The organism is Anoxybacillus eryuanensis, from assembly GCF_051200995.1.
Lineage (GTDB): Bacteria > Bacillota > Bacilli > Bacillales > Anoxybacillaceae > Anoxybacillus > Anoxybacillus tengchongensis.
Map to the genome: position 1 here is coordinate 1 of NZ_JBPODS010000016.1, position 50141 is coordinate 50141.

50 protein-coding genes, 2 tRNA genes, 2 rRNA genes and 1 pseudogene are annotated in these 50141 nt (G+C 39.7%); 54 read left to right on the top strand and 1 reads right to left on the bottom strand.

What is annotated here, in order from left to right; all coding sequences use genetic code 11:
- Window positions 1-394 precede the first annotated feature (394 nt).
- The 9 genes from rrf (at window position 395) to rsmI (ending at window position 6813) form a co-directional block, all read left to right on the top strand.
- A 5S ribosomal RNA gene (gene rrf / locus HNQ84_RS12745) occupies window positions 395-511 on the top strand.
- 128 nt (window positions 512-639) lie between these two features.
- Window positions 640-822: a sigma factor G inhibitor Gin gene (locus HNQ84_RS12750; RefSeq protein ID WP_435622343.1), complete on the top strand. Its 183-nt coding sequence runs from the start codon at window positions 640-642 to the stop codon at window positions 820-822.
- Between the two features lie 81 nt (window positions 823-903).
- Window positions 904-2328: an aminotransferase class I/II-fold pyridoxal phosphate-dependent enzyme gene (locus tag HNQ84_RS12755; protein ID WP_435622344.1), complete on the top strand. Its 1425-nt coding sequence runs from the start codon at window positions 904-906 to the stop codon at window positions 2326-2328.
- Between the two features lies 1 nt (window position 2329).
- Complete coding sequence (gene tmk, locus HNQ84_RS12760) at window positions 2330-2959, top strand: dTMP kinase (protein ID WP_183244434.1); 630 nt, start codon at window positions 2330-2332, stop codon at window positions 2957-2959.
- A 10-nt stretch (window positions 2960-2969) separates the two neighbouring features.
- A complete protein-coding gene (holB, locus tag HNQ84_RS12765; protein ID WP_435622345.1) occupies window positions 2970-3968 on the top strand; it encodes a DNA polymerase III subunit delta' in 999 nt (332 codons plus the stop codon).
- Window positions 3961-4788: a PSP1 domain-containing protein gene (locus tag HNQ84_RS12770; protein ID WP_032101721.1), complete on the top strand. Its 828-nt coding sequence runs from the start codon at window positions 3961-3963 to the stop codon at window positions 4786-4788. The genes holB and HNQ84_RS12770 overlap by 8 nt, the downstream gene beginning before the upstream one ends.
- A 15-nt stretch (window positions 4789-4803) precedes the next feature.
- Window positions 4804-5151, top strand: a complete 348-nt coding sequence (gene yabA, locus HNQ84_RS12775; RefSeq protein WP_055441883.1) for a DNA replication initiation control protein YabA — start codon at window positions 4804-4806, stop codon at window positions 5149-5151.
- A 54-nt stretch (window positions 5152-5205) separates the two neighbouring features.
- Window positions 5206-5940 carry a tRNA1(Val) (adenine(37)-N6)-methyltransferase gene (locus HNQ84_RS12780; RefSeq protein WP_435622346.1) on the top strand — a complete coding sequence of 245 codons (735 nt, stop codon included), beginning with the start codon at window positions 5206-5208 and terminating at the stop codon, window positions 5938-5940.
- Between the two features lie 6 nt (window positions 5941-5946).
- Window positions 5947-6813 carry a 16S rRNA (cytidine(1402)-2'-O)-methyltransferase gene (gene rsmI / locus HNQ84_RS12785; RefSeq protein WP_435622347.1) on the top strand — a complete coding sequence of 289 codons (867 nt, stop codon included), beginning with the start codon at window positions 5947-5949 and terminating at the stop codon, window positions 6811-6813.
- A 34-nt stretch (window positions 6814-6847) separates the two neighbouring features.
- On the opposite strand, the gene abrB is transcribed toward rsmI, so the two are convergent.
- Window positions 6848-7132, bottom strand: coding sequence for a transition state genes transcriptional regulator AbrB (abrB, locus tag HNQ84_RS12790; protein WP_183244424.1), 285 nt, complete (start codon window positions 7130-7132; stop codon window positions 6848-6850).
- A gap of 492 nt (window positions 7133-7624) precedes the next feature.
- On the opposite strand from abrB, the gene metG reads away from it, so the two are divergent.
- The 45 genes and pseudogenes from metG to HNQ84_RS13015 all read left to right on the top strand — a co-directional run.
- Window positions 7625-9574, top strand: a complete 1950-nt coding sequence (gene metG / locus HNQ84_RS12795; RefSeq protein ID WP_435622348.1) for a methionine--tRNA ligase — start codon at window positions 7625-7627, stop codon at window positions 9572-9574.
- 116 nt (window positions 9575-9690) lie between these two features.
- The gene (locus HNQ84_RS12800; RefSeq protein ID WP_435622349.1) at window positions 9691-10458 is read left to right on the top strand and encodes a TatD family hydrolase; all 768 of its coding nucleotides are present in this window, start codon (window positions 9691-9693) and stop codon (window positions 10456-10458) included.
- A gap of 204 nt (window positions 10459-10662) precedes the next feature.
- The gene (locus tag HNQ84_RS12805; RefSeq protein WP_435622350.1) at window positions 10663-11856 is read left to right on the top strand and encodes a resuscitation-promoting factor; all 1194 of its coding nucleotides are present in this window, start codon (window positions 10663-10665) and stop codon (window positions 11854-11856) included.
- Window positions 11857-11917: 61 nt separating this feature from the next.
- Complete coding sequence (gene rnmV / locus HNQ84_RS12810) at window positions 11918-12490, top strand: ribonuclease M5 (protein WP_183244415.1); 573 nt, start codon at window positions 11918-11920, stop codon at window positions 12488-12490.
- Window positions 12483-13370: a 16S rRNA (adenine(1518)-N(6)/adenine(1519)-N(6))-dimethyltransferase RsmA gene (rsmA, locus tag HNQ84_RS12815; protein WP_435622351.1), complete on the top strand. Its 888-nt coding sequence runs from the start codon at window positions 12483-12485 to the stop codon at window positions 13368-13370. Before rnmV ends, rsmA begins: the two co-directional genes overlap by 8 nt.
- Before the next feature lie 74 nt (window positions 13371-13444).
- Entirely contained in the window at window positions 13445-14323 is an 879-nt protein-coding gene (gene yabG / locus HNQ84_RS12820) for a sporulation peptidase YabG (RefSeq protein WP_435622352.1), read from the top strand.
- A 201-nt stretch (window positions 14324-14524) separates the two neighbouring features.
- A complete protein-coding gene (gene veg, locus HNQ84_RS12825; protein WP_183244409.1) occupies window positions 14525-14794 on the top strand; it encodes a biofilm formation stimulator Veg in 270 nt (89 codons plus the stop codon).
- Window positions 14795-14921: 127 nt separating this feature from the next.
- On the top strand, window positions 14922-15788 hold the full coding sequence (gene ispE / locus HNQ84_RS12830) for a 4-(cytidine 5'-diphospho)-2-C-methyl-D-erythritol kinase (RefSeq protein ID WP_435622353.1): 867 nt from the start codon (window positions 14922-14924) through the stop codon (window positions 15786-15788).
- 15 nt (window positions 15789-15803) lie between these two features.
- Window positions 15804-16628: a pur operon repressor gene (purR, locus tag HNQ84_RS12835; protein ID WP_435622354.1), complete on the top strand. Its 825-nt coding sequence runs from the start codon at window positions 15804-15806 to the stop codon at window positions 16626-16628.
- 33 nt (window positions 16629-16661) lie between these two features.
- Window positions 16662-17042, top strand: a complete 381-nt coding sequence (locus HNQ84_RS12840) for a RidA family protein (protein ID WP_032101709.1) — start codon at window positions 16662-16664, stop codon at window positions 17040-17042.
- Between the two features lie 88 nt (window positions 17043-17130).
- On the top strand, window positions 17131-17421 hold the full coding sequence (gene spoVG / locus HNQ84_RS12845) for a septation regulator SpoVG (protein WP_003398210.1): 291 nt from the start codon (window positions 17131-17133) through the stop codon (window positions 17419-17421).
- Between the two features lie 185 nt (window positions 17422-17606).
- Window positions 17607-18983, top strand: a complete 1377-nt coding sequence (gene glmU, locus HNQ84_RS12850; RefSeq protein ID WP_183250137.1) for a bifunctional UDP-N-acetylglucosamine diphosphorylase/glucosamine-1-phosphate N-acetyltransferase GlmU — start codon at window positions 17607-17609, stop codon at window positions 18981-18983.
- Between the two features lie 17 nt (window positions 18984-19000).
- Complete coding sequence (locus HNQ84_RS12855; RefSeq protein WP_183244401.1) at window positions 19001-19951, top strand: ribose-phosphate diphosphokinase; 951 nt, start codon at window positions 19001-19003, stop codon at window positions 19949-19951.
- Window positions 19952-20007: 56 nt separating this feature from the next.
- On the top strand, window positions 20008-20634 hold the full coding sequence (locus HNQ84_RS12860; protein ID WP_072242743.1) for a 50S ribosomal protein L25/general stress protein Ctc: 627 nt from the start codon (window positions 20008-20010) through the stop codon (window positions 20632-20634).
- A gap of 57 nt (window positions 20635-20691) precedes the next feature.
- On the top strand, window positions 20692-21255 hold the full coding sequence (gene pth / locus HNQ84_RS12865; RefSeq protein WP_435622355.1) for an aminoacyl-tRNA hydrolase: 564 nt from the start codon (window positions 20692-20694) through the stop codon (window positions 21253-21255).
- Window positions 21256-21321: 66 nt separating this feature from the next.
- Window positions 21322-21552, top strand: coding sequence for an anti-sigma-F factor Fin (gene fin / locus HNQ84_RS12870; protein ID WP_032101704.1), 231 nt, complete (start codon window positions 21322-21324; stop codon window positions 21550-21552).
- 57 nt (window positions 21553-21609) lie between these two features.
- Complete coding sequence (mfd, locus tag HNQ84_RS12875) at window positions 21610-25122, top strand: transcription-repair coupling factor (protein ID WP_435622356.1); 3513 nt, start codon at window positions 21610-21612, stop codon at window positions 25120-25122.
- Window positions 25123-25317: 195 nt separating this feature from the next.
- Entirely contained in the window at window positions 25318-25854 is a 537-nt protein-coding gene (gene spoVT / locus HNQ84_RS12880) for a stage V sporulation protein T (RefSeq protein ID WP_435622357.1), read from the top strand.
- Window positions 25855-25918: 64 nt separating this feature from the next.
- Window positions 25919-27475: a putative polysaccharide biosynthesis protein gene (locus tag HNQ84_RS12885; protein ID WP_435622358.1), complete on the top strand. Its 1557-nt coding sequence runs from the start codon at window positions 25919-25921 to the stop codon at window positions 27473-27475.
- Window positions 27476-27477: 2 nt separating this feature from the next.
- Entirely contained in the window at window positions 27478-28929 is a 1452-nt protein-coding gene (gene yabN, locus HNQ84_RS12890; protein ID WP_435622359.1) for a bifunctional methyltransferase/pyrophosphohydrolase YabN, read from the top strand.
- 1 nt (window position 28930) lies between these two features.
- Complete coding sequence (locus tag HNQ84_RS12895) at window positions 28931-29188, top strand: RNA-binding S4 domain-containing protein (protein WP_435622360.1); 258 nt, start codon at window positions 28931-28933, stop codon at window positions 29186-29188.
- 66 nt (window positions 29189-29254) lie between these two features.
- Window positions 29255-29548: a sporulation protein YabP gene (gene yabP, locus HNQ84_RS12900; RefSeq protein ID WP_183244383.1), complete on the top strand. Its 294-nt coding sequence runs from the start codon at window positions 29255-29257 to the stop codon at window positions 29546-29548.
- Window positions 29545-30153 carry a spore cortex biosynthesis protein YabQ gene (yabQ, locus tag HNQ84_RS12905; RefSeq protein ID WP_435622361.1) on the top strand — a complete coding sequence of 203 codons (609 nt, stop codon included), beginning with the start codon at window positions 29545-29547 and terminating at the stop codon, window positions 30151-30153. The genes yabP and yabQ overlap by 4 nt, the downstream gene beginning before the upstream one ends.
- 23 nt (window positions 30154-30176) lie before the next feature.
- The gene (locus HNQ84_RS12910) at window positions 30177-30548 is read left to right on the top strand and encodes an FtsB family cell division protein (protein ID WP_032101697.1); all 372 of its coding nucleotides are present in this window, start codon (window positions 30177-30179) and stop codon (window positions 30546-30548) included.
- Window positions 30549-30638: 90 nt separating this feature from the next.
- On the top strand, window positions 30639-31031 hold the full coding sequence (locus HNQ84_RS12915; RefSeq protein WP_006323664.1) for a S1 domain-containing RNA-binding protein: 393 nt from the start codon (window positions 30639-30641) through the stop codon (window positions 31029-31031).
- Between the two features lie 134 nt (window positions 31032-31165).
- A tRNA-Met gene (locus HNQ84_RS12920) sits at window positions 31166-31242 on the top strand.
- 12 nt (window positions 31243-31254) lie between these two features.
- A tRNA-Glu gene (locus HNQ84_RS12925) sits at window positions 31255-31326 on the top strand.
- A 175-nt stretch (window positions 31327-31501) separates the two neighbouring features.
- Window positions 31502-33967 carry a stage II sporulation protein E gene (gene spoIIE / locus HNQ84_RS12930; RefSeq protein ID WP_435622362.1) on the top strand — a complete coding sequence of 822 codons (2466 nt, stop codon included), beginning with the start codon at window positions 31502-31504 and terminating at the stop codon, window positions 33965-33967.
- Between the two features lie 55 nt (window positions 33968-34022).
- Window positions 34023-34778, top strand: a pseudogene (locus HNQ84_RS12935) (vWA domain-containing protein); the annotation flags it as partial.
- On the top strand, window positions 34741-35694 hold the full coding sequence (gene prkT / locus HNQ84_RS12940) for a serine/threonine protein kinase PrkT (protein WP_435622369.1): 954 nt from the start codon (window positions 34741-34743) through the stop codon (window positions 35692-35694). The pseudogene HNQ84_RS12935 and the gene prkT, both read left to right, overlap by 38 nt.
- Window positions 35695-35770: 76 nt before the next feature.
- Window positions 35771-37153, top strand: coding sequence for a tRNA lysidine(34) synthetase TilS (tilS, locus tag HNQ84_RS12945; RefSeq protein ID WP_435622363.1), 1383 nt, complete (start codon window positions 35771-35773; stop codon window positions 37151-37153).
- A gap of 20 nt (window positions 37154-37173) precedes the next feature.
- Window positions 37174-37719 (top strand): hypoxanthine phosphoribosyltransferase, encoded by a 546-nt coding sequence (gene hpt / locus HNQ84_RS12950; protein ID WP_032101693.1) that lies wholly within the window; start codon window positions 37174-37176, stop codon window positions 37717-37719.
- An 86-nt stretch (window positions 37720-37805) separates the two neighbouring features.
- Window positions 37806-39689 (top strand): ATP-dependent zinc metalloprotease FtsH, encoded by a 1884-nt coding sequence (ftsH, locus tag HNQ84_RS12955; protein WP_055441861.1) that lies wholly within the window; start codon window positions 37806-37808, stop codon window positions 39687-39689.
- A gap of 100 nt (window positions 39690-39789) precedes the next feature.
- Window positions 39790-40563, top strand: a complete 774-nt coding sequence (locus HNQ84_RS12960) for a type III pantothenate kinase (protein WP_435622364.1) — start codon at window positions 39790-39792, stop codon at window positions 40561-40563.
- A 5-nt stretch (window positions 40564-40568) separates the two neighbouring features.
- On the top strand, window positions 40569-41456 hold the full coding sequence (gene hslO, locus HNQ84_RS12965) for an Hsp33 family molecular chaperone HslO (RefSeq protein WP_032101725.1): 888 nt from the start codon (window positions 40569-40571) through the stop codon (window positions 41454-41456).
- Between the two features lie 77 nt (window positions 41457-41533).
- Complete coding sequence (cysK, locus tag HNQ84_RS12970; RefSeq protein WP_055441859.1) at window positions 41534-42460, top strand: cysteine synthase A; 927 nt, start codon at window positions 41534-41536, stop codon at window positions 42458-42460.
- 96 nt (window positions 42461-42556) lie between these two features.
- Complete coding sequence (trpE, locus tag HNQ84_RS12975) at window positions 42557-43981, top strand: anthranilate synthase component I (protein WP_435622365.1); 1425 nt, start codon at window positions 42557-42559, stop codon at window positions 43979-43981.
- Window positions 43982-43986: 5 nt separating this feature from the next.
- Window positions 43987-44556, top strand: a complete 570-nt coding sequence (gene pabA, locus HNQ84_RS12980) for an aminodeoxychorismate/anthranilate synthase component II (RefSeq protein WP_032101688.1) — start codon at window positions 43987-43989, stop codon at window positions 44554-44556.
- A 12-nt stretch (window positions 44557-44568) separates the two neighbouring features.
- Complete coding sequence (pabC, locus tag HNQ84_RS12985) at window positions 44569-45438, top strand: aminodeoxychorismate lyase (protein WP_435622366.1); 870 nt, start codon at window positions 44569-44571, stop codon at window positions 45436-45438.
- Window positions 45439-45494: 56 nt separating this feature from the next.
- Entirely contained in the window at window positions 45495-46271 is a 777-nt protein-coding gene (folP, locus tag HNQ84_RS12990; RefSeq protein WP_245191203.1) for a dihydropteroate synthase, read from the top strand.
- Window positions 46261-46623 carry a dihydroneopterin aldolase gene (gene folB / locus HNQ84_RS12995; RefSeq protein ID WP_435622367.1) on the top strand — a complete coding sequence of 121 codons (363 nt, stop codon included), beginning with the start codon at window positions 46261-46263 and terminating at the stop codon, window positions 46621-46623. Before folP ends, folB begins: the two co-directional genes overlap by 11 nt.
- Window positions 46624-46626: 3 nt before the next feature.
- Entirely contained in the window at window positions 46627-47163 is a 537-nt protein-coding gene (folK, locus tag HNQ84_RS13000) for a 2-amino-4-hydroxy-6-hydroxymethyldihydropteridine diphosphokinase (RefSeq protein ID WP_055441853.1), read from the top strand.
- Window positions 47163-48164: a tRNA dihydrouridine synthase DusB gene (dusB, locus tag HNQ84_RS13005; RefSeq protein ID WP_032101683.1), complete on the top strand. Its 1002-nt coding sequence runs from the start codon at window positions 47163-47165 to the stop codon at window positions 48162-48164. The genes folK and dusB overlap by 1 nt, the downstream gene beginning before the upstream one ends.
- 69 nt (window positions 48165-48233) lie before the next feature.
- Window positions 48234-49718, top strand: a complete 1485-nt coding sequence (lysS, locus tag HNQ84_RS13010) for a lysine--tRNA ligase (protein ID WP_435622368.1) — start codon at window positions 48234-48236, stop codon at window positions 49716-49718.
- Window positions 49719-49977: 259 nt separating this feature from the next.
- Window positions 49978-50141 (top strand): 16S ribosomal RNA (locus HNQ84_RS13015); the annotation flags it as partial.

A 50141-nucleotide genomic window follows, 5' to 3' on the forward strand; every position in this document is an offset into this window, starting at 1 on the left:
GATAGGTCCGAGGTGGAAGCGTGGCGACACGTGCAGCTGACGGATACTAATCGATCGAGGACTTAACTAAACACATAAGAAAAGCGGAGAACGGTCCTTGGCGAAGCCAAGGAAACGTCCGACGGAGCCGAGAGCTTTTGACGAAGACGTGCGTGCACGTCGAACGGAAAAAGCGAAAGGCGTAGGAGGATGTTAGTTCGAAGCTAGACATCACGAAAAGCGAAGGCGACTGTTCAGCCACGAAGAACGCGAAAGGCCTGCGAGGAGGCTGTTGCCGCCACAGCAGGACTGAAGCGGTTCAAGGGGCTAGGAGCCGCAGCTAGACATCACGAAAAGCGAAGGCGACTGCTTAACCTGTTATCTAGTTTTGAAGGAATCATCCTTCAATATATTGCTCGGTGACGATGGCGGAGAGGTCACACCCGTTCCCATCCCGAACACGGAAGTTAAGCTCTCCAGCGCCGATGGTAGTTGGCGGGACACCGCCTGCGAGAGTAGGACGTTGCCGGGCAAACAAAAAGACCAAGACGGTTTAGTCTTGGTCTTTTATCTTTTTTTGCCTTCTCGCACCAAATGATTGTTTTTTAAGTATATTGTTATATGAAACTGGGAAAACTGTTAGCGGGAGGTGGAGAACGGATGTCTTATAGTAAAACTTGTATTATATGTAACGAGCAAAATAAAAATGGAATTTATGTTTTTCATCATTTCATATGTATGGATTGTCATAACGATCTCATTCAAACTGAAACGAATGATGAGAAATATAAATTTTACGTTGATCGGTTGAAAAAAATAGGAGAGAATAAAATATATTCATAACTCAAGGCCCCTACTATGATTAGGGCCTGTTTTATTTTAATATAAATGTATAAAACAACATGAGTGAGGAAGCGAATAAAGATGGATCAAACAAACACCCCTTTGTATACGCTTTTATGTGAACATGCTTCAAAACAACCTATTTCATTTCATGTACCAGGGCATAAATATGGAGCAGTGTTTTATGAAGAAGCTCTTCTTTCTTTTGCGCCATTGTTGCATTTAGATGTAACTGAACTGTCACATTTAGATGATTTACATCATCCAACAGGAGCAATTGAACAAGCACAACGGTTAGCCGCAAATTTGTATGGGGTAAAACGTACATATTTTTTAGTTAACGGTTCTACGGCTGGTAATTTAGCTATGATTGCAGCTGTGTGTGAAAAAAATAAAAAAGTCATCGTACAACGCAATTGTCATAAATCTATTTTGCATGCGCTACATCTTGTTGGGGCAACACCCATTTTTATTTCCCCAGAGTTTGATGAAGATGTTCAAGTGATGTCTTTTGTGTCTTTTGAAACAATTTGTAATACGTTGCGCGAGCATCCTGATGCTGCTGCACTCATTTTAACAAATCCAAACTATTACGGTATGGCGATTGATTTAACAACAATCGTTCAATTGGCACATTCTTATCGAGTGCCAGTTTTAGTTGATGAGGCACATGGTGCTCATTTTGTGCTCGGAGAACCTTTTCCAAAATCGTCTGTTGAGTGTGGAGCCGACATTGTTGTACAATCGGCCCATAAAACACTTCCAGCAATGACAATGGGATCTTTTCTACACTTTAATAGCGACCTTATTGATGAACGTATGTTGAGATACTTTTTGCAAGTTTTCCAAACGAGTAGCCCGTCTTATCCAATTATGGCTTCGCTCGATTTGGCACGGGCTTATGTAGCGCGACAAACACGTGAAACGATTGATGAAATAATCGCTCAAATTCAATTATTTAAACAAGAATTGCAGACAATTGAAGCAATTCATGTTGTGGAATCACGACATCCGCTTATCCGAACAGACTTATTAAAGATTACGTTACAAACACGTAGCGCACATTCAGGATATGAGTTACAACAATTATTAGAAAGAAATGGAATATTTACAGAGATGGCTGATCCGTATAATGTATTGCTTGTCTATCCGCTTGCGAAAATGAAACAACTACCAGCCATCGCAAATCGTATAAAGCGTGCGTTGCAATCTATTCGTAGCAAGCCGAAAAATGAACGAGTGCAATTCCAGTTACCAAAGCATTGTCAAGCAGTAAGTTACGAATGGACGAAAGGTCGCCAAACAAAAAAAATTTTGCTTCGCGATGCAATCGGGTGTGTTTGCGCTCAAATGGTCGTCCCTTATCCACCTGGGATTCCTATTTTACTTATCGGGGAAATTGTAACACAGCAGCATATTGAGATCATTCAACATTTGAAGAAAAACAATGCCTATTTTCAAACAGATATAGACGGAGATTACATCGAAGTGTTTCAGGAGGTATGATATGAACTATTTATTTTTTTCATTTGAAGGTCCCGAGGGAGCAGGGAAAACAACAATCGTCCGCATGTTAAAGGATTATTTAACCGAACAACATGTTGATGTTGTGGCGACACGTGAGCCAGGAGGAATCGATATTGCTGAGCAAATTCGTGCGATCATTTTACATCCTCATAATGAACGAATGGATGCGCGAACAGAAGCTTTGCTTTATGCTGCAGCGAGGCGACAACACTTAGTTGAAAAAGTAATTCCTGCGTTGAAAGAAGGAAAGATCGTTCTTTGTGATCGCTTTATTGACAGTTCTCTAGCTTATCAAGGTGTAGCGCGCAGTTTAGGGATAGATGAGATATTAGCTATTAATGCGTTCGCCGTTGAGAATTGGATGCCTACATTAACGATTTATTTCGATATTGATCCGGCTCTTGGATTAGCGCGCATTCACGAAAATGGATTGCGAGAAGTCAATCGACTTGATTTAGAGGAGCTAGCGTTTCATGAACGAGTACGTGACGGATATATGATGTTATTAGATCGTTTTCCAAATCGTATAAAAAAAGTAGACGCTACGCAGTCTGTAACAAAAGTGTTTGAAGACGTGTGGGCGCTTATAGAGCCTTTGTTAAGAAAGTGAGAGGATCGTCATGTCATGGAAAATGCTCGAAACAAATCAACCACATGTAGCGAAAATGATCGTCAACAGTATAAGAAAAGGCAGAGTGGCTCATGCATACTTATTTGAAGGACAAAAAGGGACAGGCAAAAAGGAAGCGGCTCTTTTATTTGCTAAACGCCTTTTTTGTTTAGCAAATGTATATGATGAGCCTTGTGAAGCATGTGTCAACTGTCGACGCATTCAATCTGGTAATCATCCAGACGTTCATCTCGTTGTGCCAGATGGAAATTCAATTAAAAAACAACAAATTGAACAGTTACAAGAGGAGTTTACAAAAACAGCTGTTGAATCGAGCCGTAAATTATATATTATTGAACATGCTGATCAAATGACTGTTCAAGCAGCCAATAGTTTATTGAAATTTTTAGAGGAACCGTCAGCGAAAACGGTAGCGATCTTATTAACAGAGCAATTACATCGCATACTCCCAACGATTGTCTCACGTTGTCAAGTGATTTCTTTTCATCCATTGCCAACAGAGCGAATATACGCTTATTTACAACAACAAGGTGTAGCGCGGGGGTTAGCTATATTGGCTGCAAGAGTAACGAACAGTTTGGAAGAAGCACTTCAGCTAAGCCAAGATGATTGGTTTGCACAAGCACGAAAAATAGTGATACAATTATATGAAGCATTAAACAAGCAATATGTACAAGCGTTGCTTGTCATTCAGCAACATTGGCTCACCCATTTTACGAATAAAGAGCAAATGAATATCGGGTTAGACTTATTATTATATTTATATAAAGACTTATTATATGTATTACTTGGGGAAGAACAACAAATTGCATATGATGATTGCATGAATGAATTTCAGCGGTCGCGTTTTCTTTATTCTGAAAAGCAAATTGCTCAACATATGAGAGCGATTTTACAAGCAAAAGCGCGGTTGCATACGAATATGAATCCGCAGCTTTTAATGGAACAATTAGTATTGCAGTTGCGGGAGGGATCTGCGTTTGTATGAAGTTGTAGGCGTTCGTTTTAAAAAAGCAGGAAAGATTTATTATTTTGATCCGGGAGATTTACCAATTTCAAATGGTGATTATGTTATTGTTGAGACGGTTCGTGGCATTGAATTCGGAAAAGTTGTTGTAGCTAAAAAACAAGTCGATGAAAAAGATATTGTTTTACCGTTAAAAAAAGTAATTCGCTTGGCCGATCAAAAGGACAAGCTTGTTGTAGAAGAAAATAAAAAGGCAGCAGAAGAAGCATACGACATTTGCTTGAAAAAAGTAGAAGAACACGGATTAGAGATGAAGCTTGTCGATGTGGAATATACATTTGATCGCAATAAAATCATTTTTTATTTTACTGCTGATGGACGAGTTGATTTTCGTGAACTTGTCAAAGATTTGGCAGCTATTTTTCGTACAAGAATTGAGTTAAGACAAATTGGTGTTCGCGATGAAGCGAAAATGTTAGGTGGTATCGGTCCGTGTGGGCGTATGCTTTGTTGTTCAACGTTTTTAGGCGATTTCGATCCTGTTTCTATAAAAATGGCGAAAGATCAAAATTTATCGTTAAATCCGACAAAAATATCAGGATTATGCGGTCGATTAATGTGCTGTTTAAAATATGAAAACGACGAATATGAGACTGCGAAAGAACAGTTACCTGATTTAGGAGAAATGATTGAGACTCCCCTTGGATTAGGAAAAGTTGTTGGACTAAACATTTTAGAACGAGTGCTACAAGTTGAGTTAGTTGAAAAAGAACGGGTGGTCGAGTATACAATTGACGAATTGATAAAAGAAAAAGTTCTTCCTACTCAAGCCACAGAGTGATGGGGTGGATGGCGCGTGAATAAAAAAGAGATTTTTCAATCTGTAACAAGTATCGAGGAACAAATTGCTCATTTGTATAAACAGCTAGGGGAGCTGAAAAGTTATCTTGGAGAGCTAATCGAAGAAAATCATCACCTCCAAGTTGAGAATGACCATTTGCGTAGACGGCTCGAACAATTGTCGGAGCAAAAAGTGGAACAAGGCAAAAAACAAACGAAGGCAAAATTAGTTGATATCGGTGAAGGATATGACAACTTAGCTCGTCTGTATCAAGAAGGTTTTCACATTTGTAATGTACATTACGGCAGTTTGCGAACCGATGGAGATTGCTTGTTTTGTTTGTCATTTTTAAATAAAAAATAGCCTTTCTGACGAATGGTCTGGAAGGCTATTTTGTTGTAGAAAGAGGGATGAAATATGTTGCGTGAAGACGAACGGCTTGACTATTTGTTAGCAGAAGATATGAAAATTATTCAAAGCCCATCTGTATTTGCGTTTTCACTTGATGCGGTGTTGTTAGCGAATTTTGTATATGTCCCGATTCAAAAAGGTAATTTAGTCGATTTATGCACAGGGAATGGCGTCATCCCGTTGCTATTAAGTAAACGAACAAAAGGAAAAATTATTGGAGTGGAAATTCAAGAAAAGATTTATGATATGGCGAAACGAAGTGTACAATACAACGAATTAGAAGAGCAAATTGAAATCATTCACGGTGACATTAAAGATATGCCGGCTTATGTTGGACATAGCAAATTTGACGTCGTGACGTGTAACCCTCCTTATTTTCCAACGCCAAATGGGGAAGAGATCAATAAAAATGAACATTTTGCTATTGCACGTCATGAAATTTATTGCACGCTAGAGGATGTTATCCGCGTCAGCAGCCAACTGCTCAAACAAGGTGGAAAAGCTGCTTTTGTCCATCGGCCGGAGCGGTTATTAGATATCGTGACATTAATGAGACAATACCGTTTAGAGCCGAAGCGCTTACGTTTTGTTTATCCAAAGGAAGGGAAAGAAGCGAATACCATTTTAATTGAAGGAACGAAAGATGGGAATAGAGGATTGAAAATATTACCACCTCTCGTCGTATATGCACAAAATGGCGAGTACACGAGCGAGTTAAAACATATTTTATATGGGGAATGAGATGATATGAACGAACAAAAAAGTTTTATTGAGGAAGATGAAAAAGGGATTTTATATATTGTCCCGACGCCGATTGGCAATTTAGAGGACATGACGTTACGCGCGATTGAAACGTTACGAACGGTCGATTTCATTGCGGCTGAAGATACACGGCAAACGAAAAAACTGCTGAATCATTTCGACATTCATACGCCGCTTGTGAGTTACCATGAACATAATAAACAAGCGAGAGGGGAGCATATTATTGCCTCTCTTTTGCAAGGCAAACACGTTGCCTTAGTTAGTGATGCAGGGACGCCAACCATTTCTGATCCAGGTCACGAACTTGTTGTTGAAGCGTTACAAGCCCAATGTAAAGTTGTGCCTCTTCCCGGTGCGAATGCAGCCATCACAGCGCTAACGGCTTCTGGACTACCGACAACTCATTTTTATTTTTACGGATTTTTATCCCGTCATAAAAAAGAAAAGAAGAAAGAACTTGAACAATTAAAACATATAAAAGATACGCTTATTTTTTATGAGGCACCGCATCGTCTCCGTGAAACGTTAACGATCATGCACCATATATTCGGGAATCGAAAAATGGCTATAGCACGTGAATTAACAAAAAAATTCGAACAATTTATTCGCGGAACGATTGAAGAAGTGATACATTGGGCAGAGCATCATGAAGTGCGAGGAGAGTTTTGCCTTCTTGTAGAAGGGAATCATATGCCGGATGAAGAATCAGTATGGTGGGATAATTTAACGATTGTTGAACATGTCAACTATTACATGGAGGCGAAGCAGTACACTTCAAAAGAAGCAATTAAACAAGTAGCGAAAGATCGACAATTGCCAAAACGGGATGTATATGAAGCATACCATAAGTAAAAAAAGTTTCTCTAGAAAAATCTAGAGAAACTTTTTATTTTGATTGTTGAAGAAGGTTTTGGATTTCTTGTAATAATGCTTCTGCGCCTTCTTTGCTTAAAATGATTTTTCCATCTGCAAGTTTAAAGTTGTCATCAGATACTTCCCCAGTTACTAAGCAAGTCATGTTTGGCTTGTATTTTTTCAAAATGATGCGCTCGTCGTCTACATAAATTTCTAACGCATCCTTTTCTGCGATTCCTAATGTACGGCGCAATTCAATTGGAATAACTACACGACCTAATTCGTCGACTTTACGAACAATACCTGTTGATTTCATACTGTTCTCCTCTCCTTTTTTCATCTTTTTTCGTCAATATTCGACAAAATCTCTATGGATTTATCATAACAACTTTTCCATTAAGCGTCAATCCTTTTATATGCAACAATAAAAAAAAATGTATGTTTTACATGTCGTTGCATATAAAATTCGACAAAATTATAGTTGAAATGACAAAAACCAAATGATTTGACAATAGATGCATAACAGTTTTTAACTACTTTTCAAGACGATACAAACCTTATTATAAGGATTATTCGACAAAATTCAACATAAATTCGACAAAAATGTCGATATATTTTCGACAAAATTCGACAAAAACTACTATTTGTCGATAATCTCATGTGGAATAGTTGACAGCGCTCTCTATTTTTATGTATATTTTGGTGAGATAAGAGGAATAGATGTATTGATCAAGAATACAAGTATGTAATCGCTCTCGTCCTTTGGGCGGGAGCGTTTCTACTACACGTGCAACAAGGAGGGGTAAAAGTGACGAAAAAGACGTTTTATATTACTACACCTATTTATTATCCGAGCGATAAATTACATATCGGTCATGCTTATACGACGGTAGCTGGCGATGCAATGGCAAGATATAAACGGATGCGCGGCTACGACGTCATGTATTTAACAGGAACGGATGAACATGGTCAGAAAATTCAGCGAAAAGCGGAGGAAAAAGGGGTTACTCCACAACAGTATGTCGACGAAATTGTTGCGGGGATTAAAGAACTTTGGAAAAAACTAGATATTTCTTATAACGACTTTATTCGTACAACAGAACAACGTCATAAACAAGTTGTTGAAAAAATTTTTGCTCGCCTTTTAGAACAAGGGGATATTTATTTAGATGAATATGAGGGATGGTATTGCACCCCGTGTGAATCGTTTTACACCGAGCGGCAACTGGTTGACGGAAATTGTCCAGACTGCGGACGTTCTGTAGAGAAAGTAAAGGAACAATCGTACTTTTTCCGCATGAGTAAATATGTCGATCGTCTATTAGCGTTTTATGAAGAAAATCCGCAATTTATCCAGCCAGAATCGCGTAAAAATGAAATGATCAACAATTTCATCAAGCCTGGGTTAGAAGACTTAGCTGTATCGCGAACAACATTTGACTGGGGTATCCCTGTTCCTGGAGATCCGAAGCACGTCATTTATGTATGGATTGATGCGTTGTCAAACTACATTACTGCCCTAGGATATGGAACAGAAAATGACGAAAAATATAAAACGTATTGGCCTGCTGATGTCCACCTCGTTGGAAAGGAGATTGTTCGCTTCCATACGATTTATTGGCCAATTATGTTGATGGCCCTAGATCTTCCGCTTCCGAAAAAAGTGTTTGCGCACGGTTGGTTGCTTATGAAAGACGGGAAAATGTCGAAATCGAAAGGAAATGTCGTTGATCCCGTTACGTTAATTGATCGGTATGGATTGGATGCGTTGCGTTATTATTTGCTCCGTGAAGTGCCGTTTGGCTCAGATGGTGTGTTTACACCGGAAGGTTTTGTCGAACGTATTAACTACGATTTAGCGAACGATTTAGGAAACTTGTTAAATCGGACGGTAGCGATGATCGAAAAATATTTTGCCGGTCGCATTCCTGTATATAGCGGTACGTATACATCGTTTGATGAACAGCTTGTGCAAACAGCATATGATACGGTGAAACAATATGAAGAGGCGATGGAGCAAATGCAATTTTCCCAAGCTCTAACAGCTGTTTGGCAGCTCATTAGTCGCACGAACAAATATATTGATGAAACACAACCATGGGTACTAGCGAAAGATGAAGCTGCACATGAACAGCTCGCTTCAGTCATGTCACATTTAGCGGAGTCGCTTCGTTATGTAGCTGTTTTATTGCAACCATTTTTAACAGCAACGCCAAAACGGATGTTTGCTCAACTTGGCATTCAAGACGAACAGCTGATGGGTTGGGATAGTTTACAAACGTTTGGCGCTTCACAACATGAGCGAATGGTTGCGAAAGGTGCACCACTGTTTCCGCGTTTAGACGTTCAAGAGGAAGTACAATACATTCAATCACAAATGAAAGGGACAGTAGCAAATACAGAAGAAAAACAAGAACAAAGCAAGGAAACAAGCGACGAAATTACAATTGATGATTTTATGAAAGTAGATTTGCGCGTCGCACAAATTGTTCACGCTGAACCGATTCCAAAAGCAGATCGCTTACTTAAACTGCAACTTGATTTAGGATATGAAAAACGTCAAGTTGTATCAGGTATTGCAAAATACTACAAACCTGAAGATTTGATTGGGAAAAAGGTCATTTGCGTGACGAACTTAAAACCTGTGAAATTGCGCGGAGAGTTATCACAAGGCATGATTTTAGCAGGAGAAAAAGATGGTGTATTATCATTGGCAACAGTGGATGAATCACTTCCAAACGGAGCAAAAGTAAAGTAAAGAGGTGTTGCAAAGACACCTCTTTGTTTCTGTTTTGTAATGCAATTGTTATATAGCTGTGATTTATGTAACGATATTGTGTGGTAAACTGAACATCGGAAGAAAAGAGGGGTCATATGTTATTTGATACACATGCACATTTAAATGCGACACAATTTAACGAAGATGTTGAACAAGTCATTGAGCGAGCACGTGCAGAAGGTGTGTCACATATTGTCGTTGTCGGTTTTGATCGCCCGACCATTCAGCGGGCAATAAAATTAGCTGAGCAATACTCTTTTATTTATGCAGCTGTCGGATGGCATCCTGTTGATGCAATTCATATGACGGATGAAGATCTCACTATGATTGAACGTTTAGCATCACATCCGAAAGTCGTCGCACTTGGTGAAATGGGACTAGATTATTATTGGGATCAATCACCGAAAGAAGTACAAAAAGAAGTGTTTCGAAAACAAATTCGTTTAGCGAAAAAAGTGAAGCTCCCGATTATTATACATAATCGTGATGCAACTGCTGATATCGTTCATATTTTACGAGAAGAGAACGCAGAGGAAGTCGGAGGCGTGATGCATTGTTTTAGCGGCAGTATAGAAGTGGCACGCCAATGTATAGATATGAATTTTTATATTTCGTTCGGCGGTCCTGTTACGTTTAAAAATGCGAAAAAGCCGAAAGAAGTAGCAAAAGAAATTCCGCTTAATCGGCTACTTATTGAAACGGACTGTCCATATTTAACGCCACATCCGTTTCGGGGAAAGCGGAACGAACCAAGCTATGTAAAGTATGTTGCTGAAGCGATCGCCGAATTAAAAGGGTTATCTTTTGAAGAAGTTGCTCAAAAAACGTCCGACAACGCCAAGCGATTATTCGGCATTATTTGATAGAGAAACGTGTCGATTGATTGGAAGACTTGTCTAAAGAAAAGATGAAACGTGATCGTTCTACATCTTTTTTCACAAGCATACAATAAGCTTGTCGACAAGTCTTTCTTCCCTTATGAAAGAATATTTTGAATAATAGATAATAAGCTTCATAGAAAGGGAGGGTCGTCACGGTTATCTATCGGAAAAGGAGGCGTTTTTATTTTGATTACGTATGTAAAAACATTATTGCAATCAGCATCAAAGAAGAAGATTGCGCTAGCTACAGGGGGATTTTTGGCTCTATGTAGCATGACGGGATATGCAAGTTATGAATGGACAAAAGATACAGTCACGTTATATACGAATGGAAAAGAGCAAAAAGTGCGTACACACGCCAATACAGTTGCTGAGTTATTGAAAGAACAAAATATTAAGTTAAAACAAGAAGATGCTATCTCCCCTTCCCCACAAACAAAAATTGTTGATCATTTGACTGTCAAATGGGAAGCCAGCAAGCCGATTGTACTCATTGTTGATGGGGTAGAAAAGAAATTAAGAACGACGGCTAAAACTGTCAAGGATGTATTGCATATTCAACAAATCGAACTTCGTGATTGCGATCAAGTATCACCGAACGTTCATGAACAAGTGCAAGAAAACATGAAGATTGTAATAAGCAAAGCATTTCCAATTACATTAAATGACGGCGGCAAACAAAAACAAGTTTGGTCTACTTCGACTACGGTCGCTGACTTTTTAGCTAAACAGCATATCACATTGCGGGAGATGGATCGCGTTCAACCCAAATTGAATGAAATGATTCAACCAAACACAAAAATAAACATTGTTCGAGTTGAAAAAGTCACCGATGTAGTGGAAGAACCAGTAAATTATACAGTTGTGAAAAAGAAAGACGCACAACTAGAAAAAGGTAAGCAAAAGGTAATTAGCGAAGGAGAAAAAGGGCTTGTCGCTAAGCAATATGAAGTTATTCTAAAAAACGGAAAAGAAGTATCGCGAAAGCTTATTAAAACAGAGACGATCAAGCCAAGCAAAAATCGTATTGTTGCGATTGGAACGAAACCAGCTCCGAAAATATTAGCTTCTCGTGGAGGTAATGAAGCGGCTGAGGAACTTTACGTGATTGCTACAGCGTACACAGCATATTGTGGTGGATGCTCTGGTACAACGGCAACGGGTGTCAACTTGCGTTCAAATCCAAACGCAAAAGTGATTGCTGTTGATCCGCGTGTTATTCCGCTTGGAACGAGAGTATACGTAGAGGGATACGGATACGCTGTTGCAGCAGATACAGGTGCGAATGTAAAGGGATATAAGATTGACTTATTTTTCCCTGACCAATCAGCTGCATATCGCTGGGGAACGAAACGTGTGAAAATAAAAATTATAAAATAACTACAGAGGATTTCACGATCCTCTGTTTTTTTCGTTATAATGGGTGAAGAACAATTGAGAGATGGAGGATTTTATGAAAATTAAGGAAATTATCGTTGTTGAAGGCCGTGATGATACAGTAGCGATTCGTCGTGCGGTGGATGCTGATACGATTGAAACGAATGGAGCAGCCATTAATGATGAAACGATTGAACGTATTCGTTTAGCGCAACAACAGCGCGGAGTAATTATTTTTACGGATCCTGATTATCCGGGTGAAAAAATTCGGAAAACAATTGCCGAACGTGTCCCGGGATGCAAACATGCATTTTTAACGCGTGAAGAAGCGCGAGGGAAACACGGTAAAGGTCTTGGTGTTGAGCATGCTTCTGTTGAGGCTATCCGCACAGCGCTATTGAGCGTGTATGAGGAAATGATTGATCCGAAAGAAGAAATTTCATTCCAACAGCTTATCGATGCAGGATTAATTGGTGGTTCATTAGCACGAGCTCGCCGTGAGCGGTTAGGTCAATTGTTAAAAATTGGGTACACAAACGGAAAGCAGTTGCATAAACGATTACAAATGTTTCAAATTTCAAAAGAACAATTTATAGAAGCGATGAAGCAAGTCATGCAGGAGGAACAACATGTATAAAGATATTGCTACACCGACTCGTACAAAAGGAATTTTAGAGAAATATGGGTTTTCGTTCAAAAAAAGTCTTGGACAAAATTTTTTGATTGAGCCAAATATTTTACATCGCATCGTTGATTTTGCCGAGCTTTCTGAACGAACAGGTGTCATTGAAATTGGACCGGGAATTGGGGCGCTTACAGAGCAACTAGCGCGACGATCAAAAAAAGTAGTCGCATTTGAAATTGATCAACGGCTTCTTCCTATTTTAGCTGATACGCTGTCTCCATATCCTAACGTATCCATTATTCATGAAGATGTTTTAAAAGCAGATGTTCAACAAGTAATAAAGGAACAATTAACTGACGTGGACGATATTATGGTCGTTGCCAATTTGCCGTATTATGTAACGACACCAATTATTATGAAGTTGTTGACAGATCGTTTACCTATTCGCGGTATGGTCGTTATGTTACAAAAAGAGGTAGCCGAGCGCATGGCGGCAAAACCAGGAACGAAAGATTATGGTTCTTTGACGATTGCTGTGCAATATTATACACACGCTGAAACAGTGATGCATGTGCCACGGACTGTATTTATGCCAAAACCGAATGTGGACTCTGCAGTCATTCGGTTATTGAAGAGGGAACAACCTGCTGTTTCCGTTACAAACGAAGATTTTTTCTTTACGGTCGTTCGTGCGAGTTTTGGACAACGGCGGAAAACGATTTTAAATAATTTGATGAACCAATTGCCAAACGGCAAGGAGAAAAAAGTACAAATTGAAAAAGCGCTTGAAAATGCTCGTATTGATCCAAAACGCAGAGGAGAGACGCTCACCATGGTTGAATTCGCTAAATTAAGCGAACAACTATATCACATTTTTTATCGAGAGGCTTAAAGCCTCTTTTTTTTACACTTTCTATCCTTTCGTTGCATATGTTACAAACAAAACAAACGAAAGGGCGGACGTGTATGATTCAAGTTGGAGACATTGTTGCACGGAGATCGTATGAATGTGATGTTTTGTTTCGGGTTATTGATATTAAAGAAAAAGAGGGAGAAAAAGAAGCGATCTTATATGGAGAGGATGTTCGACTCATAGCTGATGCTCCCTTTTCCGATTTAGTTGTTATTGATGAACGCGAAAAAAAGAGACGGAAAGAAGAAGAAAAACAACATATTGAGCAATGCTACAAATTATTGCGTCAAGATTATCGTTTGTTACGAGAAAAAAGCGAATATGAATCAACGGGTGGATACGAAGTAAAAATGGATTTTTTTCAACTTCCAGGCCGAGTGCTTCATATAGACGGTGACCCACTTTATTTACGAAAATGCATGCAGTTGTATGAGCGAATTGGAGTTCCTGTATATGGCGTCCATTGTCACGAAGCAGACATGCCCGATCGCATTATTCCACTACTTGAACAAGTTCGTCCTGATATTTTAGTTGTGACTGGGCATGATGCATATTCAAAATCAAAAGGAGCGATCGATGATTTAAAAGCTTATCGTCACTCGAAATATTTCGTACAGACGGTGAAACAGGCCCGAAAAAAAATCCCAAATCTCGATCAACTTGTGATTTTCGCTGGAGCGTGTCAATCTCATTTTGAATCGCTTATTCGAGCGGGTGCTAACTTTGCAAGCTCCCCTGCGCGTGTCAATATTCATGCGCTTGACCCTGTATACATCGTTTCACGCATTAGCTTTACTCCCTTTATGGATCGTGTTAACGTATGGGATGTGCTACGAAATACATTAACGGGGGAAAAGGGACTTGGCGGCGTCGAAACGCGAGGTGTTTTGCGAACGGGAATGCCATTTCGGACGATAGATGAGCAAACATAACATACTTCTTGTCTTTTTGCCATCGTGGTAAAAAGACAAGAATATTATTTTGTTTTTTAACACTTTTTGTACATAATTTTTTTATTATTGCCCATAATAAAAACAAAAGTATTGACATAAAATATTCTTTGTTGATATAATTCTTATTTTTTGACTTATTCAACTTCGTTTGTTATACTACTTAATAGTGAGGTGGATACGATGGGAAAAACATTGTCGGAAATTAAAAAAGTGTTGGATTCGAATCTCGGTAAAAGATTGACGTTAAAAGCGAACGGTGGGCGTCGAAAGACAATCGAGCGTTGCGGCGTGTTAGCCCAAACATATCCGTCGGTATTTGTTGTTGAACTGGATCAAGAAGAAAACGCTTTTGAACGTGTATCATATAGTTATGCAGACGTGTTGACGGAAACAGTACAGCTGACATTTTTAGATGATGAACAAATAGCGATGAGTAGCTCACATTCGTGACGGGTAAGGAGGCGACCAATATCGGTGGTCTCTTTTTTTATGTGTATGGAAAAGGCACGTATTTGTTCACTATTTTTTGTGGTAAAATGTCGATAGGAGTTCGAAGTCGGAAAAGTAGGTGAACAGTTTGAGGTTGTTAGTGAAAGCACCAGCGAAAATTAATTTATCTCTCGATGTATTACATAAGCGTTCAGACGGTTACCATGAAGTAAATATGGTGATGACGACGATTGATTTAGCTGACCGTGTGGAGTTAACGGATTTGTATAGTGATACGATTCAAATTATTTCACACAATCGCTTTGTGCCAGATGATGAACGAAATTTAGCATACCAAGCAGCTAAACTTCTGAAAGAAAAGCTAGGTGTTCGACGTGGTGTGGCGATTTCCATCACGAAACATATTCCTGTTGCGGCAGGTCTTGCAGGTGGGAGTAGCGATGCAGCAGCGACGTTGCGAGGATTAAATAAACTTTGGGGACTAGGTTTAAGTTTAGATGAACTTGCCGAAATTGGAGCGGAGATCGGATCGGATGTTCCGTTTTGCGTATATGGGGGGACAGCGGTTGCGAGAGGACGTGGGGAAAAAATTGAGCACATTCCGGCTCCACCGCCATGTTGGGTTATTTTAGCAAAACCAACAATCGGTGTATCAACAGCGGATGTATACCGAAATTTACAATTACAATCCGTTCATCATCCAGACGTAGATGGCATGGTTAAGGCGATTAAAGAGAAAAATTATGAAAAAATTTGTGCGCTCGCTGGGAACGTATTGGAAAGTGTCACATTAAACATGCATCCTGAAGTAGCGCAAATTAAAGAACAAATGAAACGTTTTGGTGCGGATGTATCATTAATGAGCGGAAGTGGGCCGACTGTGTTTGGTCTTGTTCAACACGATTCACGTTTACAACGAGTATATAACGGTTTGCGCGGTTTTTGTGAACACGTATATGCTGTTCGATTAATTGGAGAAAGGCATGAACAATAATAAGGAGGTTATTACATGAAATTAAGGCGGAGTAGTCGGCTTGTAGATATGACGCATTATTTGCTTTACCATCCACATCAGCTCGTCCCGCTTACTTTTTTTGCGGAACGATACGGATCAGCGAAATCGTCAATTAGCGAGGATTTGGCTATTATTAAGCAGACATTTGAACAACAAGGGATCGGTTTGTTGCGCACGCTTCCTGGGGCAGCAGGGGGAGTACAATACGTACCGAAAATGTCAGAAGCAGAAGCGAAACAATTTATTCAACAATTATGTACACGTCTAGCAGATCCCGATCGTTTATTGCCAGGAGGTTATTTATATATGACTGATCTACTTGGTGATACGCGCATCGTTAACCAAATTGGACGATTGTATGCTTCTGCGTTTGCGCATGAACAAATTGATTTTGTTGTGACAGTTGCAACAAAAGGGATTCCCCTAGCCTATGCTGTTGCGAGCTTTTTAAATGTACCTGTCGTCATTATTCGTCGCGACAGTAAAGTGACGGAAGGGTCAATGGTCAGTATCAATTACGTATCTGGTTCATCGAAACGTATTCAAACGATGGTGCTATCGAAGCGAAGTTTAAAAGAAGGAGCCAACGTATTAATTGTAGATGATTTTATGAAAGCGGGCGGAACGATTAATGGCATGATTAGTTTGCTTGCAGAATTTCGTGCCAATGTTGTTGGTATCGGTGTGCTCGTCGAGTCGGAAGAAGCAGAAGAACGACTTGTCGATGAATACGTTTCCCTTGTGAAACTGACATCGGTTAATGTAAAAGAAAAACAAATTAGAGTAGAAGAAGGAAACTACTTTCATTTTGTCAAATAAATAAAATGATTTTTACATACAGGAGGAAGAGGCATGAAAGTTGTACACACAAATCAAGCTCCACAAGCGATTGGACCATACTCACAAGGCATTATTGTTAACAACATGTTTTACAGCTCTGGTCAAATTGCTTTAACACCAGAAGGAGAGATGGTACAAGGAGATATTCAAGCACAAACGCATCAAGTGTTCAAAAATTTACAAGCAGTGCTTGAAGCGGCAGGAGCGTCCTTAGAAACGGTTGTGAAAACAACAGTATTTTTAAAAGACATGAACGATTTTGCGGCGATGAATGAAGTATATGGACAATATTTTTGCAATCATAAACCAGCGCGTTCTGCTGTTGAAGTTGCGCGCTTACCGAAAGATGCGTTAATTGAAATTGAAGTGGTTGCACTTGTCAAACAATCGTAAAAAAATTTTTTCATGTTAGCAGGAAAATAAAAAACAGTGTGGAATAAATTCACTTAAGTTCTTATATAGGGAAAAGGTGGTGAACAGAATGGAAGTAACTGACGTGAGATTACGCCGCGTGAATACCGAAGGACGTATGAGAGCGATTGCCTCGATTACGTTGGATCATGAATTCGTCGTTCATGATATCCGTGTGATTGAAGGCAATAACGGCTTGTTTGTCGCTATGCCAAGCAAGCGTACTCCTGACGGGGAATTCCGTGACATCGCTCATCCAATTAACTCAACAACCCGCGGGAAAATCCAAGAGGCTGTTTTAGCTGAATATCACCGTGCTGGTGAGTTGGAAAAAGAGCTTGAAGAAGCAGGTGCTTCGTAATCATAAGAAAGGACCCTTTCGCTTAAAAAAGGGTCCTTTTTATATGGAAAATCATGTTTACTCTATTCGTAAAGAACATATGATGAAAATGATGAATTTTTTTGGCAGATGACAATGTTTCCTTGAAATACATACATAATTGATATATATTCAATATGGATAAAGAGAGGTATGGAGGCCTTACGATGAAACGATATGCGATCATTTTAGCGGCTGGGCAGGGGACGCGTATGCGTTCAAAGCTGTATAAAGTGTTGCACCCTGTCTGTGGCAAGCCGATGGTACAACATGTAGTGGATGCGATTTCTACATTGCATGTAGATCGACTAATTACCGTTGTTGGTTTTGGAGCAGAACGAGTGAAAGAACAGCTTGGCAATCAAAGTGAATACGTCATTCAAGAACAACAGCTTGGGACGGCGCATGCCGTAATGCAAGCAGCACCTCATTTAGCTGATAAAGATGGTGTGACTCTCGTTGTTTGCGGGGATACGCCATTGATCACCTCAGAAACGATGGAAGCGCTTTTACATCATCATTTGCAAACGAAAGCGAAAGCAACGATTTTAACCGCCCTTGCAGAAGATCCAACAGGATATGGTCGCATCGTCCGTAATAAAGATGGACATGTTGAAAAAATTGTAGAACATAAAGACGCAACAGAAGAAGAGCGAAAGATTCGGGAAATTAATACAGGGACGTATTGTTTCGATAATCGTGCATTATTTGAAGCGCTTACGAAAGTATCAAATGACAATGCGCAAGGAGAATATTACTTACCAGATGTGATCGAAATTTTGAAAAAACAAGGCGAAATCATTTCAGCATATGAAACACCGATGTTTGAAGAAACGCTAGGTGTAAATGACCGCATTGCGCTTGCACAAGCAGAAAAAATTATGCGGGCGCGCATTCATCGCAAACATATGGCAAATGGTGTGACAATCATCGATCCTGAGCATACGTATATAGCACCTGATGTAAGCATTGGACAGGATACAATCATTTATCCAGGGACATGGATTGAGGGGCATACGGTGATCGGTGAAAACTGCATGATCGGACCGAATAGTGAAATTAAAAATTGTCGTATTGGTCATAACACATCGATTCGGCATTCGGTTGTACATGATAGTGAAGTAGGTTCAGAAGTAACGGTCGGACCGTTTGCTCACATTCGTCCGCTATCTAAAATTGGCGATGATGTAAGAATTGGAAACTTTGTTGAGATTAAAAAAGCGACGTTTGGAAATGGAAGTAAAGCATCGCATTTAAGCTATATTGGAGATGCTGAGGTAGGTGCGGATGTCAACATTGGCTGTGGCACCATTACAGTAAATTATGACGGTATGAATAAATACGTGACAAAAATTGAAGATGGCGCGTTTATTGGTTGTAATTCGAATTTGATTGCTCCTGTTGTAGTAGGAAGTGGGGCGTATGTAGCGGCCGGCTCAACAATTACCGACGATGTACCAAGCCAAGCTCTAGCTATTGCTCGTGCTCGACAAACAAATAAAGAAAATTATGTTGAACGTTTACAAGCGAAGAAAAAATCCTAATGGAGGTTTATTGACCCATGTCTCAGTATTTGAATTCTAATTTAAAGTTATTTTCGTTAAATTCTAATCCGATCTTAGCTCAAGAAATCGCAAAAGTAATTGGTGTAGAATTAGGAAAGTGCTCTGTTTCTCGTTTTAGTGATGGGGAAATTCAAATTAACATTGAGGAAAGCATTCGGGGATGCGATGTTTATGTTATTCAATCAACAAGCGCCCCTGTGAATGAGCATTTAATGGAGTTACTTATTATGATAGATGCATTAAAGCGAGCATCTGCTAAAACAATAAACATTGTTATGCCGTACTACGGATATGCTCGTCAAGATCGCAAAGCGCGTTCTCGTGAGCCGATTACGGCAAAATTAGTTGCTAATTTGTTAGAAACAGCTGGTGCGTCTCGCGTCATTACGCTTGATTTGCACGCGCCGCAAATTCAAGGATTTTTTGATATTCCAATCGATCATTTAATGGGAGTTCCGATTTTAGCAGATTACTTTAAAGAAAAACAACTTGATGATATCGTTATCGTTTCTCCAGACCACGGTGGCGTGACGCGTGCACGGAAAATGGCAGATCGTTTAAAAGCACCGATTGCTATTATTGACAAACGGCGTCCAAAACCAAATGTAGCAGAAGTGATGAACATCATTGGGAATGTGCAAGGAAAAATCACGATTTTAGTGGATGATATTATTGATACAGCTGGTACAATTACTTTAGCAGCAAATGCATTAGCTGAGCATGGGGCAAAAGAAGTGTATGCGTGTTGTACGCACCCAGTTTTATCAGGTCCAGCGATTGAACGAATCCAAAACTCGAAAATTAAAGAACTTGTTGTCACGAATACGATTGCTATTCCTGAAGAAAAGAAAACGAATAAAATTGTCGAGCTATCTGTTGCTCCTCTTATCGGTGAAGCAATTATTCGCGTACATGAAGAACAATCGATTAGCGCGTTGTTTGATTAATGATGTTTAGACCTTCCTATTTTAGGGGAAGCTATGAGCGATTCTAAAATAGGAAGGTGATTTCATTGTTACAACTTCAATTACGTTCAGATCATCGACGCTCTTATGTAAAACAAATGCGAAAACAAGGTCATATTCCGGCCGTTTTGTACGGAAAAACGACGAATAGCCAACCGATTTTTGTTGATGCGGCTGAGTTTTTGAAGCAGTTGCGGGCTACAGGTGGCACCGGCCTTTTAGACGCAAAAATAAATGATAATCATATTCGCATTATCATTCGTGATATGCAAAAACATCCGATTCGCCATGATATTATTCATATTGACTTTTTAGCTGTTGATGCAAAAACAGAAATAGATGTTGACGTTCCTATTCATCTCATTGGTGAAGCAGCTGGCGTCAAAGATGGGGGCGTATTGCAACAGGCGATGCATCAATTGTCCATTCGAGCATTACCGTCAAACATCCCGCCATCCATTGATGTAGATATAACGAATTTGCAAGTAGGCGATGTTATTACAGTTTCACATATTCAAACAAACGGTGCTTATAAAATTAATCACGATCCGACAGAAGTAATTGCGTCCATCTTGCCACCAAAACAAGAAGAAGAAATTCATAGCGGTGAGGAACAAGAGCCGGGAAAACCAGAATCGGAAGAAGGACGGGAAACAACGCCGTGACGGACGTAGCCATCATTGGTTACGTCTTTTGCAGTATGGAGAGAAGGAGCAGGGGAAATGGCAAAACTGTTTGTTGGTTTAGGTAATCCAGGGAAAGAATACGAGCAAACGAGACATAATGTAGGGTTTATGGTGATTGACGAGCTCGCCCGTCGCTGGGGGCTCGTGCTTAATCAAACAAAGTTCCAAGGTATACTTGCAAGTGGCATCGTTTTAGGTGAAAAGGTTATATTATGCAAACCGCTTACATATATGAACTTATCGGGCGAATGTGTTCGACCGTTGGTGGATTATTATGATATTGGTGTCGATGAAGTCATTGTCATTTATGACGATTTAGATTTGCCAACCGGAACGGTTCGCTTGCGTCCAAAGGGAAGCGCCGGCGGTCATAATGGCATGAAATCACTTATTCATCACTTGAAAACAGAGCAATTTAAACGCATTCGCATTGGCATCGATCGACCGAAAAACGGCATGAAAGTGAGCGATTATGTATTAGGCCGATGGACAGAGGAAGAGAAAATACAAATCGAGCAAGCTATTCAGAAGGCGGCGGATGCGTGCGAACGGTCGTTGCAAATTCCGTTTGCGCAAGTGATGAACGAATTTAACAAGTAATGAATAATTCCCGACTAAATGGTTCAAAATGTATTCGATTAAAACAACCATTTAGGAGGGGCAAGTATGGCATTACACTATTATTGCCGACACTGTGGCGTGAAAATTGGAACAATTGATGCACTCGAGCTAGAGAGTGAACAATTGGGCTTTCATCGACTAACAGAAGAAGAAAGATTAGATATGATCCAATATCTTCCTACAGGAGAAATTTATGTTAAGACAATTTGCGAAGATTGTCAAGAGGCGTTAGATCGGAATCCCGATCTTCATCAATATGAGAAATTTATTCAATGATTGGCTTTGGGGCACCCAAAGCATTTTTGTATTTATGTTTGGAGAGGAGGGAATTTTTTGCAAGGGTTACGACAATATTTTATCAACCATGCGGACATGCAATCGGTTGCGGAAGGGATTCGCAATGGATTAAAGGAGCAGCTTGTCACCGGTTTATCTGGCTCTGCTCGTTCTGTTTTCATTTCTTCTTTATACGAAAACACTGAGCGTCCTATATGTATTGTGACGCACAATTTATTTCAAGCGCAAAAAATATATGACGATCTCATTCAATTAATTGATGAAGAAGAAGTGTTTCTTTATCCTGTCAACGAATTAATTGCAGCTGAATTAGCTGTAGCTAGTCCAGAATTACGGGCGCAACGCTTAGAAGTGTTAAACTATTGGTGTGAACGAAAAAAAGGAATCGTCATTGCTCCTATTGCTGCGCTTCGACGACTATTGCCACCGAAAGATGTATGGCAACGTTATCAACTTCATTTTCGCGTCGGTGAGCAAATGGATGTGGAACATTGTTTGAAACAATTTGTTGCAATGGGATATGAGCGTGTATCTGTTGTTTCGACTCCTGGGGAATTTAGCGTCCGAGGGGGCATTATTGATATTTATCCGCTTACAGCCGATCTTCCTTATCGTATTGAACTATTTGACGTAGAGATCGAGTCGATTCGAACGTTTTCCGTCGACGATCAACGTTCAATTGCTGAGATAAACGAGGTATTAATTGGACCGGCAACTGAATTGATCGTTGAGCAACAAAATATAGACGAAGCGATTCAACGGTTAGAGGCACAATTTCATGATACGCTGCAACATATTCACGATGAAAAAACGAAAAATCGTTTATTTGAACATGTGTCGCTTGAATTAGAGCAGTTGAAAAACGGGAAATCAATTGAAGAAATGTACAAATATTTCTCACTCTTCTATCCTTCGGCTGCAAGTTTGCTAGATTATATTCCGGAGCACGGTGTTGTTGTCATTGATGAAATGAGTCGCATTCAAGAAGTAGCAGAAAAATTGGAGCAAGAAGAGGCAGAATGGTACACAAATTTATTAGAAGAAGGAAAAATTGTGCAAAGTGTCTCGATTTCTCATTCGTTCCCAGAAGTATTGCAAAAACGGATGAGATCAATGATTTACTTATCTTTATTTTTACGTCATATTCCATACACGCATCCCCAAAACGTTGTTAATGTATCTTGTAAACAAATGCAAGTGTTTTATAGTCAAATGCAGTTGTTAAAGGGAGAAATTGAGCGATGGCAGAAGGGGAATTATGCTGTTGTATTACTAGCAGGAGATGAAGAACGAGCGAAAAAACTGAAACAGACGTTAGAAGATTATGAGATTAATGCCGTTCAATTGGGGAAAGACGATGCATTGTTACATGGGAAATGTCAAATTGTTCCTTCCAGTTTAGCTGCAGGTTTTGAATTGCCGATGCAAAAACTGGCCGTCATTACAGAAGAAGAGCTATTTAAAAAGCGAATGAAGCGCCCTTTGCGGCGTCAAAAGTTGTCGAACGCGGAACGAATTAAAAGTTATACAGATTTAAAAGTCGGTGACTATGTCGTTCATGTTAATCATGGGATCGGAAAATACTTAGGAATCGAAACGTTAGAGATTAACGGCATTCATAAAGATTACATTCATATTCAATATCAAGGGAATGATACGTTATACGTTCCTGTTGATCAAATGGACCTCGTTCAAAAATATGTTGGTTCAGAAGGAAAAGAGCCGAAAATTTATAAATTAGGTGGAACAGAGTGGAAGAAAGTAAAAAAGAAAGTGGAGTCTTCTGTTCAAGATATTGCCGAAGATTTAATGAAGTTATATGCCGAGCGCGAAGCGAGCAGAGGGTATGCGTTTTCACCTGATAATGAAATGCAACGAGAGTTTGAAGCAGCGTTTCCATATCAAGAAACAGAAGATCAGCTTCGTTCGATTCGCGAAATTAAACGCGATATGGAAAGCGAACGACCGATGGATCGGTTGCTATGTGGGGATGTTGGTTACGGAAAAACAGAAGTAGCGTTGCGAGCGGCATTTAAAGCGATTATGGATGGAAAACAAGTTGCATTTCTCGTACCAACGACGATTTTAGCGCAACAACATTACGAAACAGTTCGTGAACGTTTTCAGGGTTATCCGATTAACATCGGTTTATTAAGCCGTTTCCGTACGAAAAAACAACAGGCGGAAACGATTCAAGGCTTAAAAGACGGCACGATTGATATGGTTATTGGAACACATCGGCTTTTATCTAAAGACGTATCATTTAAAGATTTAGGTTTATTAATTATTGACGAAGAACAACGATTTGGTGTTGCTCATAAAGAAAAAATTAAACAACTAAAAACAAATATCGACGTATTAACATTAACCGCTACACCGATCCCGCGTACGTTGCATATGTCGCTTATCGGTGTCCGCGATTTATCTGTCATCGAAACACCTCCGGAAAATCGTTTCCCTGTACAAACGTATGTGATGGAATATAGCCCTATCATTGTGCGAGAAGCGATTGAACGCGAAATGGCGCGCGGAGGACAAGTGTTTTTTCTTTATAATCGCATTGAAGACATTGATCGGAAGGCAGAAGAAATTTCAGCGCTCGTACCTGATGCTCGCGTGACATATGCGCACGGAAGAATGTCCGAACATGAACTCGAAGCGGTCATGCTTGCGTTTTTAGAAGGTCAGTATGATGTATTAGTGAGCACGACGATCATCGAAACAGGTGTTGACATTCCAAATGTGAATACGTTAATTGTTTATGATGCAGATAAAATGGGTCTTTCCCAACTATATCAATTGCGAGGGCGTGTAGGACGTTCTAATCGCATTGCTTATGCATATTTTACTTACCGAAAAGATAAGGTGTTGAATGAAGTAGCAGAAAAACGATTGCAAGCCATTAAAGAGTTTACAGAGCTAGGATCCGGTTTTAAAATCGCGATGCGCGACTTATCCATTCGTGGTGCAGGAAACTTACTAGGGGCACAACAACATGGATTTATTGATTCCGTCGGTTTTGAGCTTTATTCTCAAATGTTGAAAGAAGCGATTGAAGAACGACGAGGAACGAAGCAAGAAAAGCCGTTTGAAGTGGAGATCGATTTAGAAATAGATGCGTATATCCCAGAGCATTACATTACAAACGAACAACAAAAAATCGAGATGTATAAGAGATTTCGTGGGCTTGATTCGTTAGAAGAGCTCGAGCAATTACGAGAAGAAATGTTAGATCGTTTTGGTGACTATCCGGACGAAGTGGCTTATTTATTCCAAATTGCTGAAATAAAAATATACGCGAAACAGCATCTCATTCAGTCCATTAAGCAGACGAAGCAAGAAATTACAATTTTATTTTCACAAGAAACGACAAAGCAAATTGATGTTAGCCAATTGTTTAAGCTCGGTGAACCGTATGGCAGAGATGTTGGTTTCGGCATGGATGGAGATTGCTTCAAAATTGTCGTTCATGTAAAAGGAATGAAACCGCAACAATGGTTAATGATCGTTTATGAGTTGCTAAAAGGGTTAAAATATGCTAAAAAATAATTGATTGCTTCATGTTTATTGTTTATAAATAAGTGGCAATGATGAAGATGGGGGATTTTCACTTTTTAAAAAAAATCCCCCTTCACTGTGTATATAACTTCGCTTGTGACGGATACTAATCACAACAATGGTGAATTATTCAACTGCTTCACCAGTGCCATTTTTAATCACTAGATGAAAGCGAGGCATCGATAGATGAAAGCAACAGGTATTGTTCGACGAATCGATGATTTAGGACGAGTTGTAATCCCGAAAGAAATTCGCAGAACACTTCGCATCCGTGAAGGAGACCCGCTTGAAATATTTGTTGACCGTGATGGCGAGGTCATTTTGAAAAAGTATTCGCCGATTAGTGAGTTAGGTGATTTTGCAAAAGAGTACGCCGAGGCTCTTTTTGACAGTTTAGGACAACCCGTTCTCATTTGTGATCGCGATGTATTTATCGCCGTAGCAGGCGGATCGAAAAAGGAGTATTTAAATAAGAGCGTAAGTGAGCTTGTTGAAAAAGTGATGGAAGATCGTCAGTCTATTTTGCATACAGAAGAAAAAAGTGTATCATTTGCCCAAGGTCATGAAGAACAGATGCAATCATACGTGGTTGCACCAATCATTGCTGGAGGAGATCCAATCGGAGCAGTCATTATTTTCTCGAAAGATAAAATGCTTGGTGAAGTAGAGCATAAAGCGGCAGAAACTGCAGCGAGCTTCCTTGCTCGGCAAATGGAACAATAAAGGTAGCATCTCGCTACCTTTTTTTGATGTTTAATTATATGTATTTGGAAAAAAGGTGGATTATATGAAAAGAAGAGATTGGTTGCACGGTGCATTTGTGTTGACGGTCGCTGCCTTATTTACAAAAATATTAAGTGCTTTTTACCGAATTCCGTATCAAAATATTGCAGGTGATGTTGGATTTTATATTTATCAACAAGTTTATCCCTTTTATGGAATTTTTACTGCCTTATCAACGTATGGTTATCCCGTTGCAATTTCAAAACTTATTGCCGAAAATAAACAATCAACATATACATTTGCTGTCGTTCGGCTTTCTTTTTATTTTTTATCATGTATGAGCGTCATTATGTTTTCCATTCTTTATTTCGGGTCCTCATCGCTAGCGACGGTCATGGGGGATCACCAATTAGTTTCGCTCATTCGAGCCATTTCATTTGCCTTTCTACTTCTCCCATTTACTTCTGTTTTTCGCGGCTATTTTCAAGGGATAGGGGAGATGGTTCCGACAGCTGTTTCACAAGTAGTGGAACAATTTGTGCGTGTTTTTGCTATTTTATTCCTTTCTTCTCTTTTGCTTCATCGCGGATTTAACGTTTATGAGGCAGGAGCTGGCGCGATGATTGGTTCACTTACGGGAAGTTTTGCTGCCCTCGCTGTACTCGTTGCATATATGTTGCGAAAGCGAATGAATGTTCATACTCGGCTATGGCTTCCAATAAAAGAAAAAAGAAGAGTGCTTTTATTTTTAGCCGTTCATGGCGTAACAATTTGTTTAGCTAACATGGTTCTCGTTTTAATGCAGCTTGTTGATTCACTTACGCTTCTCCCGTTATTGCAACAAGGGGGGTGGCATGAGCTAGCTAAAACAGCGAAGGGGATTTATGATCGCGGTCAACCATTTATTCAACTTGGGACCGTAGCGGCCACATCTTTTTCATTAGCGCTTGTGCCGATGTTATCAAGTGAACAAAAGGAACGTCATGCAATATATACGGCTGTTCGCTTGGCCTTTGTCATCGGAATGGGGGCTGCAGTTGGTTTAGTTTGTATATTAAAACAAGCGAATATGATGTTGTTTGAAGATCATGTTGGTGCAATCGAACTGACGATTTTATCTATTTCTATTCTTTTTACTTCTTTAACATTAACGTTTATTGCTATTTTGCAGGGACTTGGAGATGTATTTCGTCCGCTTTTCGTTGTTTGTATTGGTATGATAGCAAAATGGGTGTTGAATGTCATGTTCGTTCCTTTATGGCATACAGTAGGAGCCGCTGTAGCGACATTTATTGCATATGTTGTCATGTGCGCCATTGCCTTTTTTTATGTACAAAAGCGAATGTCTCGTCCTTTACTTTCGCGTTCTATAATCATTCAAACGATAAAGGCTGCAGCGATGATGGCTATAGTTTTAGCTGGATATATCATATTGACGAACGAGTTGCCTGTTCATCAAGGACGCTTATTTTCGTCATTTCAAGCGATTATTGGCGTTTTTATTGGGGCGTTTGTTTATATTATAATGATCGTTAAAGAAGAAGTTTTTGCGGAAAACGACTTGTTAGCTTTTCCGTTTGGGCGTTATTTAATAAATATAAAACAAAGAAAGGCTGGATAGTCATGGGTACAATCACAATCGTTGGTCTTGGGGCAGGAGACATAGACCAGTTGTCTTTCGGTGTGTACCGTACACTAAAACAGGCGAATCGCATCTTTTTACGAACAAAAGATCATCCTGTTGTCGCACAACTAGAAGCGGAAGGAATACATGTTCAATCGTTTGACGAGATATACGAAAAATATGATCAGTTTGAACAAGTATACGAACATATTGTTGAACATTTATGTGAAGAGGTGAAAAAAGGGGATGTTATATACGCTGTTCCAGGACATCCACTTGTCGCTGAGCGTACAGTAAAGCTATTGCTTGAAAAAAAAGATCACATTTCTGTTCGCGTGGAAGGTGGACAAAGTTTTCTCGATGCATTATTTACTGCCGTTGAGCTCGATCCGATTGAAGGGTTTCAATTTGTCGACGCCACTTCGTTTCAATCGGACGAAATTCAGTTGCGGAATCATATCATTTTTTGCCAAGTATATGATTCATTTATCGCTTCCGATGTAAAATTGGCCTTATTAGAAAAATTGCCACATGATTATCCCGTTTTTATCATTTATGCGGCAGGAAGTAAGCAACAACGCATTGAAAAAGTTCCACTATATGAGCTAGATCGGGTCGTAACTGTTAGCAATTTAACAAGCGTTTACGTACCAAAAGTAGAAAATGATGAGCTGCTATATCATGACTTTACTACTTTACGACGTATTATTGCGACGTTGCGCGGGCCTAACGGTTGTCCTTGGGATCGGAAACAGACGCACCAGTCGCTGAAAAAGTATTTGCTCGAAGAAACGTATGAGCTTCTTGATGCGATTGATCGGCAAGATGATGAAAATATGATTGAAGAGCTTGGTGATGTATTATTGCAAGTTATGCTTCATGCCCAAATTGGTGAAGATGAAGGGATGTTTTCGATTGATGATGTCATCCGAGTCATTACAGAAAAAATGATTCGCCGTCATCCGCATGTATTTGGGGACGTTCATGTCGAGCATGCGGAACATGTCGTACGTAACTGGGAAGCGATCAAGCAGGCAGAAAAGGAACATGTATCTCATTCATTGCTTGACGATGTTGCCCAAGCGCTACCAGGTACGTTGCGCGCATATGAATATCAAAAAAGAGCCGCAAAAGTTGGGTTTGACTGGTCAGAAGTCGAGCCGATGTGGCGTAAAGTGGAAGAAGAAATGAATGAAGTAAAGCAAGAAGCTAATCACATCGATGAACAAAAACTAAAGGCAGAATTCGGGGATTTACTGTTTGCGTTAATCAATGTATGTCGATATTACAAGGTCAATCCTGAAGAAGCGTTAGCGATGGCGAACGAAAAATTTTATCGTCGCTTTCAATATATCGAAAAGAAAGTGAAACAGTTAGGAAAAGAGTGGCACACATATTCGTTAGACCAATTAGATGAAATATGGGAAGAAGCGAAAAGGGAGGGGTTATAATATGCGACTCGATAAATTTTTAAAAGTTTCTCGGCTCATTAAAAGGAGAACATTAGCAAAAGAAGTCGCTGATCAAGGACGTGTATTTATTAACGGTCAGCAAGCGAAAGCAAGTTCAACCGTAAAAATAGGCGATGAAATTATGATTCGATTTGGCCAAAAATATGTGACAGTGAAAGTGGTCGAATTACAAGAGCATGCGAAAAAAGAAGATGCGAGTGCGTTATATGAAATTGTAAAAGAAGAGCGAGTAGAATAGCTTGTTCTAAACTATTTCTCCTCCTCATACACTTGTACAAACGATCGTTGTGAGGGGGAGACGTTGATGACTCAAAATATGGGGAATAAAGGGCCGATTCAAGAACACGACATTATCATGCGCAGTCGGCGCACGTTAGAAATTACCGGTGTAAAACAAGTAGAAAGTTTCGATAATGAAGAATTTTTACTGGAAACAGTTATGGGTTTTTTGTCTGTAAAAGGACAAAATTTACAAATGAAAAACTTGGATGTGGACAAGGGAATTGTTTCGATTAAAGGTAAAATTTTTGAAATTATTTATTTAGACGAACATCATACGGAGAAGGCTAAAGGATTCTTTAGCAAGTTGTTTAAATGAGTTTGCATATGCAATTTACGACTTTGCTTGCGATGATCGGAACCGGAATGATCATTGGGGCATCTTTTGACACATACGCGCATATATTCAATCGTTCCGAGCGTCATCGGCTCATCGTATGGATTGCAGACATTCTTTTTTGGGTCGTGCAAGCGTTGTATGTATTTTACACATTATTAGTCATTAATAATGGGCAAGTTCGCTTGTACATTTTTTTTGCTATATTATGCGGATATGCCGCTTATCAGGCTTTATTTCAACGTATGTACGTTCGTTTGTTGCAAAAAATTATTCACATCTTCGTAACGTTATATCGTCTAATCGTCCGAATGTTTTATTATACCATCATACTTCCGCTCCGACTTCTTTACCGTTTTTTTGTTTTTTTATTCATCACTACTTGTCATGTTGTTTTGTTAGTTGGTAAAATTTTATATAAAGTGATCTATGGATGTACACGATTTTTATTGCAACCATTTATATGGATCGGACGTTTCGCTTGGGAAAAAACCCCGCTTCGCTTTCAAGCAACGGTTGTTCGTTTTTTTCGTACTGGAAAAGGGGTTTTTTTGAGAATAGCGAATATGTTTAGAAAAAAAGGGTAATTAAAGAAGGAGCGGTGAAAAACATGGGCGCCCCACAGAGAAGTAAAGTAAAAAAAATACAAACGTCGTATGTCATTCAACAAGAAAAACAAGAACATAAAAAGGCGCAACGGCGTAAAAAGAAAGTTATTCGTTTTAGTATTGTGGTAACAATGGTGTTAGCCGCTTCTTCGCTATTTTTACATACGATGATGGCACAGTCTTCTGCGATTGATGGGCAACTAAAAACGAAAGAACAGTTAGAAGAAAAGTTACGCACGTTGCAACAGGATGAGAAAAAAATGAAAGAGGAAATTAAAAAATTAAACGATGATAAATATATTGCCGAATTGGCTCGAAAGCAATATTTTTTGTCGAAAGAAGGAGAAATTATTTTTATTACTCCTGAGGAGTAAGATGGGCAGAAGGCTTATTGACACTTGTTTTTTTCATTATGTATAATGAAAGAAACGATTTTTCAGATTTTAAGGAGGAGCACTTTTTTTATGTCAATTGAAGTAGGCAGCAAGTTACAGGGAAAAGTAACGGGCATTACAAAATTCGGAGCGTTTGTTGAGTTACCAGAAGGCGCGACAGGCTTAGTGCACATTAGTGAAGTAGCTGACAGCTACGTAAAAGACATCAACGAACATCTTAAAGTCGGCGATGTTGTCGAAGTTCGTGTCATTAATGTTGAGAAGGATGGAAAAATCGGCTTATCGATCAAAAAGGCAAAGGAACAGGCTTCACGTCCGCGCAATAAAGGAAACGATCGCGCTTCAAAAGAAAGCTTTGAGCAGAAAATTAGCCGTTTCTTAAAAGAAAGTGAAGATCGTTTAGCATCCCTTAAACGCCATACCGAATCGAAACGAGGAGGTCGTGGTGCTCGACGTGGTTAACTTGCTGCCGAATAAGACATGAGGCAGTTTATATAAGCATCCATTTCGTAAGTGGATGCTTTTTCGTTTGGATTTTATGAAAAAACTATTGACTTTATCGGAGAAACGTAGTAACATTACAAATGTCGTTGCGTGGCGGCGTAGCTCAGCTGGCTAGAGCGTACGGTTCATACCCGTAAGGTCGGGGGTTCGATTCCCTCCGCCGCTACCAAATTGCATAAACGGCCCGTTGGTCAAGTGGTTAAGACACCGCCCTTTCACGGCGGTAACACGGGTTCGAATCCCGTACGGGTCATAAAAACACCAATTTCGTCATGAAATTGGTGTTTTTTGTTTATATAAGCCATTTTTTGTGGTATTCCGTCGAAAAATTTATGTTATTCATCTTCTTTTTTTGACAAAATTTTGATAATTCAGTCTGTATAATATCAAGTAATAGACGGATATATGGAAAAGGGGAGAGGATGAACATGGAGAGATTGGAACGGAAGTTAGTCAATCAAATGGCGGAAGTACCTTTAAGTGGAACGAGAACGACCGTCTCGCAATGGTTTCAACGGTTTGTAGTTCGTTTAGGTCACTTATTATTTCAACAAGGTTTTTTATTTTTAGTTATCGGTTTTTTACTTGGACGAGCTCTCATTTTAACAAAGATGACACCGTTTGCTTTACCTTTTTTCGCAGCAATTTATTTACTTCGACGCGATAAGTTAGGATTTGTGTTTATTGCTTTATTCGCAGGATCGTTGACCGTTTCTTTTTACACTTCTTTATTTATCGTTGCTTCGATCGTGATGTTTCTTATTTTCTATCGGCTGTTTTTCTGGATTGATGCTCTACCAAAAAGATTGCCTGTTGTCGTATTTTTTGCCTCCATTTTTGCGAAAATGGGTATGATTTATGCGTGGGATTATGAATGGACGCTATATGAGGGAATGACGATGTTTATTGAAGCGGGTCTTGCCTCTATTTTAACGCTCATTTTTTTGCAATGTGTCCCGTTGTTTGATCATCAAAAGTATAAACAAACGTTAAAACCAGAAGAAGTTATTTCTTTTGTCATCCTCATTTCTTCGATGTTGACCGGAATGGTTGGTTGGTCGGTTTATGGCCTTTCGTTAGAACATGTTGCGTCGCGCTATTTATTGTTGTTATTTGCTTTTGTCGCTGGTGCGACCGTTGGCTCAACTGTTGGTGTCGTTACAGGCCTCATTTTAAGTTTAGCGAATGTATCGAATTTGTACCAAATGAGCTTGCTTGCGTTTGCTGGGTTGCTCGGTGGCCTTTTGAAAGAAGGGAGAAAGTTAGGTGTTTCGTTTGGCCTCATCGTTGCAACATTGTTAATTGCTCTCTACAGTCAGGGAGTAGCGGACATTGTCCCCAACATCGTAGAGTCGCTATTAGCCGTTTTACTTTTTCTTATGACTCCACACTCGTTAACGAGCAAGATGGCGAAATATGTGCCAGGAACGGTTGAACATACGAATGAGCAACAACAATATGTGCGAAAAATTCGCGATGTCACCGCTCAGCGAGTTGAGCAATTTTCTCATGTGTTTCAAGCATTATCGAAAAGTTTCTCTTCATATGGTGTGCTAACACATGAAGAAGAGGAAGAACGTGAAATTGATTATTTTTTAAGTGATGTTGCTGCTAAAACATGTCAAACATGTTTTAAGAAAGATCAATGTTGGCTGAACCACTTTGATAAAACATATGATTACATGAAGAAAATTATGCAAGAGACGAGTGAAAACGATCAAATGACGAACGCAAAGTTGCTTCGTGAATGGAATAAACATTGTGTGAAAGCAAATAAAGTTGTTCAGATCATTGAGAAAGACGTGTCATTTTATAAAGCAAATAAAAAATTAAAGCAACAAATGAAAGAAAGTAGAAGGCTTGTGGCCGAACAGTTATTAGGTGTGTCGCAAGTGATGGAAGATTTCGCAAAAGAAATTCAAAAAGAGCGTGAAAATTATTATGTGCAAGAAGAACAAATTTTGCATGCTCTTCAACAGTTCGGTGTTGATGTGAACGATGTAGAAATTTATAGTTTGGACAAAGGAAGTGTGGACATCGAGATGGTCATTCCATATTGCGATGGAAGGGGAGAATGCGAAAAGCTTATCGCACCGATGCTATCTGACATTTTAGGTGAGACGATCATTGTAAAAAAAGAAGATTGTTCTGTCTATCTAAATGGGGATTGTCGTGTTGCGTTTAGTTCTTCGAAAGCTTTTGTCATTGATACAGGTGTTGCATATGTTGCAAAGGGCGGAGGCTTCATCTCGGGTGACAGTTATGCGATGATGGAAATTGGCGGTGGAAAATATGCGCTAGCTATTAGTGATGGGATGGGAAATGGGGAACGGGCACATTATGAGAGTAAAGAAACGCTCAAACTATTACAAAAAATTTTACAATCAGGGATTGAAGAACGAATCGCAATTAAATCTATCAACTCCATTTTAGCTTTGCGAACGACAGAAGAAATTTTTTCAACGCTAGATTTAGCAATTGTTGATTTGCAAAATGCGACAACAAAATTTTTAAAAGTTGGTTCATCGCCAAGCTTTATTAAACGAGGAAGCAACGTCATGAAAATCGAGTCGAGCAATTTGCCGATAGGAATTATTACTGGGGTAGAGTTTGAAATGATTGAAGAGCAATTAAAAGCAGGCGATTTGCTCATTATGATGAGCGATGGTATTTTTGACGGTGTTTCCCACATTGAGAACCATGATGTATGGATGAAACGAAAAATTAAAGAATTAAAGACAAATGATCCGCAAGAAGTATCTGAATTGCTTTTAGAAGAAGTGATCCGTGTTAATGGTGGGGAAATTGAAGATGATATGACGGTCGTTGTTGCACGTATTAAACATAACACACCGAAATGGGCAGTCATTCCAGCATATCAATATATGAAATAAAAGGTATAAAATCCCCTCTGAGCGTCGATGATGGAAGTATACTACTTTTTTCGGAGGGGATAAACATATGCGAAAAGGAACGTTGCGTCAAATTTTATTAATTACAGATGGTTGTTCTAATCAAGGTGAGGATCCAATTGCTATGGCGGCATTAGCAAAAGAACAAGGAATTACAGTTAATGTGATCGGCGTGCTTGACCAAGATATTATTGATGAGCAAGGATTACGTGAAATTGAAGGTATAGCTCAATCAGGTGGTGGAATTAGTCAAGTCGTATATACTAAACAATTATCGCAAACCGTACAGATGGTAACAAGAAAAGCGATGACACAGACGTTACAAGGTGTTATTAATCAAGAATTGAAACAAATTTTAGGCTCCCAAGCTTCAATCGAGCACCTTTCGCCAGAAAAAAGAGGGGAAGTGATGGAAGTTGTTGAAGAATTAGGGGAAACCGTTAACTTACAAGTTTTAATATTAGTAGACACAAGCGGAAGTATGAAGACAAAGTTACAAACAGTAAAAGAGGCGTTATTAGATTTATCGATTAGTTTAAATGCTCGTTTGGGAAATAATGAATTTTCTGTTTTTGTATTTCCCGGGAAAAAGGGAGAGGTGGATCGCATTTTAGATTGGACGCCGAAAATGGAGTCAATTTCAAGTGTATTTCCAAAACTAACATCTGGTGGTATTACGCCAACCGGTCCAGCCATTCGCGAAGCGGTACAACAATTCCAAAAAAGACGTTCATTAAAAAGTTTATTTACCCGTGATGGTGATGACGATGTATACATCGAACAATCTATGTAACATTCGAACGGGGACGGTTATACAAGGGAAGTGGCATAAACGTCGCTATGAAATTATAAAACCGCTCGGTAAAGGGGCGAATGGCGTTGTTTATTTAGCGAAAGAAGGGCGAGCGTTTGTGGCGCTGAAGATAAGTAACGAAGCAACGACCATGATGTCGGAAGTAAACGTATTAAAACGATTTTCGGAGGTCCAGGGAATTGCCCTCGGGCCTTGTTTATTAGACGTAGATGATTGGCTTCATCCACATGAAAAAAAGATTTATTCATTTTATGTAATGGAATATATTGAAGGGGATGATTTGTTAACTTTTATTCAGAAACGTGGGAAAGAATGGATAATCGTTATTATATTACAGCTACTAGGCGATTTGCATAAATTACATGAAAAAGGGTGGGTGTTTGGTGATTTAAAACCAGACAATTTAATTGTTTCCGGGGCGGTCCCAAAAGTACGATTAATTGATGTAGGTGGCACGACAATTCGTGGGCGAGCGATTAAAGAATTTACAGAGTTTTTTGATCGAGGTTATTGGGGCATGGGAACGAGAAAAGCTGAGCCTTCGTATGATTTATTTGCAGTTGCGATGATTATGATGAATATGTGCTATCCCAAACGATTTGAAAGAAAAGAAAATGGGCGAGAGCAGCTACGGTTTATGATCTCCTCTCATCCTTATTTAAAAAAATATGAGAAGATATTATGGTGTGCATTAGATGGGAAGTATACTTGCGCTCATGAAATGAGGAAAGATTTGCTGCAATGTATGCAACAGCCGACTGAGCAGAAAGAAAAACGAGAAGGAAGAACGGTGCGCGTAAAAGGAAAGAAAAAATTCCGCTTATTAGAGACGATGTTCTTGTTTGTTTGTCTTTTATTTATGTATGTGGTTTATTTGTATGTTCAAATTCTTTAATTTTTTGCATTCGCTTTGAGTGTGGGCAATAAGATATGGTACCATTGTAAAAAACGACGTTACTAAGAGGGAGAGTATGCTAGAAGTTGTGCATGAATTTATCGAAAAGCATCAATTGCTTGAGCGTGGTACAACTGTTGTTGTTGGCGTGTCGGGAGGTCCAGATTCGTTAGCATTGCTTCATTTTTTATGGAGCGAGAAGGAGCGTTACGATATTCAACTTGTTGTCGCACATGTCGATCATATGTTGCGAGGAAAACAATCAGAAGAAGATATGCATTTTGTGAAACATTTTTGCGAACAACGCAGTATTATATGTGAGGCAACACAACTGAATGTCCCGGCATATATGGAGCAAACAGGGAAGGGTGTGCAAGAGGCAGCACGTGACTGTCGATATACTTTCTTTAAGCAGGTGATGTCGAAATATCATGCGCATTACGTTGCTTTAGGTCATCACGGTGATGATCAAATAGAAACCGTACTTATGCGACTAGTACGCGGAAGCACAACGAAAGGATATGCAGGCATACCGGTAAAGCGACCATTTAGTAATGGATATATTATTCGTCCTTTTTTATGTATTGATCGACAGCGAATCGATCAATATTGTCAAAACAACGGGTTACATCCTCGCCAAGATCCGAGCAATGAAAAAGATGATTACACGCGCAACCGTTTCCGTCATTTCGTTTTGCCTTTTTTTAAACAGGAAAACAGTCGGGTTCATGAACATATTCAACAGTTTAGCGAGATGATGAGCGAAGATGAAGCGTTTTTAGAACAAGTGACAAAAGAAAGGTTAAAACATGTTGCCGACCAAAAAGAAGGATGTGTCCGTATAGATATCCTTTCGTTTATGAGCATGCCAAAACCTTTACAAAGACGAGGGATTCAACTAATATTAAACTATCTTTATGGGAATGTCCCATCGTCATTATCTTCTATACATATAAATCAAGCGTTACAATTTTTAAAACGGCAACATCCTTCAGGTATGCTTCATTTTCCAAACGGATTAAAAGTTATTCGTCAATATGAGGTGTGTATATTTACGTTTCAACAGGAACAAACGAATGAATATGAATTTCTTTTCCATGTTCCTGATACGCTCGTATTACCAAATGGATGTCAACTGATCAGTCAGTTGGTTGATCACTATCCTTTCGTTGAAGGCGATAATTATGTTGTATTTGATGCTGACCAGTTAAGGCTACCCCTTCGCGTACGAACGCGAAATGATGGAGATCGTATGAAAGTAAAAGGAATGGAGCATCCGAAAAAAGTATCGCGTATTTTTATTGATGAAAAAATTCCAGCAAGCGAGCGGGCACAATGGCCAATCGTCGAAGATGCAAACGGAAACATTATATGGATTCCGGGTGTAAAAAAATCAGCTTATACAGCAACAAATATTACAAAAAATCGCTATATTGTATTACACTATAAAAAGCAATGAATGATGTAGGAGGAAAGAATATGGGTATGCATCAAGATATGGAAAAAATTTTAATTACGGAAGAACAAATTCAACAAAAGGTAAAAGAGTTGGGAGCATTATTGACGAAAGAATATGAAGGGCGCTTTCCGCTTGCGGTTGGCGTACTAAAAGGCGCAATGCCATTTATGGCAGATTTAATTAAGCATGTAGATACATATTTAGAAATTGATTTTATGGATGTATCAAGCTATGGAAATGCAACGGTATCATCAGGAGAAGTCAAAATTTTAAAAGATTTAAACACATCGGTTGAAGGGCGCGACGTACTCATTATTGAAGATATTATTGATAGCGGCTTAACGTTAAGCTATTTAGCCGATTTATTCCGTTATCGCAAAGCAAAATCGATTAAAATTGTAACTTTGCTTGATAAACCGTCTGGTCGAAAAGCGAATATTGAGGCAGATTATGTCGGTTTTATCGTTCCGGATGAATTCGTTGTCGGTTATGGGTTAGACTATTGTGAGAAATACCGAAATCTTCCGTACATCGGTGTGTTAAAACCAGAAGTGTACAGCAAATAATTTTTTCATGCACATCGTTTGTTTTGGAACGTTTTTCTATGATACTATTGACTATAGCGTGTTTTAAGTGTGGGAGGAGGTAGGAGATGAACCGCATTTTCCGTAATACAATCTTTTACTTACTTATTTTTCTTGTCGTCATTGGTGTTGTTAGCTTTTTGAATGGCGGCAATCAACGGGCGGAGCGGATGACGTACGATGCGTTCATTACCCATTTAGAAAACGGTGATGTAAAGTATGTCTCGTTGAAGCCAGAGCGAGGAGTTTATGAAATTCGTGGACAACTCAAAACGTACGCAGAAGGACAGTTTTTTACAACTTACGTAGCCAACAGCCCGCAAGTTCTTCAGCGAATTGATGAGGCGGCAAAACAGGCAAAAGTAGAAGTGTTGCCTGCGGATGAAACGAGCGGATGGGTGACATTTTTTACGTCCATTATTCCGTTTATCATTATTTTTATTTTGTTCTTCTTTTTACTAAACCAAGCGCAAGGCGGCGGCAGTCGGGTCATGAATTTTGGCAAAAGCCGTGCGAAACTGTATAACGAAGATAAGAAACGTGTTCGCTTTAAAGATGTTGCTGGTGCGGATGAAGAAAAACAAGAACTTGTTGAAATTGTCGAGTTTCTAAAAGATCCTCGTAAATTTGTCGAACTCGGGGCTCGCATTCCAAAAGGCGTTCTTCTCGTCGGACCACCTGGAACGGGAAAAACGTTACTAGCGAGGGCGGTTGCTGGAGAAGCTGGTGTTCCGTTTTTCTCCATCAGTGGTTCAGATTTTGTTGAAATGTTTGTCGGTGTCGGTGCTTCGCGTGTACGTGATTTATTTGAAACAGCGAAGAAAAACGCTCCTTGTATTATTTTTATTGATGAAATTGATGCAGTTGGACGTCAACGTGGTGCTGGTTTAGGTGGAGGCCACGATGAGCGGGAGCAAACATTAAACCAATTGCTTGTTGAAATGGATGGATTCAGTGGAAACGAAGGAATTATCATTATCGCTGCGACAAACCGTCCTGACATTTTAGACCCTGCCCTTTTACGTCCAGGTCGTTTTGACCGACAAATTACGGTCGATCGCCCAGATGTGAAAGGTCGCGAAGCTGTCCTTCGCGTGCATGCACGCAATAAGCCACTCGATGAGTCAGTCGATTTAAAAGCGATTGCGATGCGTACGCCTGGTTTTTCTGGTGCTGATTTAGAAAACTTATTAAATGAGGCTGCACTCGTTGCTGCTCGGCGGAACAAGAAAAAAATTGATATGAGCGATATTGATGAAGCAACGGATCGCGTCATTGCTGGTCCTGCTAAGAAAAGTCGCGTTATTTCTGAAAAAGAGCGAAAAATTGTCGCTTATCATGAAGCGGGTCATACTGTCATTGGTATGGTGCTTGCGGATGCGGAAATGGTCCACAAAGTAACGATTGTGCCACGCGGTCAAGCTGGTGGATATGCGGTCATGTTACCGAAAGAAGATCGTTATTTTATGACGAAACCAGAGTTGCTTGATAAAATTACGGGGCTTCTTGGCGGACGGGTGGCTGAGGAAATCGTATTTGGCGAAGTCAGCACAGGAGCGCATAATGACTTCCAACGCGCAACAAGTATTGCTCGCCGTATGGTTACAGAGTTTGGAATGAGCGATAAGCTTGGACCAATGCAGTTTGGTCAGTCTCATGGTCAAGTGTTCTTAGGTCGTGATTTGCATAATGAGCAAAATTATAGTGACCAAATCGCATATGAAATTGATCTTGAGATGCAACGCATTATTAAAGAATGTTACGAAAAGGCGAGACGCTTACTAACGGAAAACCGTGACAAATTAGAATTGATTGCCAATACATTGCTTGAAGTGGAAACACTTGATGCCGAGCAAATTAAACATTTGTTCGAACATGGTACGTTACCAAATCGAAATGACAATAAACAAGAAGAAGTAAAAGTAAATATTCAAACGAAAAAAGAAGAATAAAGGTGTCTCTTTTTATAAGAGGCATCTTTTTTTACCGTCGGGTTAAACGATTATGATATGATGAAAAAAGGAACAAATTGTGAAAAAGTGGGGATGAGTGATGATTTTTGTATTAGACGTTGGAAACACAAACACAGTATTAGGTGTATATGATGGGGATGAGCTCAAGTTTCATTGGCGCATTGAAACGAGCCGAAGCAAAACAGAAGATGAATATGGAATGATGATCAAAATGTTATTGCAAGATGTCGGCTTGCGCTTTTCTGACATTGATGGCATTATTATTTCTTCTGTTGTTCCCCCAATTATGTTTGCATTAGAGCGCATGTGCACAAAATATTTTCATATTAAGCCGCTTATTGTAGGTCCTGGCATTAAAACGGGGTTGAACATTAAGTACGACAACCCGAAAGAAGTCGGAGCGGACCGAATCGTTAATGCGGTAGCAGGCATTCATTTGTACGGTGCGCCGCTCATTATTGTCGATTTCGGTACTGCGACAACATATTGCTATATTAATGAACATAAGCAATATATGGGAGGGGCTATTGCGCCAGGGATTACGATTTCTACAGAAGCGCTTTATTCTCGAGCCGCTAAACTTCCGCGTATTGAAATTGCCCGTCCGGATGACATTATTGGAAAAAATACAGTCAGTGCGATGCAAGCAGGCATTTTATATGGATATGTCGGACAAGTGGAAGGAATTGTGTCGCGAATGAAAGAAAACAGTGTCATTCCTCCAAAAGTTATTGCGACAGGTGGATTAGCATCTTTAATTGCTCATGAATCGAATGTCATTGATATCGTCGATCCTTTTTTAACGTTAAAAGGATTACAGTTGTTATATGAGCGAAACAAGAAAGGTGAGTGACAGCGATGGCAGATTATTTAGTAAAAGCGCTAGCATACGGTGGTCAAGTGCGTGCATATGCCGTGCGAACAACAGAAACAGTACGGGAGGCGCAGAGAAGACATCAAACATGGCCCACAGCATCTGCAGCACTTGGTCGTGCGATGACAGCAGGTGTGATGATGGGGGCGATGTTAAAAGGAGATAGCCAAATTACAATTAAAATTGAAGGTGGCGGACCTATTGGACACATTCTCGTTGATAGTAACGCCAAAGGCCATGTACGTGGTTATGTATCTAATCCGCATGTTCATTTTGAATTAAATGCAAACGGAAAGCTTGATGTTGCTCGGGCAGTTGGAACGAATGGAACGTTAACTGTTGTAAAAGATTTAGGATTACGTGACTATTTTACAGGACAAGTTCCGCTTGTATCTGGGGAGCTTGGTGAGGATTTTACATACTATTTCGTTTCCTCTGAACAAACGCCATCATCGGTTGGGGTTGGTGTACTAGTCAATCCAGATTATACGATATTAGCGGCTGGTGGTTTTATTTTACAACTCATGCCGGGTACAGAAGAAAAAACAATTGCACATATTGAAAAAAATTTAGCTACCATCCCACCAATTTCAAAAATGATTGAAAGTGGCTTAACACCGGAACAAATTTTATATGCATTGCTTGGCGGCGAGCAAAATGTAAAAATTCTTGAAACAATGCCGGTTTCATTCGTTTGTCGTTGCTCGCGTGAGCGTGTAGCTGATGCGATTATTAGCTTAGGGGCGGAAGAAATTCAACAAATAATTGATGAAGAAGGAAAAGCCGAGGCGTCTTGTCATTTCTGTAATGAAACATATGCATTTTCAGCTGAAGATCTCGAAGAATTAAAAAAGTTAGCAAAACAAAAATAAATGATTGACAATTTCGAAAATAACTGATAAATTGGTTACAAATTCTATAAAAATACTCGGGATTAGGGGTGAATGAGATGGCACGTGTAGTACAATCTATTACAGAGTTAATTGGTCAAACACCGGTAGTAAAGTTAAATCGCATCGTTGATGAAGATAGTGCAGATGTATATTTAAAGTTGGAGTTTATGAACCCAGGGAGCAGTGTGAAAGACCGTATTGCGTTGGCGATGATTGAAGCAGCCGAGAAAGCAGGAAAAATTCAGCCTGGTGACACAATTATTGAACCGACGAGTGGAAATACGGGAATTGGTTTGGCAATGGTTGCCGCTGCAAAAGGATATAAAGCCATTTTCGTTATGCCTGATACGATGAGTTTAGAGCGTCGTAACTTACTTCGTGCTTACGGGGCAGAACTTGTTTTAACGCCAGGAAGCGAAGGAATGCGTGGAGCGATTCAAAAAGCGGAACAGCTCGCACAAGAGCACGGATATTTTATGCCGCAACAATTTAAAAATGAAGCAAACCCAGAAGTGCATCGCTTAACAACAGGAAAAGAGATCGTTGAGCAAATGGGTGACCAACTAGACGCATTTGTAGCTGGAATCGGAACAGGCGGAACAATTACAGGGGCTGGAGAAGTGTTGCGTCAAGCGTATCCAAACATTAAAATTTATGCTGTTGAACCAGCCGATTCTCCTGTACTGTCTGGTGGAAAGCCAGGTCCACATAAAATTCAAGGAATTGGAGCAGGTTTCGTTCCTGATATTTTAAATACATCTATTTACGATGAAGTCGTTACTGTAAAGACAGAAGAAGCATTTGCTGCCGCTCGTCTAGCCGCTCGCCAAGAAGGTATTTTAGGAGGGATTTCATCAGGCGCAGCCATTCATGTCGCATTGCAAGTAGCGAAAAAATTAGGAAAAGGAAAGAAAGTATTAGCTATTATCCCGAGTAACGGTGAACGTTATTTAAGCACACCATTGTATCAGTTTGAGGAGTAATTCGGCAAGGACATTCTTGCCGAATTTTTTTTCGTGATTGTTTCTATATGTTCGTTGTACAATAAGCGTATGGACTGATGGAGAGGAGTGGCATCTTTGAGCAAGCAAAGGCGAAGAGCAATGATCAAAAAAGTCACATACGCACAACGCGATTGGTTTTCGCAATATAAAGATTTATCGCGGCAACAGTTGCATCATGTCGTTCTTGAAAGCGGGCGAGACGGCCGATATAGCATAGTCGGTTTGCAACCATTTGCAGTGATCATTGGTAAAGACGACAAACTGACAGTATGGCAAAAGCATCGTACCGAAACATTTGACGGGAACATATTGCAATCGTTGAAAAAATGGTTCAATCAATGGAAAACAGACAAGTTAGAAGAAGGACCTGATTTTCAAGGGGGGGCCATTGGCTATATTAGTTACGATTGTGCTCGTTATATTGAAAATCTTCCTTCTATTGCATGTGATGACTTGAATATGCCGGATTTATATTTTTTAGTATTTGATGATGTGTTCGTATATGATCATTGTGAATCTTCCCTTTATTTCATTACTCATTATGTAGAAGGGGAAGAACAACAAGCGAGCGAGCGCCTCGAGCGATACGAGCAACTATGGACAACCGATGTTTCCGGCGTTTCCCGTCCGTTTATTCCGAACTACGAAAAAGAAGAAACGGTGTCCATGAGCGAAAAACAGTTTATGGAAGCTGTCGAAAAAGTGCGGTCGTATATTGCGCAAGGTGATGTTTTTCAAGTGAACTTGTCTGTACGACAATCGAAACGCTTACTCACACATCCGTTTACGATTTATGAGAAATTACGCACATTAAATCCATCGCCGTATATGGCGTATATGCATTTCCCTGAATTTCAAATCGTAAGCGGTTCTCCGGAACTACTTGTAAAAAAGAAAGGTGAGTATGTAAGTACGCGCCCGATTGCAGGAACACGTTCACGTGGTAAAACGATTCAAGAAGATGAACAAATTGCGCAGTCACTATTAGCAAATGAAAAAGAGCGCGCGGAACATTTAATGCTCGTTGATTTAGAACGGAATGACCTTGGACGTGTATGTGCATACGGAACGGTGAAAGTAGATGAGTTTATGGTTATTGAAAAATATTCTCATGTCATGCACCTCGTCTCTCATGTTTCTGGTCAGCTTGCAGCCGGAAAAGATGCATTCGATGTCATATCAGCTACTTTCCCAGGCGGAACGATTACGGGAGCTCCGAAAGTGCGAACGATGGAAATTATCGAGGAGCTTGAACCTGTTCGCCGCGGCATTTATACAGGTTCCATCGGTTGGATCGGATTTAATGGTGATATGGAGTTAAATATTGCGATTCGGACCATGATTGCGAAAGACGGTCTTGCGTATGTGCAAGCAGGAGCAGGAATTGTCATTGATTCACAACCGCAACACGAGTATAAAGAATGTTTAAAGAAAGCATTTGCCTTATGGAAGGCAAAAGAGCTGAGCGAAGAAGAGCACGTACAATTAAGCATGAGGTGAGCCAAATGATTTTAATGATTGATAATTATGATTCCTTTACGTATAACCTCGTTCAATATTTAGGGCAATTAGGAGAAGAGCTAATTGTCAAACGAAATGATGAAGTGACGATTGAGCAAATTGAACAACTTCAACCGCATTTTTTAATGATTTCACCTGGCCCATGCAGTCCGAACGAAGCGGGTATTAGCATGGAAGCTATTGAATATTTCGCTGGGAAGATTCCGATTTTTGGTGTATGTCTTGGTCATCAGTCGATTGCACAAGTGTTTGGGGGGGAAGTTGTCCGCGCTGAACGCTTAATGCATGGCAAAACATCATCGATTTTTCATGACGGAAAAACGATTTTTACTCACATCCCTAATCCGTTTGTTGCTACTCGTTATCACTCGTTAATTGTAAAAAAAGAGACGTTGCCAGATTGCTTTGAAATTTCTGCATGGACAGAAGAAGGAGAGATTATGGCTATTCGTCATAAAACATTGCCAATTGAAGGGGTTCAATTTCACCCAGAATCAATTATGACGGAGCATGGGTTAGAAATGCTTAAAAACTTTATTACATTATACAGATGAAAGTGATGATATATGTTTATTTATGTCAACGGACAAATCGTAAAAAAAGAAGATGCACGCATTTCTCCGTTTGATCACGGGTTTATGTATGGGCTTGGAGTGTTTGAAACGTTTCGTATATACGATGGACATCCGTTTTTACTTGACGATCATTTAACACGTATTCAAAACGGGCTCGATATGTTAAATATTTCATTTTCCATCACCCGAAATGATGTGTTGCCAATTCTTTCTCAACTGTTAAAGGCTAACGGTTATCGTGATGCGTATGTTCGCCTAAATATATCTGCTGGAATCGGAGACGTTGGACTGCAAGTAGAACCGTATACAGATCCGACGATTATTATGTATATGAAACCGATTCCGACGTTTTCAGAAGAAAAAGTATGTAAAACATTACAAGTGAGACGGAATACACCGGAAGGCCCGATTCGTTTAAAGTCTCACCATTATTTAAACAATATTTTAGGTAAACAAGAAATTGGTCATCAACCAAATGTAGAAGGTATTTTTCTTACAAAAGAAGGATTTGTAGCAGAAGGTATTGTCTCGAACGTTTTTTGGGCAAAAGACGGCACCGTGTACACTCCTTCGCTAGAAACAGGTATTTTAAACGGTGTAACACGATTGTTTATCATCGACTTGTTGCGTTCATGGGGAGTCGATGTACAAGAAGGATATTATTCACTGCAACAACTCAAAGAAGCAGATGAAATATTTTTAACAAATTCCATTCAAGAAATCGTGCCCGTTTGTCGGCTAGATGGTGATGTATATCCCGGGAAATGTGGGGAAATGACGAGTCGTCTCCAACGTGCGTATGCCTCTTTTACTACACATTTATGGACAAGGTATGAAAGAAAGGATGGGTACGTCAATTGAGCGATATTATTTATTGCGGAAAGCATAAACTTGATTTGAGAAAACAAACGATCATCATGGGAATTTTAAATGCTACCCCCGACTCTTTTTCTGATGGAGGAAAGTATAATCATGTAGAGCAAGCTGTTGAACGTGCCAAGCAACTTGTAGTTGAAGGAGCGCACATTATTGATATTGGGGGAGAATCGACTCGTCCTGGAGCTGAAAAAGTATCACTTGAAGAGGAGTTGCGTCGCGTCATTCCAATTGTAGAAGCAGTCGCTAAAGCGGTGGATGTGCCAATTTCAATTGATACGTATAAGGCGGAAGTAGCCAAACAAGCCATCGAAGCTGGGGCGACGATAATTAATGATGTTTGGGGAGCGAAAGCGGACTCGAATATGGCTCAAGTAGCTGTTCATTACGGTGTGCCAATTGTATTAATGCACAATCGTCACGATCGGAACTATAAAGATATCATTTCCGATATGATTAACGATTTAAAAGAAAGTATCCATATAGTTAAACAAGCTGGTGTGAAAGATGAACAAATTATTATTGATCCAGGGATCGGGTTTGCCAAAACAGTAGAGCATAATTTGGAAGTGATGCGTCGGTTAGATGAACTTGCAGTTCTTCATTATCCCATTTTGTTAGGGACATCGCGAAAATCATTTATCGGGCATGTACTCGACTTGCCGGTATATGATCGATTAGAGGGAACGGGAGCGACGGTTTGCCTCGGTATTGCAAAAGGGGCGCACATCGTTCGGGTACATGATGTTTTACCGATTGCTAGAATGGCTAAAATGATGGATGCGATGCTAGGAAAAGGGGTGGAGCATGAGGGATAAAATTTACGTTCAACAAATGGAGTTTTACGGTTATCACGGAGTGTTCCCAGAGGAAAATAAACTCGGCCAACGTTTTTATGTTGATGTCATCATCGAAACAAGTTTAAAACAAGCGGGCATAACCGATGATTTAAATAAAACAGTGAACTATGCACATATATACGACATATGTCAAAGTATTGTTGAAGGAAAGCCATTTAAATTAATTGAGGCTGTGGCGGAACGCATTGCTGAGCAAATTTTATCCACGTATGCAACGGTGTCATCGTGTACTGTCAAAGTAACGAAACCAAATCCGCCAATTAAAGGTCACTATGCATATGTGGCGGTTGAAATTACGAGAGGACGTTAATAAATGGAACATATTTCTTATATTGCATTAGGTTCGAATATCGGTGACCGTTTTGAATATTTGCGCAAAGCGGTAATGGCGTTACGTGATCATACACATATTTCCGTTTTAGCGACATCCTCAATTTATGAAACAGATCCCGTTGGATATGTTGACCAAGCTTGCTTTTTAAATATGGTTGTCAAGGTGGTTACATCGTTATCTCCATTTGCTTTGTTGGCAGCCGCGATGGACATTGAAAAACAGTTTGGTCGCAAGCGGGAAGTGCATTGGGGTCCACGCACGTTAGACCTTGACATTTTGCTATATAATCATGAAAATATTGAAACAGAGCAACTTATTATTCCACATCCGCGTATGCTTGAACGGGCGTTTGTACTCATCCCGTTGTTTGAAATAGATGAATCTTTAATTATTCCATCTGTTCAACGTCCTTTACGTTCGTATGTTGAACAGTTATCCGATCAAGGAGTTCGTATATGGAAGAGTCGAGAAGCAGTAGCGGAACTATTTATGCCTTCAGGAAAGGAGGGGGGGTAATGTTCAAGATTGGGAATGTACAAATCAATAACCCTGTCGTGCTTGCACCGATGGCAGGAGTATGTAATTCGGCTTTTCGTCTAACTGTAAAAGAGTTCGGTGCTGGACTTGTTTGTGCGGAGATGGTGAGCGACAAAGCGATCTTATTTAATAACCCAAAAACGATGGGTATGCTTTATATCGATGAACGTGAAAAGCCATTAAGCTTACAAATCTTTGGTGGGGAAAAAGAAACGCTTGTACAAGCAGCTAAATATGTGGATCAACATACAAACGCCGATATCATTGATATTAATATGGGGTGTCCCGTACCGAAAATTACAAAATGTGATGCAGGAGCAAAATGGCTATTAGATCCAAATAAAATTTACGATATGGTAGCAGCCGTTGTTGATGCAGTAGAGAAGCCAGTCACAGTAAAAATGCGAATCGGTTGGGATGAAAATCATATTTATGCTGTCGAAAATGCTCAGGCAGTAGAACGGGCCGGTGGACAAGCAGTTGCTGTTCATGGACGAACGCGCGTACAAATGTATGAAGGAAAAGCGGACTGGAACGTCATTAAACAAGTAAAAGAAGCGGTTAACATTCCTGTTATCGGTAACGGTGATGTGCAGACTCCTCAAGATGCCAAACGAATGTTAGAACAAACAGGTGTCGATGGAGTGATGATTGGGCGTGCTGCCCTCGGTAATCCATGGATGATTTATCGTACTGTTCGTTATTTGGAAACAGGTGAGCTCATTCCGGAACCGTCTGTGCGTGAAAAAATCGAAGTGTGTATTTTGCATTTAGATCGTTTAATTGCTTTGAAAAATGAATATATTGCTGTAAAAGAGATGCGTAAACACGCGGCATGGTATTTAAAAGGCATTCGTGGAAATGCCAAAGTTCGCAATGCGATAAATGAATGCCAGACGCGTGATGAACTTGTGACGTTGTTGATGAATTTTGTCGAAGAAGTTGAATCCAAAGAACATCATGTTGCAATAGAATCGTAAAACATACTGTCAGCAGCTTATGCTGGCAGTATTTCTTAAAAAAATAAACGGTTATTGGAGTGAATTCTTATGTCGCATGAAGAATTAAATGATCAGCTGTTGGTTCGTCGTGAAAAGTTACATAAGTTACGCGAAAAAGGGATCGATCCATTTGGAAAACGATTCGAGCGTACGCATCACGCAGAAGAATTGTTTACGTTATACGGTCATTTATCAAAAGAAGAATTGGAAGAAAAGCAAATTCATGTTTCTATCGCTGGTCGCATTATGACAAAGCGTGGCAAAGGGAAAGCGGGATTTGCGCATATTCAAGATTTAACAGGACAAATTCAAATTTATGTGCGCAAAGATGACGTTGGTGAAGAGCAGTATGAAATTTTTGATACATCAGATTTAGGTGATATTGTCGGTGTCCAAGGAACCGTATTCAAAACAAAAGTAGGGGAATTGTCTATTAAGGCACATTCGTATGAAATGTTGACAAAATCGTTGCGACCACTCCCTGAAAAATATCACGGGCTTAAAGATATCGAACAACGCTATCGTCAACGTTACCTCGATTTAATTATGAATCCAGAAAGTAAAAAAACATTTATTACACGCAGTTTAATTATTCAATCGATGCGTCGCTATTTAGATCAAAAAGGATATTTAGAAGTGGAGACGCCAATGATGCATTCCATTGCTGGGGGAGCGGCCGCTCGTCCATTTATTACGCATCACAACGCTTTAGATATGACGTTGTATATGCGTATTGCAATTGAGCTACACCTAAAACGTTTAATTGTTGGTGGATTAGAAAAAGTATATGAAATTGGTCGTGTGTTCCGAAATGAGGGTATTTCAACGCGCCATAATCCAGAGTTTACAATGCTTGAGCTTTATGAGGCATATGCTGACTATACAGATATTATGAAATTAACAGAAGATATGATCGCGCACATTGCCCAAGAAGTGCTTGGAACGACAAAAATTCAATACGGAGAGTATGAAGTAGATTTAACACCATCATGGAAACGACTCCATATGGTTGATGCGATCAAAGAGTATGTGGGCGTTGATTTTTGGAAGCATATGAGTGATGAAGAAGCACGTCAATTAGCGAAAGAACATGGGGTAGAAGTAGCCCCACATATGACATTTGGTCATATCGTAAACGAATTTTTCGAACAAAAAGTAGAAAAACATCTTATTCAACCAACATTTATTTATGGTCATCCGGTTGAAATTTCGCCTTTAGCGAAGAAAAATCCAGAAGATCCACGCTTCACAGATCGATTTGAACTATTTATTGTTGCGCGTGAACATGCAAATGCGTTTACAGAACTAAATGACCCAATCGATCAACGTGAACGATTTGAAGCGCAATTGAAAGAAAAAGAACAAGGAAATGACGAGGCGCATGAGATGGACGAAGATTTTATTGAAGCGTTAGAATATGGAATGCCACCAACAGGCGGATTAGGGATTGGTATTGATCGTCTTGTTATGTTGTTAACGAACTCACCATCGATCCGCGATGTATTGTTGTTCCCTCAAATGCGTCATAAATAATTTTGAGAAAAACTGAGTGAGGTATTTTTCCTTACTCAGTTTTTCTTAAAAAAATAAAAAAACATCTTGCTTAAAGATGATGAAATGTGATATATTACTAAGCGTCCGTATTAAAGGTAACATGTAAAAATAAAAAATAAAAAAGTTGTTGACAAGAAAAATAGTAAATGTTATATTAAAAAAGTCGCTCAAAGAGCGGCAAAGATGTTCCTTGAAAACTGAACGAAGCGAAAAGCGTACGAAAGCTAAGGATAACTTTTTTATGGAGAGTTTGATCCTGGCTCAGGACGAACGCTGGCGGCGTGCCTAATACATGCAAGTCGAGCGAACGAATCAAAAGCTTGCTTTTGATTCGTTAGCGGCGGACGGGTGAGTAACACGTGGGCAACCTGCCCTGTAGACGGGGATAACACCGAGAAATCG

Excerpts from the sequence above, each read along its gene's own strand:
- spoIIE (WP_435622362.1), top strand. The coding sequence starts at position 31,502 with ATGGAGAGATTGGAACGGAAGTTAGTCAATCAAATGGCGGAAGTACCT.
- HNQ84_RS12840 (WP_032101709.1), top strand. The coding sequence starts at position 16,662 with ATGAAAGTTGTACACACAAATCAAGCTCCACAAGCGATTGGACCATAC.
- prkT (WP_435622369.1), top strand. The coding sequence starts at position 34,741 with ATGGTGATGACGATGTATACATCGAACAATCTATGTAACATTCGAACG.
- HNQ84_RS12885 (WP_435622358.1), top strand. The coding sequence starts at position 25,919 with ATGAAAAGAAGAGATTGGTTGCACGGTGCATTTGTGTTGACGGTCGCT.
- rnmV (WP_183244415.1), top strand. The coding sequence starts at position 11,918 with ATGGAGGATTTTATGAAAATTAAGGAAATTATCGTTGTTGAAGGCCGT.
- yabQ (WP_435622361.1), top strand. The coding sequence starts at position 29,545 with ATGAGTTTGCATATGCAATTTACGACTTTGCTTGCGATGATCGGAACC.
- rsmA (WP_435622351.1), top strand. The coding sequence starts at position 12,483 with ATGTATAAAGATATTGCTACACCGACTCGTACAAAAGGAATTTTAGAG.
- yabP (WP_183244383.1), top strand. The coding sequence starts at position 29,255 with ATGACTCAAAATATGGGGAATAAAGGGCCGATTCAAGAACACGACATT.
- cysK (WP_055441859.1), top strand. The coding sequence starts at position 41,534 with ATGGCACGTGTAGTACAATCTATTACAGAGTTAATTGGTCAAACACCG.
- hslO (WP_032101725.1), top strand. The coding sequence starts at position 40,569 with ATGGCAGATTATTTAGTAAAAGCGCTAGCATACGGTGGTCAAGTGCGT.
- HNQ84_RS12750 (WP_435622343.1), top strand. The coding sequence starts at position 640 with ATGTCTTATAGTAAAACTTGTATTATATGTAACGAGCAAAATAAAAAT.
- spoVT (WP_435622357.1), top strand. The coding sequence starts at position 25,318 with ATGAAAGCAACAGGTATTGTTCGACGAATCGATGATTTAGGACGAGTT.
- dusB (WP_032101683.1), top strand. The coding sequence starts at position 47,163 with ATGTTCAAGATTGGGAATGTACAAATCAATAACCCTGTCGTGCTTGCA.
- folP (WP_245191203.1), top strand. The coding sequence starts at position 45,495 with ATGGGAATTTTAAATGCTACCCCCGACTCTTTTTCTGATGGAGGAAAG.
- yabN (WP_435622359.1), top strand. The coding sequence starts at position 27,478 with ATGGGTACAATCACAATCGTTGGTCTTGGGGCAGGAGACATAGACCAG.
- HNQ84_RS12960 (WP_435622364.1), top strand. The coding sequence starts at position 39,790 with ATGATTTTTGTATTAGACGTTGGAAACACAAACACAGTATTAGGTGTA.
- holB (WP_435622345.1), top strand. The coding sequence starts at position 2,970 with ATGTCATGGAAAATGCTCGAAACAAATCAACCACATGTAGCGAAAATG.
- pth (WP_435622355.1), top strand. The coding sequence starts at position 20,692 with ATGGCAAAACTGTTTGTTGGTTTAGGTAATCCAGGGAAAGAATACGAG.
- fin (WP_032101704.1), top strand. The coding sequence starts at position 21,322 with ATGGCATTACACTATTATTGCCGACACTGTGGCGTGAAAATTGGAACA.
- HNQ84_RS12910 (WP_032101697.1), top strand. The coding sequence starts at position 30,177 with ATGGGCGCCCCACAGAGAAGTAAAGTAAAAAAAATACAAACGTCGTAT.
- abrB (WP_183244424.1), bottom strand. The coding sequence starts at position 7,132 with ATGAAATCAACAGGTATTGTTCGTAAAGTCGACGAATTAGGTCGTGTA.
- purR (WP_435622354.1), top strand. The coding sequence starts at position 15,804 with ATGAAATTAAGGCGGAGTAGTCGGCTTGTAGATATGACGCATTATTTG.
- hpt (WP_032101693.1), top strand. The coding sequence starts at position 37,174 with ATGGGTATGCATCAAGATATGGAAAAAATTTTAATTACGGAAGAACAA.
- HNQ84_RS12895 (WP_435622360.1), top strand. The coding sequence starts at position 28,931 with ATGCGACTCGATAAATTTTTAAAAGTTTCTCGGCTCATTAAAAGGAGA.
- tmk (WP_183244434.1), top strand. The coding sequence starts at position 2,330 with ATGAACTATTTATTTTTTTCATTTGAAGGTCCCGAGGGAGCAGGGAAA.
- rsmI (WP_435622347.1), top strand. The coding sequence starts at position 5,947 with ATGAACGAACAAAAAAGTTTTATTGAGGAAGATGAAAAAGGGATTTTA.
- yabG (WP_435622352.1), top strand. The coding sequence starts at position 13,445 with ATGATTCAAGTTGGAGACATTGTTGCACGGAGATCGTATGAATGTGAT.
- tilS (WP_435622363.1), top strand. The coding sequence starts at position 35,771 with ATGCTAGAAGTTGTGCATGAATTTATCGAAAAGCATCAATTGCTTGAG.
- folK (WP_055441853.1), top strand. The coding sequence starts at position 46,627 with ATGGAACATATTTCTTATATTGCATTAGGTTCGAATATCGGTGACCGT.
- ftsH (WP_055441861.1), top strand. The coding sequence starts at position 37,806 with ATGAACCGCATTTTCCGTAATACAATCTTTTACTTACTTATTTTTCTT.
- folB (WP_435622367.1), top strand. The coding sequence starts at position 46,261 with ATGAGGGATAAAATTTACGTTCAACAAATGGAGTTTTACGGTTATCAC.
- veg (WP_183244409.1), top strand. The coding sequence starts at position 14,525 with ATGGGAAAAACATTGTCGGAAATTAAAAAAGTGTTGGATTCGAATCTC.
- pabC (WP_435622366.1), top strand. The coding sequence starts at position 44,569 with ATGTTTATTTATGTCAACGGACAAATCGTAAAAAAAGAAGATGCACGC.
- HNQ84_RS12800 (WP_435622349.1), top strand. The coding sequence starts at position 9,691 with ATGTTATTTGATACACATGCACATTTAAATGCGACACAATTTAACGAA.
- HNQ84_RS12915 (WP_006323664.1), top strand. The coding sequence starts at position 30,639 with ATGTCAATTGAAGTAGGCAGCAAGTTACAGGGAAAAGTAACGGGCATT.
- spoVG (WP_003398210.1), top strand. The coding sequence starts at position 17,131 with ATGGAAGTAACTGACGTGAGATTACGCCGCGTGAATACCGAAGGACGT.
- HNQ84_RS12780 (WP_435622346.1), top strand. The coding sequence starts at position 5,206 with ATGTTGCGTGAAGACGAACGGCTTGACTATTTGTTAGCAGAAGATATG.
- pabA (WP_032101688.1), top strand. The coding sequence starts at position 43,987 with ATGATTTTAATGATTGATAATTATGATTCCTTTACGTATAACCTCGTT.
- HNQ84_RS12755 (WP_435622344.1), top strand. The coding sequence starts at position 904 with ATGGATCAAACAAACACCCCTTTGTATACGCTTTTATGTGAACATGCT.
- lysS (WP_435622368.1), top strand. The coding sequence starts at position 48,234 with ATGTCGCATGAAGAATTAAATGATCAGCTGTTGGTTCGTCGTGAAAAG.
- HNQ84_RS12855 (WP_183244401.1), top strand. The coding sequence starts at position 19,001 with ATGTCTCAGTATTTGAATTCTAATTTAAAGTTATTTTCGTTAAATTCT.
- glmU (WP_183250137.1), top strand. The coding sequence starts at position 17,607 with ATGAAACGATATGCGATCATTTTAGCGGCTGGGCAGGGGACGCGTATG.